The 57,671-nt window shown below is 70.3% G+C and carries 46 protein-coding genes, 1 tRNA gene and 1 other RNA gene (2 of these 48 running past the window's edge); 21 read left to right on the top strand and 27 right to left on the bottom strand.

The window, feature by feature from the left end:
- On the bottom strand, positions 1 to 946 hold the 5' portion of the coding sequence (locus ABZV40_RS24420; RefSeq protein ID WP_355445701.1) for a DUF6345 domain-containing protein. The gene continues 638 nt to the left of window position 1, outside the view; only the first 946 of its 1,584 coding nucleotides appear in the window; the start codon lies at positions 944 to 946; its stop codon lies beyond the left edge, outside the window.
- Between the two features lie 157 nt (positions 947 to 1,103).
- Entirely contained in the window at positions 1,104 to 2,228 is a 1,125-nt protein-coding gene (locus ABZV40_RS24415; RefSeq protein ID WP_355445698.1) for a threonine synthase, read from the bottom strand.
- 113 nt (positions 2,229 to 2,341) lie between these two features.
- Here ABZV40_RS24415 and ABZV40_RS24410 point away from each other — a divergent pair, with 113 nt between their 5' ends.
- Positions 2,342 to 3,541, top strand: a complete 1,200-nt coding sequence (locus tag ABZV40_RS24410; RefSeq protein WP_355445696.1) for a S8 family peptidase — start codon at positions 2,342 to 2,344, stop codon at positions 3,539 to 3,541.
- A 19-nt stretch (positions 3,542 to 3,560) separates the two neighbouring features.
- Here ABZV40_RS24410 and rnpB read toward each other — a convergent pair.
- Positions 3,561 to 3,941, bottom strand: an RNA gene (gene rnpB, locus ABZV40_RS24405) — RNase P RNA component class A.
- 176 nt (positions 3,942 to 4,117) lie between these two features.
- Here rnpB and ABZV40_RS24400 point away from each other — a divergent pair.
- On the top strand, positions 4,118 to 4,639 hold the full coding sequence (locus tag ABZV40_RS24400; protein ID WP_355445693.1) for an NAD(P)H-dependent oxidoreductase: 522 nt from the start codon (positions 4,118 to 4,120) through the stop codon (positions 4,637 to 4,639).
- Here ABZV40_RS24400 and ABZV40_RS24395 read toward each other — a convergent pair.
- Complete coding sequence (locus ABZV40_RS24395) at positions 4,632 to 5,693, bottom strand: bifunctional RNase H/acid phosphatase (RefSeq protein ID WP_355445690.1); 1,062 nt, start codon at positions 5,691 to 5,693, stop codon at positions 4,632 to 4,634. The two genes, ABZV40_RS24400 and ABZV40_RS24395, sit on opposite strands and share 8 nt — an antisense overlap.
- 61 nt (positions 5,694 to 5,754) lie before the next feature.
- On the opposite strand from ABZV40_RS24395, the gene ABZV40_RS24390 reads away from it, so the two are divergent.
- Positions 5,755 to 5,837 (top strand) — tRNA-Leu (locus ABZV40_RS24390).
- Between the two features lie 354 nt (positions 5,838 to 6,191).
- On the opposite strand, the gene ABZV40_RS24385 is transcribed toward ABZV40_RS24390, so the two are convergent.
- From ABZV40_RS24385 to ABZV40_RS24350, 8 genes are all read right to left on the bottom strand, one after another.
- Complete coding sequence (locus ABZV40_RS24385) at positions 6,192 to 7,574, bottom strand: CHAP domain-containing protein (protein WP_355445687.1); 1,383 nt, start codon at positions 7,572 to 7,574, stop codon at positions 6,192 to 6,194.
- 32 nt (positions 7,575 to 7,606) lie between these two features.
- Positions 7,607 to 9,055 carry a glycoside hydrolase family 19 protein gene (locus ABZV40_RS24380; RefSeq protein ID WP_355445684.1) on the bottom strand — a complete coding sequence of 483 codons (1,449 nt, stop codon included), beginning with the start codon at positions 9,053 to 9,055 and terminating at the stop codon, positions 7,607 to 7,609.
- Between the two features lie 49 nt (positions 9,056 to 9,104).
- A complete protein-coding gene (locus tag ABZV40_RS24375) occupies positions 9,105 to 9,983 on the bottom strand; it encodes a hypothetical protein (RefSeq protein WP_355445682.1) in 879 nt (292 codons plus the stop codon).
- A gap of 111 nt (positions 9,984 to 10,094) precedes the next feature.
- Positions 10,095 to 13,169 (bottom strand): BTAD domain-containing putative transcriptional regulator, encoded by a 3,075-nt coding sequence (locus ABZV40_RS24370; RefSeq protein WP_355445679.1) that lies wholly within the window; start codon positions 13,167 to 13,169, stop codon positions 10,095 to 10,097.
- Positions 13,170 to 13,350: 181 nt separating this feature from the next.
- Positions 13,351 to 14,088, bottom strand: a complete 738-nt coding sequence (locus tag ABZV40_RS24365; protein ID WP_355445676.1) for a C4-type zinc ribbon domain-containing protein — start codon at positions 14,086 to 14,088, stop codon at positions 13,351 to 13,353.
- A complete protein-coding gene (locus tag ABZV40_RS24360) occupies positions 14,085 to 14,909 on the bottom strand; it encodes a Nif3-like dinuclear metal center hexameric protein (RefSeq protein WP_355445673.1) in 825 nt (274 codons plus the stop codon). Before ABZV40_RS24360 ends, ABZV40_RS24365 begins: the two co-directional genes overlap by 4 nt.
- Positions 14,906 to 15,901: an Rv2231c family pyridoxal phosphate-dependent protein CobC gene (gene cobC, locus ABZV40_RS24355; RefSeq protein WP_355445670.1), complete on the bottom strand. Its 996-nt coding sequence runs from the start codon at positions 15,899 to 15,901 to the stop codon at positions 14,906 to 14,908. The genes ABZV40_RS24360 and cobC overlap by 4 nt, the downstream gene beginning before the upstream one ends.
- Before the next feature lie 37 nt (positions 15,902 to 15,938).
- Complete coding sequence (locus ABZV40_RS24350; RefSeq protein ID WP_355445668.1) at positions 15,939 to 16,145, bottom strand: hypothetical protein; 207 nt, start codon at positions 16,143 to 16,145, stop codon at positions 15,939 to 15,941.
- A 64-nt stretch (positions 16,146 to 16,209) separates the two neighbouring features.
- Here ABZV40_RS24350 and ABZV40_RS24345 point away from each other — a divergent pair, with 64 nt between their 5' ends.
- The 4 genes from ABZV40_RS24345 to ABZV40_RS24330 are packed head-to-tail and all read left to right on the top strand — an operon-like array spanning position 16,210 to position 18,749.
- The gene (locus ABZV40_RS24345) at positions 16,210 to 16,662 is read left to right on the top strand and encodes a low molecular weight protein-tyrosine-phosphatase (RefSeq protein WP_355445665.1); all 453 of its coding nucleotides are present in this window, start codon (positions 16,210 to 16,212) and stop codon (positions 16,660 to 16,662) included.
- On the top strand, positions 16,641 to 17,372 hold the full coding sequence (locus tag ABZV40_RS24340) for a fructosamine kinase family protein (protein ID WP_355445662.1): 732 nt from the start codon (positions 16,641 to 16,643) through the stop codon (positions 17,370 to 17,372). The genes ABZV40_RS24345 and ABZV40_RS24340 overlap by 22 nt, the downstream gene beginning before the upstream one ends.
- 5 nt (positions 17,373 to 17,377) lie before the next feature.
- Positions 17,378 to 17,926 (top strand): DUF1349 domain-containing protein, encoded by a 549-nt coding sequence (locus tag ABZV40_RS24335; RefSeq protein WP_355445659.1) that lies wholly within the window; start codon positions 17,378 to 17,380, stop codon positions 17,924 to 17,926.
- Between the two features lie 4 nt (positions 17,927 to 17,930).
- Positions 17,931 to 18,749, top strand: coding sequence for an SURF1 family cytochrome oxidase biogenesis protein (locus ABZV40_RS24330; protein WP_355445656.1), 819 nt, complete (start codon positions 17,931 to 17,933; stop codon positions 18,747 to 18,749).
- On the opposite strand, the gene ABZV40_RS24325 is transcribed toward ABZV40_RS24330, so the two are convergent.
- Entirely contained in the window at positions 18,657 to 19,589 is a 933-nt protein-coding gene (locus tag ABZV40_RS24325) for a cobalamin biosynthesis protein (protein WP_355445653.1), read from the bottom strand. The genes ABZV40_RS24330 and ABZV40_RS24325 overlap by 93 nt on opposite strands.
- A 72-nt stretch (positions 19,590 to 19,661) precedes the next feature.
- On the opposite strand from ABZV40_RS24325, the gene ABZV40_RS24320 reads away from it, so the two are divergent.
- Genes ABZV40_RS24320 through ABZV40_RS24310 form a run of 3 tightly spaced genes read left to right on the top strand, consistent with a single transcriptional unit; the run spans position 19,662 to position 26,355 of the window.
- Complete coding sequence (locus tag ABZV40_RS24320) at positions 19,662 to 21,134, top strand: DUF2397 domain-containing protein (RefSeq protein ID WP_355445650.1); 1,473 nt, start codon at positions 19,662 to 19,664, stop codon at positions 21,132 to 21,134.
- The gene (locus tag ABZV40_RS24315; RefSeq protein ID WP_355445647.1) at positions 21,131 to 22,321 is read left to right on the top strand and encodes a TIGR02678 family protein; all 1,191 of its coding nucleotides are present in this window, start codon (positions 21,131 to 21,133) and stop codon (positions 22,319 to 22,321) included. Before ABZV40_RS24320 ends, ABZV40_RS24315 begins: the two co-directional genes overlap by 4 nt.
- Entirely contained in the window at positions 22,318 to 26,355 is a 4,038-nt protein-coding gene (locus ABZV40_RS24310) for a TIGR02680 family protein (RefSeq protein ID WP_355445644.1), read from the top strand. The genes ABZV40_RS24315 and ABZV40_RS24310 overlap by 4 nt, the downstream gene beginning before the upstream one ends.
- Before the next feature lie 454 nt (positions 26,356 to 26,809).
- Here the strand turns inward: ABZV40_RS24310 and ABZV40_RS24305 are convergent, their stop codons facing one another.
- Positions 26,810 to 27,703 carry a hypothetical protein gene (locus ABZV40_RS24305; protein ID WP_355445641.1) on the bottom strand — a complete coding sequence of 298 codons (894 nt, stop codon included), beginning with the start codon at positions 27,701 to 27,703 and terminating at the stop codon, positions 26,810 to 26,812.
- Between the two features lie 82 nt (positions 27,704 to 27,785).
- Between ABZV40_RS24305 and ABZV40_RS24300 the strand changes: the two genes are divergently transcribed.
- Entirely contained in the window at positions 27,786 to 28,805 is a 1,020-nt protein-coding gene (locus ABZV40_RS24300; protein ID WP_355445638.1) for a DUF2399 domain-containing protein, read from the top strand.
- Here the strand turns inward: ABZV40_RS24300 and ABZV40_RS24295 are convergent.
- Entirely contained in the window at positions 28,794 to 29,261 is a 468-nt protein-coding gene (locus ABZV40_RS24295; RefSeq protein WP_355445635.1) for a MarR family transcriptional regulator, read from the bottom strand. The genes ABZV40_RS24300 and ABZV40_RS24295 overlap by 12 nt on opposite strands.
- Before the next feature lie 56 nt (positions 29,262 to 29,317).
- Here ABZV40_RS24295 and ABZV40_RS24290 point away from each other — a divergent pair, with 56 nt between their 5' ends.
- Positions 29,318 to 30,523: an FAD-dependent monooxygenase gene (locus ABZV40_RS24290; protein ID WP_355445632.1), complete on the top strand. Its 1,206-nt coding sequence runs from the start codon at positions 29,318 to 29,320 to the stop codon at positions 30,521 to 30,523.
- Positions 30,524 to 30,873: 350 nt separating this feature from the next.
- On the opposite strand, the gene nudC is transcribed toward ABZV40_RS24290, so the two are convergent.
- The 4 genes from nudC to ABZV40_RS24270 are packed head-to-tail and all read right to left on the bottom strand — an operon-like array spanning position 30,874 to position 36,116.
- On the bottom strand, positions 30,874 to 31,827 hold the full coding sequence (gene nudC / locus ABZV40_RS24285; RefSeq protein WP_355445629.1) for an NAD(+) diphosphatase: 954 nt from the start codon (positions 31,825 to 31,827) through the stop codon (positions 30,874 to 30,876).
- A complete protein-coding gene (locus ABZV40_RS24280; protein ID WP_355445626.1) occupies positions 31,824 to 33,212 on the bottom strand; it encodes a pitrilysin family protein in 1,389 nt (462 codons plus the stop codon). Before ABZV40_RS24280 ends, nudC begins: the two co-directional genes overlap by 4 nt.
- Positions 33,209 to 34,492 carry a pitrilysin family protein gene (locus ABZV40_RS24275; RefSeq protein WP_355445623.1) on the bottom strand — a complete coding sequence of 428 codons (1,284 nt, stop codon included), beginning with the start codon at positions 34,490 to 34,492 and terminating at the stop codon, positions 33,209 to 33,211. Before ABZV40_RS24275 ends, ABZV40_RS24280 begins: the two co-directional genes overlap by 4 nt.
- Positions 34,493 to 34,511: 19 nt before the next feature.
- Positions 34,512 to 36,116: a DUF2207 domain-containing protein gene (locus tag ABZV40_RS24270; RefSeq protein ID WP_355445621.1), complete on the bottom strand. Its 1,605-nt coding sequence runs from the start codon at positions 36,114 to 36,116 to the stop codon at positions 34,512 to 34,514.
- A 339-nt stretch (positions 36,117 to 36,455) separates the two neighbouring features.
- Here ABZV40_RS24270 and ABZV40_RS24265 point away from each other — a divergent pair, with 339 nt between their 5' ends.
- The 3 genes from ABZV40_RS24265 to ABZV40_RS24255 all read left to right on the top strand — a co-directional run bounded on the left by ABZV40_RS24265 (position 36,456) and on the right by ABZV40_RS24255 (position 39,763).
- Positions 36,456 to 37,490 (top strand): neutral zinc metallopeptidase, encoded by a 1,035-nt coding sequence (locus ABZV40_RS24265; protein WP_355445618.1) that lies wholly within the window; start codon positions 36,456 to 36,458, stop codon positions 37,488 to 37,490.
- 126 nt (positions 37,491 to 37,616) lie between these two features.
- Entirely contained in the window at positions 37,617 to 38,852 is a 1,236-nt protein-coding gene (locus ABZV40_RS24260) for a neutral zinc metallopeptidase (RefSeq protein ID WP_355445615.1), read from the top strand.
- Positions 38,853 to 38,869: 17 nt separating this feature from the next.
- The gene (locus ABZV40_RS24255; RefSeq protein WP_355445612.1) at positions 38,870 to 39,763 is read left to right on the top strand and encodes a neutral zinc metallopeptidase; all 894 of its coding nucleotides are present in this window, start codon (positions 38,870 to 38,872) and stop codon (positions 39,761 to 39,763) included.
- Positions 39,764 to 39,825: 62 nt separating this feature from the next.
- On the opposite strand, the gene ABZV40_RS24250 is transcribed toward ABZV40_RS24255, so the two are convergent.
- On the bottom strand, positions 39,826 to 41,103 hold the full coding sequence (locus tag ABZV40_RS24250) for a HAMP domain-containing sensor histidine kinase (RefSeq protein ID WP_355445609.1): 1,278 nt from the start codon (positions 41,101 to 41,103) through the stop codon (positions 39,826 to 39,828).
- Positions 41,100 to 41,768 carry a response regulator transcription factor gene (locus ABZV40_RS24245; RefSeq protein ID WP_355445606.1) on the bottom strand — a complete coding sequence of 223 codons (669 nt, stop codon included), beginning with the start codon at positions 41,766 to 41,768 and terminating at the stop codon, positions 41,100 to 41,102. Before ABZV40_RS24245 ends, ABZV40_RS24250 begins: the two co-directional genes overlap by 4 nt.
- 80 nt (positions 41,769 to 41,848) lie before the next feature.
- Between ABZV40_RS24245 and ABZV40_RS24240 the strand changes: the two genes are divergently transcribed.
- Together ABZV40_RS24240 and ABZV40_RS24235 are read left to right on the top strand one after the other, a co-directional pair.
- A complete protein-coding gene (locus ABZV40_RS24240) occupies positions 41,849 to 42,409 on the top strand; it encodes a hypothetical protein (protein WP_355445604.1) in 561 nt (186 codons plus the stop codon).
- A 43-nt stretch (positions 42,410 to 42,452) separates the two neighbouring features.
- Positions 42,453 to 42,908, top strand: a complete 456-nt coding sequence (locus ABZV40_RS24235) for a hypothetical protein (protein WP_355445602.1) — start codon at positions 42,453 to 42,455, stop codon at positions 42,906 to 42,908.
- Here the strand turns inward: ABZV40_RS24235 and ABZV40_RS24230 are convergent.
- Together ABZV40_RS24230 and ABZV40_RS24225 are read right to left on the bottom strand one after the other, a co-directional pair.
- Complete coding sequence (locus ABZV40_RS24230; protein ID WP_355445599.1) at positions 42,877 to 43,920, bottom strand: potassium channel family protein; 1,044 nt, start codon at positions 43,918 to 43,920, stop codon at positions 42,877 to 42,879. The genes ABZV40_RS24235 and ABZV40_RS24230 overlap by 32 nt on opposite strands.
- On the bottom strand, positions 43,917 to 45,326 hold the full coding sequence (locus ABZV40_RS24225; RefSeq protein WP_355445596.1) for a M20/M25/M40 family metallo-hydrolase: 1,410 nt from the start codon (positions 45,324 to 45,326) through the stop codon (positions 43,917 to 43,919). The genes ABZV40_RS24230 and ABZV40_RS24225 overlap by 4 nt, the downstream gene beginning before the upstream one ends.
- Before the next feature lie 62 nt (positions 45,327 to 45,388).
- Here ABZV40_RS24225 and ABZV40_RS24220 point away from each other — a divergent pair, with 62 nt between their 5' ends.
- Both ABZV40_RS24220 and ABZV40_RS24215 read left to right on the top strand, forming a co-directional pair.
- Positions 45,389 to 45,769, top strand: a complete 381-nt coding sequence (locus ABZV40_RS24220; protein WP_355445593.1) for a hypothetical protein — start codon at positions 45,389 to 45,391, stop codon at positions 45,767 to 45,769.
- A gap of 75 nt (positions 45,770 to 45,844) precedes the next feature.
- A complete protein-coding gene (locus tag ABZV40_RS24215) occupies positions 45,845 to 46,384 on the top strand; it encodes a hypothetical protein (RefSeq protein ID WP_355445590.1) in 540 nt (179 codons plus the stop codon).
- Here ABZV40_RS24215 and ABZV40_RS24210 read toward each other — a convergent pair.
- Complete coding sequence (locus ABZV40_RS24210; RefSeq protein ID WP_355445587.1) at positions 46,368 to 49,730, bottom strand: ATP-dependent DNA helicase; 3,363 nt, start codon at positions 49,728 to 49,730, stop codon at positions 46,368 to 46,370. The two genes, ABZV40_RS24215 and ABZV40_RS24210, sit on opposite strands and share 17 nt — an antisense overlap.
- A gap of 257 nt (positions 49,731 to 49,987) precedes the next feature.
- A complete protein-coding gene (locus ABZV40_RS24205; RefSeq protein ID WP_355445584.1) occupies positions 49,988 to 53,125 on the bottom strand; it encodes an ATP-dependent DNA helicase in 3,138 nt (1,045 codons plus the stop codon).
- Positions 53,126 to 53,301: 176 nt separating this feature from the next.
- On the opposite strand from ABZV40_RS24205, the gene ABZV40_RS24200 reads away from it, so the two are divergent.
- A complete protein-coding gene (locus tag ABZV40_RS24200; protein ID WP_355445581.1) occupies positions 53,302 to 54,249 on the top strand; it encodes a chitinase in 948 nt (315 codons plus the stop codon).
- A 42-nt stretch (positions 54,250 to 54,291) separates the two neighbouring features.
- On the opposite strand, the gene ABZV40_RS24195 is transcribed toward ABZV40_RS24200, so the two are convergent.
- Together ABZV40_RS24195 and ABZV40_RS24190 are read right to left on the bottom strand one after the other, a co-directional pair.
- Positions 54,292 to 56,301, bottom strand: a complete 2,010-nt coding sequence (locus ABZV40_RS24195; RefSeq protein ID WP_355445578.1) for an EAL domain-containing protein — start codon at positions 56,299 to 56,301, stop codon at positions 54,292 to 54,294.
- A gap of 206 nt (positions 56,302 to 56,507) precedes the next feature.
- Entirely contained in the window at positions 56,508 to 57,323 is an 816-nt protein-coding gene (locus tag ABZV40_RS24190) for an SAM-dependent methyltransferase (RefSeq protein ID WP_355445575.1), read from the bottom strand.
- A 162-nt stretch (positions 57,324 to 57,485) separates the two neighbouring features.
- On the opposite strand from ABZV40_RS24190, the gene ABZV40_RS24185 reads away from it, so the two are divergent.
- Positions 57,486 to 57,671: the beginning of a cytochrome P450 gene (locus ABZV40_RS24185; protein ID WP_355445572.1), read on the top strand. It continues 1,128 nt past the right edge of the window; only the first 186 of its 1,314 coding nucleotides appear in the window; its start codon is at positions 57,486 to 57,488; its stop codon lies beyond the right edge, outside the window.

The raw sequence follows: 57,671 nt of genomic DNA, 5'->3' as shown, positions 1-57,671 counted from the left end.
TGCCGATGTTGGCGGCGGTGTTGGGCAGGCCGGCGCAGTTGCCGGTGCCCTCGCTGCCGACCTGCGTGCCGCCGGCCTGGATCTTGAACTGCGCCTCCGGCCTGGGCTCCTGGCCCGGTCCCGGCTGCGGCAGTTCGGCGCCGACCGCGGCGGGCAGCGTGATCGCCTGCGGGGCACCACCGTCGGCGGTGCGGCCGGCGCAGCGGAACGACGGCTCGACCTTCTCGACCTTCTCCTCCAGCGGTGCCGCCACGTAGACGTAGCTGACCTCCGGCTTCACCTCGGCGCCGAGGTACTTCTGGCAGAGCTTGGCGCCGTACGAGAGGTCGTTGACCTTCACCGTGCCCGCCTGGCCGTACGTGCGCGCGGCGTGGCTGACCGACGTCACGCCCTGCGCGTCGAACGACACCCGGATGTTCGCGCCCTCGCCCTCCAGCGGGATGCCGCCGAGCTGGAACGTGTACGACACGCTCGTGTCGAGGTTGGCGCTGAGCGCGGTGCGCCCGTTGACGTCCGACAGCTCGAACGTCGTGTACTGTGCGGTGGGCGCCGCGTTCGCGGGCAGCACACCCGCCGCGCTCAGCCCCTCCTGCGCGCGCTTGACCGCCTCGTCGGTCGGGATCGTCCTGATGCGCTTGATCGCGTCGAGGTCGAGACCGGTCTGCCTGGTCTCGTTGCCGTCCTCGTCCGGCCGGCCCTGTCCTTTGTCGACGGTCGGCAGGTGCTGGAAGCGCTGCTCGTCCGCGAAGGACACCCCGCCGGCCTCGGATCTCCGGACGTCCTTGAGGTCGAAGGCTCTTTGCAGCCTCAGCGCCTGCTCCTGGTCGAGGCCGGAGCTCTTCACCCCGTACACGGGCAGCTCCGCGGCGTCGGCGGTCGCGACACCGACCGCTCCGGCCGTGACGAGGCTGGACAGGGCCAGCACCACGGTCAGCTTGCGTTGCATGTCTCTCTTCCCTCCCTTGGGGACGACCGGCTGCAGGGGCCGGTCGTCTGACAGGAGGATCTGCCGTGCTGGACCGTGATACCGAGAGTGGCTCAGCGGGCTGCCGCGACCACTCGTTCGGCCGAAATTCTGTAACGCCCTTGGGGTCTGCGACTACTTAGAGGCGGACACCTGGGTATTTGATGCCTGCTCCGGTGTTCAGCACGACCACCTCGTCGTCCACCTTGAGCCAGCCGTCCTTGCGCAGTGTCCGCACGGCACTGATCGTGGCAGCGCCTTCCGGGCACAGGAAGACGCCCTCCAGCCGCGCGGTTTCCTTGCGGTCGGCCAGGAGCTGCTCGTCGTCGACGGCGATGGCGGTGCCATCGGTTTCCCTGATGGCCTGGAGGATGATGAAGTCCCCCAACGGTTTCGGCACGTTGATGCCGAACGCGCTCGTGTAGGCGTTGTCCCAGAACGTCGACTCGGCCTCGTTCTCGTCGAACGCCCTGACGATCGGCGCGCAGCCGGTGGACTGCACCGCGACGAGGCGCGGCAGAGGTCCGTCGATCCAGCCGAGCTCGCGCATCTCGTTGAGCGCCTTGTGAATCCCGATCAGGCCCACTCCGCCGCCGGTCGGGTAGACGATCACGTCGGGGACGCGCCAGCCGAGCTGCTCGACGATCTCGTAGCCCATCGTCTTCTTGCCCTCGATGCGATAGGGCTCCCTGAGGGTCGAGGCGTCGAAGAGGTCGACGTCCCTGATGACCCCGGCGGCGTCGGCGATGGTGCCCGGCACGACCCGCAGCTCGGCGCCGCTCGCCTCGACCTCCTCGCGGGTGATCAACGGGGCGTCCTCGGGCATCGCGATGACGCTGCGGAGGCCGGCGCGGGCCGCGTACAGGGCCCAGGCGGCGCCCGCGTTGCCGTTGGTCGGCATCTTGATGCCCTTGACGCCCAGCTCCTTCGCCCGAGCCACGCCGACGGCCGCGCCGCGGGCCTTGAACGAGCCGGTCGGGATGAGCGACTCGTCCTTCATGAGGACGGTCACGTCGAGCGCCCTGCTGAGCGCGGGCAACGGCACGAGCGGGGTCATGCCCTCGCCCAGGCTGAACTGCGCGTCCGGGTTCCGGACCGGGAGGACGTCGCGGTAGCGCCAGAGGCTGTTCTCCTCCGTCGGCCTGCCGACTTTCGTGAGGTCGTAGCGGGCGAGCAGCGGTGACGCGCACTCGTGGCAGAGGTTCTGGACGACGTCGGCGTCGTGCCGATGACCGCAGCGGGCGCACTCCAAGTGGGACAGCACAGGTCCATCAATACCGGTGAATGAGGCCATCGATTTACACCCGAAAGTACTAACGCTTCGCCCCGTTCGGGTGAGAGCATCAGCATCCCTGCTCCTGCGTTCCGAGGAGAGCCATGCGACGTCTCACCGCCAAGACCCTGTTCGCAGCCGTCCTGCTCGCCGCCGCCGTTCCCGCCACTCCAGCCAGTGCCGACGCCCAGACCAGCGGATACATCGTCCTGCTGAAGGACGGCGTGGGCGTGGCCGGCATGACCAACCTGCTCGGCGTCACCGTCGACAACGTGTACGAGTCCGCGGTGCGCGGTTACTCGGGCCACATGACCGCCGCCACCGCGGCGCGCCTCGCCCGTGACCCGCGGGTCGCACTGGTGCAGCCGGACGGCGTGGCCTCGATCGCCGCGCAGAGCCTGCCCACTGGCGTCGACCGCATCGACGCGGAGCAGAGTCCGACCGCCCGGATCAACGGCACCGACGAACGCGTGGACGTGGACGTCGCCGTGATCGACACCGGCGTCGACCTCGACCACCCCGACCTCAACGTCTACACCGCGGGAGCGAAGAACTGCTCCACCGGCCGCAGCGCTGACGACGGCAACGGCCACGGCACCCACGTCGCCGGCACGATCGGCGCGCTCGACAACGGCTTCGGCGTCGTGGGCGTGGCCCCCGGTGCCCGCATCTGGCCGGTCCGCGTGCTCAACAACCAGGGCAGCGGTTCGTTCTCGGCCATCATCTGCGGCATCGACTACGTCACCGCGCACGCGAACGAGATCGAGGTCGCGAACATGAGCCTCGGCGGTTCGGGCACCGACAGCGCCTGCGGCTCCAACAAGGACGCGATGCACGAGGCGATCTGCCGCTCGGTGGCCGCCGGCGTGACCTACGTCGTGGCCGCGGGCAACAGCGCGGCCGACTCGTCGACCTTCGTCCCCGCCGCCTACGACGAGGTCATCACGGTCAGCGCGCTGGCCGACTTCAACGGCCAGCCGGGTGGTGGAGCGGCGTCGACGTGCCGCGCGGACGTCGACGACACCTTCGCCGACTTCTCCAACTACGGCGCGGACGTGGACATCATCGCGCCCGGCGTGTGCATCACGTCGACCTGGAAGGACGGCGGCTACAACACGATCTCGGGCACGTCGATGGCCAGCCCGCACGTCGCGGGCGCGGCGGCGCTCTACAAGTCGACCCACCCGACCGCGTCGCCGTCGGCCGTGAGGACCGCACTGCGCTCCGCGGGCACCTCGAACTGGAACACCTCGACGGACCCGGACGGCACGCACGAGCCGTTGCTGAACGTGGCCTCGTTCTGAGCAGGCCGGCTGAGTGGGGCGGATGAGCCGGCATGTAAGCCGGATCCTGTTCATGGGACTCGCGCCCCACTTGGCGGCCATCCATCTGGGCCTGCCGTCGCCGACAGGCTCTAGCGGCCTACCCGCGAGCATCGGACGGGCCGCCCTCGAACGCTCGCGCAGGCACTCGCGTGCCCTCTTGGCCTTGCTCCGGGTGGGGTTTACCCAGCCGCCCCAGTCACCTGGGACGCTGGTGGTCTCTTACACCACCGTTTCACCCTTACCCCGGCTCACGCCGAGGCGGTCTGTTTTCTGTGGCACTGTCCCGAGGGTCGCCCCTGGTTGCCGTTAACAACCACCCTGCCCTGTGGAGTCCGGACTTTCCTCGACAGTCTCCTGCCGCGGCCGCCCTGCCGACTCATCCGCGTCCACCAGAATATCCCAACGGCTGGAACCGGTTGTCCACCGGTCCGGACGTTGGTTGACTTCCAGTCATGACACGACGTCGCCACGTCGACTACGGCCGCGTGGCAGCCAGCCTGTGTTGTCTCCGCTGAGCGCGCTTTCTCTCATCCGCGACCTCAGGGAGTGCTTGCCATGTCCGATCTGCTGATCATCTCCGGCGCACCGTCCCACACCGCGCCGACCGGCGTCGTCGTGTCGCACGTGTCCGCCGTGCTGACGGCCTTGGGCCACCACGTGTCGTTGCTCGACGTGCGGTCGCTGCCCACGTTGTCGCTGCTCACCGAGGACCTCCGCGACGCGGAGATCTCCGCCGCGGTGAGCGCCGTGCTCGCCGCGGACGGCGTCGTGGTGGCCTCACCGGTGTACCGCGCCGCGTACAGCGGCCTGGTGAAGGCGCTGCTCGACCTGCTGCCGAAGAAGGCGCTGCGGGGCCGCGCGGTGCTGCCGTTGGCGACGGGCGGCAGCCAGGGGTTCCTGGTGGCGATGGACTACGCCCTGCACCCGCTGCTCGCGACCAAGGGCGCCGACCAGGTGGTGCGCGGCGAGTTCGTGCTGGACCAGAAGGTCGGCTCACCCGAGTCGGCCGCGCTGCTGGACGCGGCGGCAGACCGGTTCGTCTCAGCTTTGACGCCGCGCCTGCGCAAGGTCAGCTGAGGTGTGAGGTGTCGTTGACGAGCTTCACCGACGCGTGCCCGTCGGGGTAGAACTCGGCGATCGACACACCCGTCAGGTCGAGGTGCATCCGGAACAGGAACTGCGGCCCGACGTCCAACGCCTGCCGCAACAGCGTCTTGATCGGCGTGACGTGGCTCACGACCACCACCGTGCTGCCGCCGTACTTGGCGATGATGTCCGTGCGCGCCTTGCGAATGCGAGCGTTGACCTCGTCGAAGCTCTCACCGCCGGGCGGCTTCACGCTCGTGTCGCCGAGCCACCGCCGGTGGATCTCCGGGTCCTGCGCCGCGGCCTCCGCGAACGTCAGCCCCTCCCACGTGCCGAAGTCCGTCTCGATGAGCCCCTGATGGGTGACGACCTCCAGCCCGGTCCGGTCCGCGAGCTTCTGCGCGGTCTGCTGCGCCCGTTGCAGCGGCGACGAGATGACCGCCGCAATGCCGTCCACTTTGGATAGACGACTCGCCGCCCTCTCGGCCTGCTGGAGGCCGAGCTCGGTCAGCGGATGATCCCCGCGCCCCGAGTACCTGCGCTCGACCGACAGCTCGGTCTGCCCGTGCCGCAACAGGATCAACCGCGTGGGCTCACCGACCGCACCACTCCAGTGCGGCTGCTTGTCACCCTCCGCGCTCTTGCTCTCGCCGTCCATGGCCTCGTTGGCCAGCCGATCGGCCTGCCGGTTGCGCTCGCGCGGAATCCACTCGAACGTGATGGCCTGGAACGACCTGGCGAGCGCCTGCGCCTCCCGTGCGAGCGGCTGCATGGAGGGGTGCTTGATCTTCCAGCGCCCGGTCATCTGCTCGACGACCAGCTTGGAGTCCATCCGCACGTCCACGGTCTCGGCCTGCAGCTCGCTCGCCGCCCGCAACCCCGCGATGAGCCCCTGGTACTCCGCCACGTTGTTGGTGGCGACCCCGATGAACCCCTTGCGCTCGGCCAGCGTCTCGCCGCTGAGCTTGTCGCGCACCACAGCGCCGTAACCAGCAGGTCCGGGGTTGCCCCGCGACCCGCCGTCGGCCTCGACGATGACCTTCACGCCGGCGATCGTAACCCCGCGTTCAGGCGCCGCTCGGGGGCGTTGTACGATGATCCCATCAGTCTGGGTGGCGGAATGGCAGACGCGCTAGCCTGAGGTGCTAGTGCCCGAAAGGGCGTAGGGGTTCAAGTCCCCTCTCGGACACGGTCGAAAAGGGCGGACGCGCGAGCGTCCGCCCTTTTCCGTGCACAGCAGGTCACTCCAGAGACGGAGTCGGCTTCGGGTGACGCCGCAGACGCTCCGGCCCACACCCCTCGGCACGTGCCCACCGGAGGGGCCATCCACTCGGCTGATGACACGGTCGGCGGCGATCTGTTCCGGCGTGACGGCGTCCGGCCTGCGCACGTTCGGTCTCTTCCTCGCTGCGGCTGCCGTGCGGGGTCCGGCTCGGCGGGGAAAGCGCATCGGTGACGGGAAACGGATGGTCGGCCGCACCCGTGAACCTCGGCAACGCGAGAGGGGCCGTCGCGAGCGACGGCCCCTCTCCTGTCCTTCCGATCAGTAGCTGGTCAGCTGGAACTCGGCGATGTTGGTCGCCTGAGCGGTCCAGGTGCCGTACGGTCCGCCCTCCTTGACGTTCAGGGCGCCGTCGGTGACCAGGACACCGATGCGGCCGGCCTTGGCGTCGACCTCGATCTGCTTCGCCCCGCTCATCTGGTTGATCCAGTTCGCGTAGAGGTTGCCCTGCTTCACCGAGGCCAGGCCATCGTTGAACACGACGCCGATGTAGTCACCGGACAGGTCGAAGTCCTTGACGTTGCTGGTCTGCTCGAGCCAGGTGCCGTACAGGCCACCGTCCTTCACGGTCAGCGAACCGTTGGTGCGCAGAGCGCCGATCCGGTCGGACGAAGCGGAGATCTCCAGGTCCGCGACGCCGCCGAGCTGGGTGGTCCAGGTCTCCCAGAGGTTGCCCTTCTTCACGTACGCGGTGCCGTCGTTGGACACGACGCCCAGGTAGTCGCCGGAGAGCTCGACCTCCTTGGCGTTGTTCATCTCCTCGACCCAGGTGCCTTGCGGGCCGCCTTCCTTGACGGCGACGGTGCCGTCGGTGCGGACGATGCCGACCCGGCCCCTGCTGGACTCGAGCGAGAAGTCCTTGACGTTGCCCGCCTGGGTGAACCAGGTTTCCCACAGGTTGCCCTGCTTGACCGACAGCGTGCCGTCCGCAGCCAGGACACCGATCATGTCACCGTCCACCTTGGACTTGACCATGCCGCCGTGCTCCTGGACCCAGTTGGCGTAGAGGTTGCCCTCCTTGACGTGCACGACGCCGTCGTTGGTCCGGACGCCGATGCGGTTGACCGTGGGACGGACCGTGTCGACGCCGACCGGGCTGATGAACGCGGAGATCGTCTGGCCGGCGACCGACTGGCCGACGCGACCGCCACCGGTGGCGAACTGCACGGACGAGGTGGTGGGGCTGTCGCCGAAGTTGCCGTTGATGGTGCGGATCGTGCCGTTGGAGTTCACCGCGTCGACGAGAGAGACGTGGTCGGCGCGGCCGGCTCCGTAGTAGTTGAAGACCACCGCGTCACCGACCTGCGGGACGTAGGAGGCGTCGGTGTGGAGCGTGCCGTTCTGCTGGCCGTAGAGGTAGAAGCTGCCCGCGGCCGCGCTCAACCGGTCGGTGTTGACGTTGCGGTTGCCCCAGACCCATCTCGCGAAGTCCGCGCACCAGGCCCACTGCATCCGGCAACTGTCCATGAACCCGACGCCGCCGAGACTGTTCGTACTGCAGGTCTGCTTGTTGAGGTTCGCAGCGGCCAGATCACGGATGTCGGAACGGGTGTCGGCCTGAGCTGGAGCGAAGCCGAGCATGACCATGGCGGAGGCGGCGAGGACTGTGGCGACGGTGCGCTTGGCGGTGGTCGAGTTGGACATGTCGAGTTCCTTCGAGTGCGAGGTGGTGGGGGTCAGCGGGTGCACTTGATCGAGCTCTCGGGCACCGGCAGCGAACCGCCGTTGAAGTAGGCGAGGGCCGCCTTGTAGGAGGCGCAGCGGTTCTGGGCCTCGGTCGGGTCGAGCCGCGGCGCGTAACCGATCGCCCTGCCCACACCGCCCATGTCGTAGGCGTCGGCGGCGGCGTTGATGTTGCGGGCGACGGTCCAGTACCAGCGGGCGATCTTCGCGCTCCACTCCACCTTCGCGGCGTCCTCGGGGTGGTTCATGAAGTCGTGGCCGAAGTAGTTCGTGACGGCCTGGTAGTTGAAGTCGCTGGTCAGCTGGATGAAACCGCGTCCCTTGTAGAAATCGCCGACGCCTGCTTCACCGGCGTTGTAGCGGAAGCCGCTCTCGTGCTTGAGGGTCGCGACGAACGCCGCCTTGCGGGTCGGCGTGGTGATGCCGGCGGCCCCCATCTCCGCGTTCAGGCTCGGCAGGCCGGCCGCGACGGTGTCGGTGGCGTAGGCGGAGCCGTAGATGTTGACGATGTCCTGCTGGGAGACGTACTGCCCGCCCTGGTTCGCGGTGGCCGCGGCCAGCCGGAAGCTCTGCGCGCCGCCGTACTGGTTGATCCACGTGCCGTAGAGGCCGCCCTCCTTGACGATCACGTCGCCGCCGTTGGTCAGCACACCGATGCGGTCACCGGCGATCTGCAGGTCCGTCACACCGGGCATCTGGTTGACCCAGGTCGCGTAGAGGTTTCCCTCCTTGACGGTCGCGAGGCCGTCGTTCATGACCACACCGATCATGGAGCCGGACAGTTCGAGCTTCTTCACGCCGCTGATCTGCTCGGTCCAGTTCGACCAGAGGTTGGACTCCTTCACCGCCACCGAACCGTCGGTGCGCAGCACGCCCACCCTGTCCGCGGAGAGCTCGAGGTCGGCGACGCCGCTGATCTGGTCCACCCAGGACGCGAAGAGGGTGCCTTCCTTGACACTCGCGAGACCGCTGTCGTAGACGACGCCGACGCGGTTGCCGGACAGCTCCAGGTCCTTGACACCGCTGGTCTGCTCGACCCACACGGCGTTGAGGTCGCCTTCCTTCACCGCGACCGTCGTGTCCTGGCGCAGCACACCGATCCGGCTGCCGGTCAGGCGGAAGTCCTTGACGTTCTGCGCCTCCTCGACCCAGTTCGCCCACAGGTTGCCCTGCTTGACGAACAGCTTGTGGTCGGTGGTCAGCACGCCGATCCGGTCGCCGGCGATCTCGAACTTCTCGACCCCGCCGTTCATCTCCTCGACCCAGGACGCGTAGAGGTTTCCCTCCTTGACGTCGAGCTTTCCGTTGTTCAGCACACCGATGCGGTGGTTGCCGGACGGAAGCTCTCCTGCCGAGGCGGACGACTGCATCGCGGTGAGTGCGATTCCGGTGACCAGCGTGGCCGCGGTGAAGCGAGCCAGGGCGTTCTTCAGGGCAGACATCGTCGGCTCCTTTCCGAAATTATCGGGAGAGTTTCGAAGAATTCGCGGTTCACGCGGAAGGCGCGGCCAGACCGATCTGCTGGACGCCGGAGGCCTGGGTGACGAAGGAGCCCTGAAGCCCGACCTTCACGGCGGCGGTGCCGTCCGTGTGGAGCACCGCGATGCGGTTGCCGGCGAGCTCGACCGCGCTGGCGCTGGAGGCCTGCTCGGACCAGGCACCGAAGAGACCGTCCTTGGCCGCGACCAACCCGTCGGTGCGCAGGACGGCGATGCGGTCGCCGGCCAGTTCCAGGTCCTTGACCCCGTCGGCCTGCTCGACGAACGTGCCGGTCAGCCCGTCCCGCACGGCGGCGGTGCCGTCCGTGCGCACAACGCCGACGCGGGTGCTGGTCAGCTCCAGGTCCTTGACGCCGGATGCCTGCGTCACCCACGCCGCGAAGAGGTCACCCTGCTTGACCAGGGCCGATCCGTCCGCACGGACGACACCGACGCGGTTGTTGGTCACCTCGAAGTCCGTCACGCCCTGTGCCTGCTCGACGAACGAGCCGGTCAGGCCTTCCTTGACGGCCAGCGAGGCGTCAGTGCGCAGGACGGCGATCCGGTTGCTCGACAGGCGGAAGTCCTTGACTCCGGAGGCCTGGTTGGTCCAGGCGGCGTCGAGCGAGCCCTCCTTGACGAACAGCGTGCCGTCGGTCGTCAACGCGCCGATGAGGTTGCCGGCGACCTCGGTCTTCTGGACGTTCCCGAGCTCTGCCACCCAGGAGGCGAAGAGGCTGCCTTCCTTGACGGCGAGCTGCCCGTTCTGCAGTACCGCGATCCGGTCGGCGCCTGCCGGGAGTTCCCCCGCACTTGCGGCCAGCTGGCTGCCCGCAAGTGCGATACCCGTGATCAGCGAAGCGGCGATGACACGACCGAGAATGTTCTTCATTTTCCCCACCTGACTTCTTTCATCGGCTTGTTCTTGCGATGAGAAAAGCTTGGCGGGGACGCCTGAAAGAAAGCTCAAGCAGCACCTAAAAGCCGGACGCTCGGATTTCGGCTACTTCTGAAAGATTTCCAAAACCCGAAGACCGGCGACCGGGAGACGACGAGGCTCGCGCGCCTCACGGCAGCCGTGCAGCCGGAAGACACCCAGTGCCTCGGTCCACGCGCGGTCGGCGTCCGCCCGTTCGCCCAGACCGTCCAGGGTCGTCGCCAGATCGCGCAACGTGCGGGCCCGCCACACCGGCAGGCTGAGCGCGTCCCACCACTGCAGGGCGCGGTCCAGGTGGCGGTGCGCTTCCACGAACCTGCCCTCGGCGAGATCCATCTCTCCGAGGGTGCGCAGCATCAACGCCTGGCCGAAGCCGTCCTGCATCTCGTTGCAGATGTTGAGGCTCAACACCAAGTCGTCGCGCAGCTCCCTGCCGCGGCCCTGCCGGATGCGGACCTTGGCGAGCGCCTGCACCGCGTACGCGGAGGCCAGCCGGTTGCCGAGGTCGCGCAGCACGTCGACCGCGCGCTCGCACCAGTGCGCCGCTTCCAGCAGCCGTCCTGCGGCGCGGTGCACGATGCCCACCGACCGCAGTGCGATGGCCAGGGCGTGCTGGTCCTCCAGGTTCTCGTACGCCGCGCAGGCTTCCTTGCACGCCGTCAGCCCGGCTTCGAGGTCGCCCTGCTCCGTCAGCACCCGGCCCAGTCCGTGCAACGCCTGAGCAACCGCGAGCGGCTCGTCCATCTCCCTGAGGTCGGCCAGCGCCTCGTCGAGCAGAGTCCGCGCCACGGCGAGGTTGCCGTGCTCGCGCTGCACCGTGCTCAGCGCAAGCTTCGTGGTGGCCTGTCCACGCCGGTCGTCGGCACGTTCGTAGGCGACCAGCGCCAGCTCGTAGTAGCCGCGGGCTTCGTCGAACCGGTCCTGCTCGTAGCGCAGCCGGCCGAGGCCTGCGAGCAACCTGGCCTCACCGCGGCGGTCACCGACCCGTCGGGCGGCCTCCAGCGCGGCGGTGTGCGTGCGCCACCACTGTCCGAAGAGGTTGCGCACCGCGAACCTGGACGAGCACAAGGCGGCCGCGAGCCGCGTCGCGACGTCGGTCAGGTCCAGTTCGCTGACCCGCTCGACCAGACCGACCAACCCGTTCTGCTCGGCGTCGAACCACGCCTCCGGGTCCGCGACGATCTCCTCGACGTCACCGGCTTCCACGTACCGGTCGAGGACGGGGACCGGCGCCGAGTTCAGCGTCGCGCTCGGCATGCGGCCACCCGCGACCTCGACGAGGCCGAGCCAGCACTCCGCCGCACGCGAGACGACGGTGCGGATCGTCTCCTCGCTCTCCTCCGCCTCACCGCGTTCGCGCGCGAACGCCCGTGTCAGGTCATGGATCTGGTAACGCAGCGCAGCCCGGTCGTCCGTTGTGGACACGTCGAGCACCTGCGCGTCGACCAGCCGCTCCACCACTTCCTCGGCGTCGGCCGTCGAACAACCGAGCAGCGGCGCCAGCACCCAGCCGCCGAACGACGACACGTCCAGCAAACCCAGCCTGCGCAACGCCATCCGCTCGCGTTCACGCAGCCCGTCGTAGCTCAGCGCGAGGCTGCCGCGCACCTCCAGATCACCGATGGCGAGCTCCTGCAGGACACGACGCTGCACCCGCAACCGGTCCACCAGGCGGCTCAACGGCCAACGCGCCCGCGCGGCGAGCCTGGCACCCGCGATGCGCAGCGCCAGCGGCAATCTGCCGCACAACCGGACGATCTCCCGTGCGGCATCCGCCTCCGCCTCGACGCGACCGTTGCCGACCACCCGGTCCAGCAACTGCACCGCCTCGGCCTCTGTCAGCACGTGCAGATCGAGGTGGGCGGCGCCACCGAGCGCGCTGAGCCGCTCCCGGCTCGTCACCAGCACGGCCGAGGTGTGCCCGCCGGGCAGCAGCGGTCGAACCTGACGCTCGTCGGACGCGTCGTCGAGCACGACCAGGATCCGCCGGTCGGCGAGCATCGTGCGGTAGAGCCTGGCCCGTTCGTCCGCCTCGTCCGGGATTGCGCTGTCGGCCACGCCGAGGGCTCGCAGGAACCCGGCCAGCACCTCGACCGGGTCCGCGTTCACAGTGCGCACACCCCGCAGCGACGCGTAGAGCTGACCGTCGGGGAAGTGGTCGCGGACGCGATGCGCCACGTGCATCGCGAGGGTGCTCTTGCCTGCCCCGGCCTTGCCGTAGACGGCGCAGAGACGGGAACCCGTCGCGTCCTCGCAGAGCCTGCGGCGCAGGGTCTCGACCTCGGCGTCGCGACCGGTGAAGTCGGCGATGTCGAACGGCAGCTGGCTCGGGGCGCGGGCGGCCCGAGCCGGTTCGACGGCCGCCTCCGCCTGCTCCGGCACCGCCGGTTGCTCCAACGGCTCCTGTTCGGCCCGCAGGATCTTCTCGTGCGCTGATCTCAGCACCGGGCCGGGCTCCAGCCCCAGCTCGTCGAGCAGCGCGCGCCGGCCCTCCTGGTAGCACTCCAGCGCCTCGGCCTGCCTGCCCGCCCGGCTCAGCGCCAGCATCAGCTGGCCGCGCAGGCGCTCCCGCAGCGGATGCTCGCCCACCGCGGCGACCAGCTCGGCCACGAGGGTGTCACCGCCGCCCGTCGCCAGGTCGGCGTCGATCCGGTCCTCCAGGGCGGCGAGGCGCAGTTCGTCGAGACGAACGCGCTCGTTCTCCGCCCACGTGCCCTGCGCACCGCCCAGCGCCGGCCCCTGCCACAGCGCGAGCGCGGCCGCGAAGTGCGCCGCGGCCTGGGCGTTTCGGTCCTCGGCGCGCGCACGTCGTGCGGCGGCCGTCTCGCGGGCGAAGACGTGCAGGTCGATCTCGTCGAACGCGCAGTCCAGCCGGTAGCCGCCTCCGGTCCGCACGATGATGTCAGCGCAGCCGTGCTTCGCGAACGCCCGGCGCAACGTGGAGATGTAGGTGTAGATCGTGTCCCGGGCACGACCCGGCGGATCCTCACCCCAGATCGCGTCGACCAGCTGCTCCAGCGGGACCACGCGACCCGCCTGCGCCGCGAGCAGCGCGAGCAACGTCCGCGGCTTGGGCCCTCCGAGCGGAACCGCCGTCCCCCCGATGTGAGCCTCGATCGGCCCAAGCAGGCGAAACTTCATGTGCCCCCCAACGGTGCCCTGCCGGAGTCCGCCCTCGCGGACGACCAGCAGCGCCCCTCAAACGCCCCCTCGACCGATCGACCATAGTGGAAGGCCGACGAATGACGTCAAGGTCGACGTGACACACATGACCAGACCGCGCACGTGCCCGCGGCCTGCTCGAACTGTCACCGAACGCTGCTCACTGGCCCGGTTCCGCGATCCGGACCAGGATCGCGCCGCACTCCTCGCAGCGCACGACCTCGTCGGCCGCGGCCTCCTTCAGCTTCGACACCGCGCCGCGGTCCAGCTCGATCCGGCACGCGCCGCAGCGGCGCGACTGGAACACCGCGGCGCCGATGCCGCGCTGCTCGCGCTGGCGGTCGTAGAGCTTCAGCAGGTCGTCCGGGAAGCCCTTGGCCATCGTCGAGCGGTCGGCGGTGCGCCTGGTCTCGACGGCTTCGAGGTCGGCGAGCGCGGCGTCACGGCGGCCGGCGGCGTCTTGCAGCGTCGAGCGGGCCTTGTCGAGCTCCACGCGGGCGAAGGAGACGTCGGCCTCCACGGCCTCGCGGCGTTCCATCAGCTCCAACAGGTCGTCTTCGAGGACGCCCTGGCGGCGCTGGAGGGTGGCCAGCTCGTGTTCGAGGTCGGTGAGCTGCTTGGCGCCGACGGAGCCGGACTGCATCAGCTTGCGGTCGCGCTCCTCGCGGGCGCGGACCTGGTCGATCTCGGTTTCCTGGCGCTTCACGTCGCGGTCGAGGTCGCCGAGCGTCGTCTCGACGGCCACCAGCGCGTCCTGCTTCGCGCGCACCAGCTGCTCGGCCTCGGCGATCTCCGCGATCTCCGGCAGCGTGCGGCGGCGGTGGGTGACACGCGCCAGTTCGGCATCGACCTCGGCCAGGTCGAGCAGCCTGCGCTGCACTGCGGGATCGGCTTTCACGCATGTCCTCCTGCTGCTGAGCTCGTCGCCCCGACGGTCCACGGGTCGGTCCGGCGGGTGGAGACGAGTACCTCGACCCTACCGCCGAAGGCGTCCCGCAGGATCTCGGCCGCCTGCTCGCACCACGGCCACTCGCTGGCCCAGTGCGCCACGTCGACCAACGCCGGTCCGCCGGACTCGACGTGCTCGCTCACCGGGTGGTGGCGCAGGTCCGCCGTGACGTAGGCGTCGACGCCGGCGTTCCTGACCGCGCCGAGGAAGCTGTCGCCCGCTCCTCCGCACACCGCGACCCGCTTGACCTGGCGTTCCGGGTCGCCGGCCGCGCGCACGCCCGGCACGGTGGCGGGCAGCGCGTCGGCCACGCGCTGGACGAAGACCCTGAGCGGTTCGGCCTCTGCCAGCTCGCCGATGCGGCCCAGGCCGGTGTCCTCGGGCACCGCCGGCGCGAGCGGCCCGGTGACCGTGAGCCCGATGGCCTCCGCCAGCGCGTCCGAGACGCCCGGCAGCGCGCTGTCGGCGTTGGTGTGCGCGCAATACAAGGCGGCACGGTTCCGGATCAGCTTGTGCACCAACGCGCCCTTGGGGTCGTCGGCGGGAACCCCGTTGACGCCGCGCAGGAGCAGCGGGTGATGGGCGAGGACGAGCTGCGCGCCCACCTCGACCGCTTCCTCCACAGTGGACGAAGTCGGGTCCACGCAGACGAGCACGCGCGTGACCTCCTCGGCCGGGTCACCGCACACCAGGCCGACCGCGTCCCACTGCTCGGCGGTCTTCGGCGGATACGCGGACTCCAGCACCGCGATCACGTCGGCGAGCTTCACGCCAGTTCCTCCATCACTACCCGCAACGCGTCCACGAACACCGCGAACTCCTCCGGCGGCCGGATCGCCACGCGCAGGTACGTGTCGTCGAGACCGGGGAACGTGTCGCAGCGCCGGGCGGCGATCCCCTTGTCCCGCAACGCCTCTCGTGCCCCTCTCGGCACCCTGAGCAGCAGGAACGGTGCCCGCGGCGGCACCACGACCAGATCTCGGAGCTGCTCCGAGGCATGCGCGGCGTGCGCGGCGGCCTCGAGCGCGAACCGGTTCGACGCCTCCAGCGCTTCAGGCTCGCAGCACGCGGTGATCGCTTCCAGCGTCAGGCTGCCGACCGGCCAGTGCGGCCGTCCGTGCGCCAGACGCCGAAGCGTGTCCGGGTCGCCGAGGAAGTAACCGGCGCGGAGTCCCGCGAGCCCCCACGTCTTGGTGAGGCTGCGCAGCACCAGCGCGTCCGGGTCGTGTGCGAGCGACTCGGGTTCGCCGGGCACGGCGTCCATGAACGCCTCGTCCACGACGAGCTTGCCCGGCAGGCGCTTGAGGGCGGCCCGCGAGTGCAGCACCGACGTCGGGTTCGTCGGGTTGCCGACGACGGTCAGGTCAGCGTCCACAGAGGTCTCGGACAGCGTGAAGTCGCCGTCGAGCAGCACGTGCTCGACCGGAATTCCGGCGTCGCGGAACGCCACCTCCGGCTCGGTGAAGCCGGGGTGCACGATCGCCACGCGGCGCGGTGAGAGCTTCGGCAGCAGCGCGAAGCCCTCCGCGGCACCGTTGAGCAGCAGAACCTCTTCAGGCGAGCGCCCGTGACGGCGTGCGACAGCCTCACGTGCGCGCTCTTCTGCCTGCTTGGAGGGGTAACGGCCGAGGTCGTCGAGCGCCCGGGCCAGCCGGTCGCGCAGCCAACGCGGTGGGCGCGGCACCCGCACGTTGACGGCGAAGTCGGCGAGGCCGGGTGCGGCGTCGACGTCACCGTGGTGGCGCAGGTCTGGGCTGGTCATCGCCGGAGATTCTAGGCGACCAGCTCAGACCGGCGCGTCACTGCATGTAGCGGCGGAGCTCGGTGAGATGGCTGATCAGCTCGTCCAGCTGGAAGGCGTCGAGCTGCGCGGACTCACCGGGCGGGGTGCGGAAGCAGACGCGACCCTTCTCGTTGAGGTACACCTCGAACGCACGACGGCGCCCGAGGGCGTCGGTGCACCCGATGATCTCCCGTTGTGGGGGCACGTCGGTACCTGTGTGCATGGGCGGCCTCCATGTCGTTTGCCCGTACATCTTGCGACAGCGGTTGAGCGTTACCGTGTGGCGCGTGAAGGTCGCCTTTGTCTGCACCGGCAACATCTGCCGGTCCCCCATGGCAGCGCTCGTGTTCCGGGAATGGCTGTCCCGCGAAGGATTGTCGTCTTTCGTCACCGTGTCCAGCGCGGGTACCGGAGGATGGCACGTCGGGGACCCGGCCGACCCGCGGGCGTTGAAGACTTTGGCGGACAACGGATACCCGACCGACCACGTGGCCGCGCAGGTGGGCGCGGAGCACCTGGACGCCGACCTGCTGATCGCACTTGACTCCGGACACGCGCGCTCGTTGCGCCGAATGGCAGATCCCGATCGCGTCCGATTGCTGCGCTCGTTCGACCCGGACGCCGACGGCGTGGACGTGCCGGATCCCTACTACGGCGACGACTCGGGGTTCTCCGAGGTCCTGGCCATGATCGAGGCCGCGATGCCGGGGCTGGTCGCGTGGGTCCGCGAACAGCTCTGAGGACGAAACGCCAGTCACCTCAGGCCACCGCCGCCGAAGCGGCAGGCCTGCGGTGGCTGCGCGTTCCCGGCGGTCCCCCGGTCCCGTTCGTGCACTCCTGCGACGACGGGCTGCTGGTGATCGACGAGATCCCGCACGGCACGCCAAATCTTCAGGCGGCCGTGACCTTCGGGCGCCGTCTGGCGACCCTCCACCTCGCCGGCGCTCCCGCGTTCGGCGCACCACCACCCGGCGGCCCGCGCGAGGCCACGATCGGCGCGGCACCGATGCGCAACGAGCCCGCGCCGTCCTGGCCGGAGTGGTTCGCGTCACAACGGATCGAGCCCTACGCCTCGCAGGCGGGCATCGACGTCCGGGAGGTCTGCGCTCGCATCGGTGACCTCGCGGGCCCGCCGGAACCACCCGCGCGACTGCACGGCGACCTGTGGAGCGGCAACGTGCTGTGGGGCGCCGACGGCCAGGTGTGGCTGATCGACCCCGCGGCACACGGCGGCCACAGGGAAAGCGACCTCGCGATGCTCCAGCTCTTCGGCTGCCCGTTCCTCGACCACGTCCTGGGCGCCTACAAGGAGGTCGCGCCGCTGGCCGACGGCTGGCAGGCGCGCGTGCCGTTGCACCAGCTGTTCCCGCTGCTCGCGCACGCCGTCATGTTCGGCGGCGGCTACCGCTCGGAAGCCGTGGCCGCAGCGCGCGCCGCCCTGCGAGGATGATCGGCATGGACCTCACCGGGTGGACGTGGCTCAACGAGCCGCGGAAGTGGTCGACCGATCCCCTGACCGTGCACGTGGACCCGAAGACGGACTTCTGGCGCCTCACCGGCAACGGCGAGATCCACACCAACGGTCACGTCTACGGCACGCGCCTGGCCGGTGACTTCGTCATCACGGCGACGTTCAGCGGCGACTTCCCCGCCCAGTACGACCACGCGGGTGTCGGGCTCGTCGTCGACGACGAGAACTGGATCAAGGCCGGGGTGGAGGTGTTCGACGGGAAACGGCAGGCCAGCACGGTCGTGGCGCGCGGGTTCTCGGACTGGAGCCTCGCCGTGGTCGACGCCTTCGAGACGTTCACGGTGACCGCGGAACGGCGTGGGGACGCCGTAGTGGTGAAGTACGGGCTGGACGGTGCGGAGCCGGGCGTGATGATGCGGAAGGCCTACTTCCCTCCAGGGGTGGAGGCGTTCGCCGGGGTCATGGGGGCGTCACCGCACGGTGAGGGGTTCGTGACCCAGTTCCACGAGGTCCAGCTCACGCATCTACCGTGAGGACGTGCGGTTCAAGTTCCTCCTCAAGCCGGGCTGGCTGGCGCTGACCCTGGCCGTGTGGGTGTTCGCGGGTGCCTGCGTCTACTTCCTGTCCCCGTGGCAGTTCGGCCGCAACGACGAGCGCCAGGCGCAGAACGCCGCCATCAGCAAGTCGCTGAAGAGCGACCCGGTGCCGTTCGGCGCGCAGCACGACGAGTGGCAGAAGGTCGAGATCAAGGGCCGCTACCTGCCGGACCTGGAAGCGCTCGCGCGGTTGCGGACCGTCCTGGGCGAGGCCGCGTTCGAGGTCATCACGCCGTTCGAGACCACCACGGGCAAGACGGTCCTCATCGACCGCGGGTACGTGCGGCCGGTCAACGGCATCAAGCCGCCGAGCTTCGACCCGCCGCCCACCGGTGAGGTCACGGTCATCGGTCTGGCCAGGCCGAACGAGTCGAACGACACACCCGCGTTCGAGCAGGACGGGCGCCGGCAGATCTACTCGATCAACAACAAGGCCGTCGGGCCGAACATCGAGCCCGGCTACTTCCAGCTGATCGAGAACCAGCCGGGCGGGCTCGACACGTTGCCGTTGCCGCGCCTCGAGTCCGGGCCGTTCTTCTCCTACGCGCTGCAGTGGATCGCGTTCGGGGTCATGGCGGTCGGGGGCTGGTTGTACTTCACGATTCGCGAGGCTCGGCCGGGTGGCGTGCTGTACGAAGGCCGCACGAAGAAGAAGTCGATCGCCGAACTACTTGCGGAAGAAGGCGATGACGGCGCTGACGAACGCGGCGCCGAAGCCGACGACGCGGGACAGCTCCACGGCACGCGTCACGTGACCTGAGTCCGGGTTGCGGCCGTGGCCCAGGACCGGGCGTTCCTCGACGCCGTGCGCGTAGACCGTGCGGCCGCCGAGCCGGATCTCCAGCGCTCCCGCGAAGGCGGCCTCGACCTGGCCCGCGTTGGGTGACGGGTGGGCTGAGGCGTCCCGGCGCCAGGTTTCCAGCGCCTGCGAGGCCGAGCCGCCGACGACCGGAGCGCCACCGACCGTCAGCAGCGCCGCCAACCGCGACGGCAGCAGGTTCAGCAGATCGTCCAACCGGGCCGACGCCCAGCCGAAGCGCAGGTAGCGCGGGGACTTGTGGCCGACCATCGCGTCGAGCGTGTTGGCGGCGCGGTAGCCGAGCAGGCCGGGCACGCCGAAGACCGCGCCCCAGAACAGCGGTGCCACGACGGCGTCCGAGGTGTTCTCGGCCACGGACTCCACGGTCGCACGGGCCAGGCCCAGGGTGTCCAGGCGGGACGCGTCACGGCCGCAGAGATGAGGCAGGCGCGCACGGGCCGCCTCGACGTCGCCGGAGTCGAGCTCGCGGCCCATCGAGGTGCCCTCGTCGGCCAGCGAGCTGCCACCCAGCACCGCCCAGGTGGCCAGGCCGGTGGTCAACGCCTGCGCCAGCCAGTGGCGGCGGGCGGCGCGTTCCACGGCCACCCCGAGCGCCGCGGTTCCGCCCACCAGAACGGCCGAGTACACGGCCCCGGCGGCCTGCGAGTCGGCGTAGACGCGCTTCTCCAGGGCCGCCGCGGTCGAACCGAATGCCGCTACCGGGTGAAATCGGCGTGGATCACCGAAGACCGCGTCCGCAGCCACGCCCAGCAACAACCCCAACGCGCGCCCCGCGCCCACGGCATCCTCCCCAGCTCGCTGTGGGCACGGTAGCGCCGCATCACAACACAGCGCGCATTAGGGTGGCCGGTCGTGGAGCACAAGCGGCTGAAGCTGTACGCCTATCTGGACGCGCGCGATCACCAGCGCACGTACCTGGCGATCATGCGCCTGTTCACCTCCACGCTGCTGGCCGACCTGTCCGCGGGCGAGGTCGCCGGAGCGCTGGCGGGTCAGGAGCGGGAAGGCCGCGTCGAGCCCGGCGAGAGCCGCATCGAGAACGTCATCAACCGCCTGAAGCAGCTGGTCGAGTGGGGCAACCTGGTCCAGGGCCGGCGTGAGGTCGTCGCGGCCAGCATCGCCGAGTTCCAGCACGGCAGCGTCCGGTACCAGGTCTCGAAGCTCGCCGTCCGCGTCCAGCGCGACGTCGACGAGCTGCTCAGGGTCCCCGAAGGCGCCCGCGAGGTGTCGAGGGAGCTCCTCCCCGCCATCGAACGCGGCCTCAACGAGCTGGGCGGGTCGCTGAGTGTCGCCCTGCTCAACGAAGGCGAGCGGACGAAGGAGCTCCTGGCCGAACGCGTCACCACGTTGTTCCTGCAGCACGCCGAGCTCGCCGCGACGGTCCGCGACTTCTACGCCTACCTCGGCCAGGTCGTCACGCGCAACCACCTGGCGCCGGACGAGATCGCGGGCTTCCGCAACCTGCTGGTCGAGTACATCCAGCGGGTCGTCGAGGACGTGCTGAAGTACACGCCCCCGATCGCGGAAGCCCTGGCCGGCCTCACGAAGGCGCGGTCAGAGCTGCTGCGCCTGCTGGGCACGGATCTCGGCCAGAACGTCGAACGCGCCCGCGGCCGCACGCCGGAGGACTGGCAGGAGCTGACGGACTGGTTCGTCGACCGCCCCGGCCGCCCGAGCCAGGTCACGGCGCTGCGGGAGGCCACGGCCCGCGCGATCGGCAGCCTGCTGGCCAGCGTGAAGCGGGCCACGTCCGGTGGAGGACTGCTCCCCGGCAGGCGCGCGGAGCTGCTGAAGCTCGCGAGCTGGTTCGACAACGCGACGAGAGAAGAAGCGCACGGGATCTACGCGTCGGCGTTCGGGCTGTACTCCGCCCGCCACCTCTCGCCCGCGCCGGAACACGATTCGGACAACGAGCGCACGCCGTGGCGCGACGGCCCGGTCTGCGACGTCACCGTGTCCGTGCGGACCAGAGGCGACCGGGGAGCGCGCGGCCGTCCGTCGCGGATCCTCGACGACCCGATGACCGAGCAGTCGCTGCTCGCGGAAGCCCGTGAGGCCGACGAGATCCGCGCGAGGCACGTCGCGGAACTGACCAAGGCCGCGGGGAACCTGGAGAACACCACGCTGACGCACGGCGCGTTGGAGGTCTTCTGCGAGCTGCTGACGCTCGCGATGGCCCAGCGCGACTCCCCGCAGGACAGCGGTTCGGCCAGCGACCCCGTGCGCGGCCTCAAGCTTGAGATCGCCCACGGCACGACGACGAAGATCCGCTCCGCCGCCGGGACGCTCACCCTGCACGACGCGACGGTGGCGCTGAAGCGATGAACCACTTGGACAACCTCTCCGACATCGACGCCGCCAACGTGGTGCGGTGCGCCCGGACGTTGCTGCGCAGGCCGCTTCTGCGCCAGGACGGCCCGGACGGCGAGCTGCTGAGCCTCGTCTACCGGCACCGGGCGGTCCTGCAGGACCTGTTCGCGGGCCTGCTCGGCTACCGGCTCGTCGTGGAGCGCCGGTTCGCGCGCCTCTACAAGTCCGGTCCCGGCCACGACGACACGCGCGGTGTGCTCAGCATGTCGCCGCGCGGCTACGCCTACCTGGCGCTGACCCTGGCCGTGCTCACCGGTATCGGCCGCCAGACGCTGCTGTCCCGGCTCGTGGCCGACATCCGTTCCGCCGCCGTCGAAGCCGGCATCGACGCACCGGACGACGTCACCGAACGACGTGCGCTCACGGCAGCGTTGCGCCACCTCGTTTCCCTTGGCGTGCTGCAGGAAACCGAGGGTTCGGTCGCGCAGGACATGATCCCGCAGGAAGCGCTGATCACGATCGACACGGACCTGCTCGGCCAGCTCGTCACGGGTCCGGTCGGGGAGGCGCAGAGCCCCGCGCACCTGATCGAGCTCGCCGCCCGCCCCGGTCCGCGCGGCGTCGAGCACGCGGTGCGGCGCAAGCTGGTCGAGACGCCGTTGGTGCTCTACGCGGACCTGCCGGACGATCAGGCCGAGTGGCTGCGACGCAACCAGCGCAAGGAAACCGCGGTGCTGGAGCAGGCGTTCGGCCTCTACACCGAGTGCCGGGTCGAGGGTGTGCTCGCCGCCGACCCCGAGGACTTCCTGACCGACCTGTCGTTCCCCGGTGTCTCCACGGTCGCGCGCATCGCGCTGCTCGCGTTGCCCGACCTGGTCGACGACGACTCGGAAGAACCGCCCGCACGGCACGTGGTGACGGTGGAACGGATCCGCGAGGTCTGCGCCCGGCTCGTCGAGGACTACCCTGCGGCGTGGTCGAAGCAGTTCACCGACGACCTCGACCGGCTGGTCGCCGAGGTGACGGAACTGCTGCGCCGCATGGGACTGGCCGTCCCCTGCGAAGAAGGCTGGTCGATCAGCGCGGCGGCGCACCGCTGGCTGCCGTCCCCAGACGGCGACCCCGAGCGTGAACAACCGGAACCCGTTGTGGTGCCCGAAGTACCGAGCTGGTCCCTGTTCGATGAGGAGAACGTGTCATGAGCAGGTGGCGGCTGCACCGCGGCGGCGTGGTCAACATCTGGCAGTACACCGAGCAGACGTTCGACTTCTCCGGTGGCCGCGCGATCTTCCAGGGCACCAACGGTTCCGGCAAGTCCCGCACGCTGGAGCTGCTGCTGCCGCTGTGCCTGGACGGCGACCTGCGCCAGCTCGGCTCGAAGGGCTTCGACACGGTCAGCATCCGGCGCCTCATGCTGGACGACTACGACGGCGGCCCGAACCGCATCGGCTACGCGTGGGTCGAGCTGATCCGCGAAGCCGCCGACCACTCCGGCAACGAGTACCTGACCTGTGGACTCGGTGTGAAGGCGTCGAAGACCTCGCAGGCGATCACGGACTCGTGGCGGTTCGTCACGCCGATGCGGGTCGGCACGGAACTGCAGCTCGCGGGTCCTGAGCGGGTTCCGCACGGTCCGGCTCAGCTGCGGGACCTGATCGGCGCGGACTGCATGTTCGAGGAACCGGCGTTCCGCGCGAAGATCGCCGATGCCGTCTACGGCGTGCCGGCCGCCCGCTACGGCGACCTGCTGCACCTCCAGCGGACGCTGCGCAACCCGGACGTCGGCCTGAAGGTGCTGGAAGGCCAGCTGGAGCAGATCCTGTCCGACGCGCTGCCGCCGCTGGACCAGGCGATGGTCGAGCAGCTCGCGACGTCGTTCGACGACCTGGAGTCGATCCGCGAGAACATCGTGCGACTGTCCTCTGCGGACAGTGCGCTGGGCACGTTCCTCAAGACCTACAGCGACTACGCGTTCGGTGGGCTGCGGTCGGCGGCCGAACGGCTGGAGTCGGCCGAGAGGTCGGTGGCGAAGCTGCAGCGCGAGCAGTCGAAGCTCACGCAGGAGCTGGACGTCACGCGGATGGAACGCGCGGCCTCCGAGCAGGCGCTCGTCGACATGGAGACCGGCGAGCAACAGGCCGAGGAGACCATCGCGGCGCTGAAGGAGCTGCCCGCGTTCCGCGACCTGCAGGACCTCAAGACGCGCGAGAACCTCGTTGCGGAGAAGCGTTCTTCGGCCGTGGCCGCTCTCGAAACGGCCCACCGCCAGCGCGCCCAGGAAGACGCCGCGGTCGACAACGTCCTGCGGCTGCTGCGGCGGCTGGCAGAGGACCTGAGCGCGGCCGACGCGTTGAGCGACCCGTTGCGCGAGAACCTCAGGCTCGCGGGCATGGACCCCGACCTGGCACCGGACGTGCCGCAGGTCCCGCCCGCCGAGGCGACCGTGACCACGGACTCGGTGCGCGCCAAGCCGGATCCGGAGGCGGGGCCGCTGCCGATCGAACGGCGGGTGCCGCCCGCCGCCGCGACCGAGGACGTGCTGGCCGCGCTGGCGTCGGTGACCGACCAGACCTCGGTCATCGCTTCCCTTGCGCGCCAACGGGGTGCGCTCGCGCTGTCGTTGCACGAGCAGGCGCTGGCCCTGGACGCGCAGCAGCGCGAGGTGGAGTCGTTGCGGCAGAAGGCCCGCGACGCCCAGCTCGGCGCGACCGAGTCGACCGCGCTGCGCAACCAGGAGCTGCAGGAGCTGGCCGAGGTCGTGCAGACCTGGCTGGAGCAGGTCGAGGCGTGGACGACGAGCGGCCCGCTGCTCGACGAACGCCCGGCGGATGCGCTGGTGCTGCCCCAGACCCCCGATCCGGCGGCGGCGAAGGCGTTGAGCGGCACGGCCCGCGAGTGGGTCGGCCCGCTGGTGCAGGCCGCTCGCGACGCCGCCCACGCGTTCACGCAGCAGCGCGCCGAACTGCGCGCGCGGCTCGACACGTTGGACGAGGAGCTCGTCGGTCTGCGTTCGGGCAAGGAGCGGGTGCCGGTGCCGGGCCAGTACACGTCGGCCTCGCGCGACACGGCTGTGGGCGCTCCGTTCTACCGCTTGGTGGACTTCGCGCCGTCGTTGAACGAGGACGAACGGGCGGGTCTGGAAGCTGCACTGCAGGCGAGCGGCCTGCTCGACGCCTGGGTGACCGCGCAGGGCAGCGACCTCGACGACGTCCTCGCCGTGCCGAGGGAAGCGGTGAACGGTCGTTCACTGGCAGAGTTCCTGGTGCCGGCGGTCGAGGGCTCGCCGGTACCGGAGTCGTTCGTCGCCGACCTGCTGCGCGCGGTGTCCCTGGACGACATGACGACCAGCGGTGACTGGCGCACCGGCGTGCTGACCGGGCGGTGGACCAAGCCCGAGGCCGAGTTCATCGGCGCGGGCGCGCGAGAGGCCGCGCGTGGCCGCCGAATCGCGGCCCTGGAAGAGGAACTGGCCGAGCTGCGGACCCAGCTCGGCACCGCCGAGGACGAGCTGGCCCGCGCGCACGAGCACGTCGCCACCTGGGAGGCGCACGTCGCGGCGTTCCCCGGTGACAGCGAGCTGATCGCCAAGCACAGCCGCGTCCAGGCCGCCGAGGAGTCCGCGGCACGGGCGCAGCAGCGCACGTTCGAACTGCGCGATGCCCTGGAGAACGCCAACGCACGGCTCGAAGCGGCTCGAAGCGAACTGACCCGCCAGGCAGGCGACGCGGGGCTGCCGTCGGACACCGAGGCACTCCGGCAGGCCCAAGCGGCCGCGGGAGAAGCCCAGCGCACGGCCGACCTGCTCGGTGACGCGGTGCGCAGGCGTTGCCAGGGCACGATCTCCGACCTCACGGACGCCTCGCACCGCTACCACGAGGCCGTGGCGGACCGGCAGACCGCGGAAGCCGACGCCGACGCCCGGTGCGTCGACTACGCGGCGCAGGCGGGCACGCTGGCCGAGCTGACCGACGCGGTCGGCGGTGAGGCCAAGGAGATCAGCGAGCAGCTGACCCAGCTGGAGAAGTCGCGCAAGAAGATGCGCGAGGACCTCAAGGGCGTCCGCGAGAGCATCACGACCGCGCGTGAGCAGGCGGCGAAGCTGGAAGCGTTGCTGGAGACAAACTCCAACGCCGTCGAGGAGGCCTCCGAGGGACTGGAACGGGCGAGGGCCAACTTCACGGCCACCGTCCGCGCGCCGGGCCTGATCGCGGCCGCGTTCCCGAACCACGACGGTGCCGCGGACGAGGCTTCCGTTCGCGCGCTGATCTCCGAGCACGGCGACCGGCGCGGCGGCACCGAGGCCACCGTGATCGCCAAACTGCAGGCCCTCCAGACGTCCCTGGCCGGCAGCCACGACATCGCCGCCGAGCAGCACGCGGGCCTGCTGACCGTCACGGTCACCGGCGAGGAGGGCGCGAAGCCCGTCGCCGTCGCCGCCCGCCAGGTCACCACGAAGCTGGCCGAGCAACGCGGGTTCCTCGACGAGCAGTACCAGGGCATCTTCGCCGACTACCTGATCCGCGACCTCGCCGAGTGGCTGCGCGGGCAGATCACCGTCGCCGAGAACCTGACCAAGCGCATGAACGAGGTGCTCGGCCAGGCCCGGTCGAGCCAGGGCGTGCACGTCAAGCTGGCCTGGAAGTCGTCGAGCGCGCTGGACGACTCGACCAGGCAAGCGCTTGCGCTCGTGCGGCTGCCGTTCGGCGAACGCACGCCCGAGCAGGACGCCACACTGCGCCGCGTCTTCACCGAACGCATCGAGAACGAGCGCGACACGCACTCCGGTGGCTACGCCGAGATCCTCTCGCGGGCGCTCGACTACCGGACGTGGCACCAGTTCACGGTGACCGTCGCCGACACCGGCCCCGACGGCAACCCGCGCGAACGGCGGCTGCGCCAGCTGTCGTCCGGTGAGACCCGGCTGATCTCGTACGTGACGCTGTTCGCGGCGGCGGCGAGCTTCTACGACGCGGTGAGCGACGAGTTCGACCCGCTGCGCCTGGTGCTGCTGGACGAGGCGTTCGAACGGCTCGACGACCCGACCATCGCACGCATGCTGGGGCTGCTGGTCGACCTCGACATGGACTGGGTGATCACCTGGCCGAGCGGCTGGGGCGTGTCCGACAAGATCCCGCGCATGCACATCTACGACGTGCTGCGGCCCAAGAACGGCCGTGGTGTCGCGTGCACGCAGACGACGTGGGACGGCGCCGCGCTGGACCGCATCGACCCCTAGACGCTCGCGATGAACGGCGCTTTTGTGCACCTGAGGTGCAATGCCAGGAACTTGAACGGCTCCGGGAACGCGATCTACGAGGCTCGCGAAGGTCGCACTGGTGACCAGTCGGTCGCGAAGCTCCCGGCCAGCGGCTCTTGATCGCGATGACGCACGGCCTGGCGCATGTCGCAACGCGGACGCGCGCCTCAAACGCGTGGTCGAGGCCGACTCGAATCCGTGCTAGTTGATCTTTATGAAGGGCGCTTTCATCCACTCCAGGTGGATAAAGGTTCCCTTCATAAAGATCAACACGTGCGGATATGTCCGGAATGTTCGATGGGATCGCTCCCACGGTGCACAGCACCACATGTCGGGCCGCAGGAGCGAGACTCCATGTGTTACCCCTCGACGCGCGCTCAAGTTTCTGGCATTGCACCTGAGGTGGACAAAAGCGCCGTTCATCGTTTGCGGGTCAGCCGAGGATGAGGTCCGCCAGGTGCACAGCGCGCGTGAGCCTGGTGATCCGCTCGGCCGAGACGTCCCAGGTGGTGCCCACCGGCTCCAGCGTCAGCACGACCATGATCTTGCGGTCGTTGTGGCCGTAGGTGCCGGTGGTGTGCATTGCCGGACGCGTCAGGTCGACATCGGCGGCCGAACGCGCGTCCTGGCCCACCGGACCGTCCTTGCCGACACCGGGGTAGGTCGGCGGCCTCCGCGATTCGACGCACGGCCTGGGCGGCGTGTCGCCGAACCGCGACCACCCCTGTTTGTAGGCCACCTCGCCGTGCACGGCGCGTGGCAGGCCGAAGGACTGGTCGAAGCCGTCGGTCGCGCACTTCGTCGCCTGGTGCAGGTTGCCCATGATGAAATCGCGGAACTTCGGGTGTGCCTGGTCGAGCACATAACGGTAGATCTTGATGACATCGGCGGCGCTGAGCGCCGTGTAGCCCCAGAATCCGACGTTGACCGGCGGAGCGGTGTCCTTGAGCCCCAGCTTGACGACCATGCGCTCGACGATCTTCTCCCAGCCCTCCTGGACCCAGAGCTCCGAAGCCGCGTTGTCGTCGCTCGACCTCAGCATCGGCTGCAGCCGTGCCAGGTCGGCCGGCGGGATCTCGGCATCGGGGCCGCGCTTCTCCAGGTAGTCGAGCGCGATGAGGATCTTGACGACCGACGCCGAGCGGAACTGCGCGTGTTCGTCCCAGGCGATCGTGGTACGTCCGGTCTTGCGGTCGAACACGGCGAACGCCGCCTTGGCGTCCGCGGCGATCTCGGCCCGGGGGTCGGCGTTCGCGGGCATCGGCGCCAGGAAGGTTGCCGTGACGGCTGCGGTGACGCCTGCGACGAGCAGGCGAAGTTTCTTCATGCTCTGTAGACGCTAGCCGTGCCGCCCAGGATGCCTGGAACCCGCTCACGACCAGCGCCGGTGAAGGCCTATGTTTGGCCTCGTGATCGAGTACGACCGTCCCGAACTGACCGAGTTCTGGCGCCTCGCCCGCGAGACGATGGAGGGCGGCGGACGTTCGGCGTTCAGCTTCCGGGTCGAGGACGCGGCCACCGCCACCGCACTCGGCGAGCTGCTGCGCAAACCGATCGCGCACCCGGCCCGCCGCCAGATCTCGTTGGCACGCCTCGACGAGCACCTCCGCGCGCACGGCACCACCCTGCCCGAGGTACTGGAGTCCGTGCACGGCAGACCCGTCGGCCTGTCAACGAGCGAAGAGGCCTCCACCGCGGACGCCGTGCTGAAGTTCGCGTTGCGCGAGCACGGGCTGTTGCACGCGCCCTGGGCCGCCGAGTGGATCGAGCACGTCCGCAGGTACGGCAAGATCCCGCAGCCGGCGTTGCCGATGATCGCGAACCAGGCCGCGGCCGTCCTCGCCCAGCTGCGTCCTGAGGCCAGGCGGTGGACGACTCGCCATGCGTTGGCGGGCAACGACCTCGACGACGGCCGCCCGTTGACCCGCATCGTGCAGAAGGCGTTGCAGCTCGCGGGCACCGACTGGGAACGTTCCGGCGTGCTGCCCGACGCGTACCGCAACCCGGTGCTCACCTCACAGGGCTACCTGACGCTCAACGACACCCTCGAAGCGCGGGAGGTCACCGTCGTCCGCAGCCCGCGCCTGCTGGAGTCCGGCGTGCCCGGCCCGTTGATGGTGCTCCCGAACGGTCTGACACCGCAGGCCAAGCACCACCTCGACGGCAGGGTTGTCCGCTGCCACAACGACTTCACGCCCGACGGCATCCGCGTGACCAACGAGATCCTGGCCTACACGGGCGGGACTCCGTGGCGGATGTCAGCCGCCGACTACCGCGAGGCCGTGGCCACGTTGATCGCGCGCGGCGTGGAACTGCCCACCCTCAACCGCCGCCCGGAAGAAGCGAGCTGGGACCCCGACCTGGCCGAGACCATGGCCACCACGGGCCTGATGGTCACCGAGGAGCACGTGCTGCCGTCACTCCTCTGACGGCGCGAACCGCTTGACGTCCCACCGGCCGTGCCCCTCCATCAACTTGCGCCCGATCCGGCGCAGGTCGGCGAGGTCGCGCTCGTTCAGCAACCCGGTGAACTCCTCGGCGACCGCCGCCCGGTACACGCGCGCGGTGACGCCCCGACACGCCTCCTCGCCCTCGCGCGTCAGCACGGCGTAGACCAGCCGCCGGTTGTCCGGTGGTTGCTCGCGCGTGACCCAGCCGCGCTTGACCAGCCGCTCGATCAGCCGCGTGACGCCGGACGGGCTCACGTCCAGCAGCTCGACGAGCTCGGACATCTGCAACCGCCCGCCGGCCCGGAACAGCTGGTAGAGCGCCACGTGCTCCAGCAGCGAGCACCCGGCCTCGGACTCCATCCGCTGCCCCATCGCGGCCTTCACCGCGTCCACGCCCTGCTGCACGTACAGCCACGAGAAGATCGGCTCGGTCACCACCCCATCCTAAATCACGTTTGACTTCGGGACGTTTTCACGCTCAAATGTTGAGCATGAAAACTTCTGGGGACGTCACCGTCGTCGGCGCAGGCCCCGTCGGCCTCCTGCTCGCCACCGAACTCGCCCTCCAGGGCGTCCGCACCACCGTGCTCGAACGCCTCACCGCCCGGGCCGACACCATCAAGGCCCAGATGATCAGCGGCCGCACGTACCAGATGCTCGCCATGCGCGGCTTCGGTCCGGCCGTGGACGCCGCGAGCGAGGCCGAGGCCGCCGGTCTCGCCTGGCGCCCCACCGGCTCCACCGGCCACTTCGCCGGACTGTTCAAACTGGACGGTCTGCCGCTGGTCATGCTGTCCCAGCAGGCCCTCGAACGGATCCTCGAAGCCCGCGCCCTCGAACTGGGCGTCGAGATCCGGCGCGGGGCCGAGGTCACCTCGCTCGACCTCGGCTCCGACTACGTGGTCGGCTGCGACGGCGGCCGCAGCACCGTCCGCAAGCTCGCCGGGTTCGACTTCCCCGGCACCGACCCGACCCTCACCGGCTACCAGGCCGTCGTCGACCTGGACGGCGACCTCCCGCGGGGCTGGCAGCGCACCCCGACCGGCGTGTACGCCTCCGGCCCGCTCAAGGGCCGGATCATGCTGTTGGAGTTCGACGGCCCGCCCGCGACCCGTGACGTGACCCGCGAGTCCCTCGAAGCCGCCCTGCGCAGGGTGAGCGGCCGCGACGTCCGCATCACCGCCGTGCACACCTCGACGGTCTGGACCGACAACACCCGCCAGGCCACCACCTACCGCCGCGGCAACGTCCTGCTGGCAGGCGACGCGGCCCACGTCCACTCGCCGTTCGGCGGCCAGGGTCTCAACCTCGGCCTGCAGGACGCCCTCAACCTCGGCTGGAAGCTCGCCACCGGCGACTCCGCCCTGATCGACACCTACACCGCCGAACGTCACCCGGTCGCGGAACGCGTGCTGCGCAACACCATGGCCCAGGTGGCCCTCACCCGCCCCGACCCGCACTCCCGCGAACTGCACGCGCTCGTCGACGACCTGCTCGACCTCCCCGAGGTCAAGACCCGCATCTCCGCGATGATCCAGGGCACCGACATCCGCTACGCCACGGACTGCGACCACCCGCTGGCCGGCACGTTCGTCCCCGGCCTCGACCTGTCCGACGGCAAGGGCACCAGCATCGCTCTGGACGGCCTCGAAGCCACCGTCCGCCCGGACGGCTACATCTCCGGGATCGCCGCGTGAAGATCGCCGTGACCGGAGCGACCGGCACCCCGGCGGTGCCGTCGCCCGGCTGTTGACCGAACGCGGCCACGACGTCCGCCGCGTCACCCGAAACCCCGAGCGCCCCGACGACGTCCACGGCGACTTCGACGACCCGGCCTCGCCGGCCGCGGCGTTTGCGGACGTGGACGGGGTCTTCCTGACGCCCCCGCTCGGCAGCCGCGGCGAGGTGGCGCAGGGCAAGGCCGCGGCCTACTCGCCGGACCTGGCGGCGATGTTCCGGTACTTCCGCGGGATCGGGCTGGAGCTGGACCTCGGGGAGCTCCACGCGGAGTTCCCCGAGATCGGCTGGCACAGCTGCGCGGACTGGGTCAGGGAGTCTTGGCCCCGGACCAGCTCTGCAGCATCCGGTACGCGATCGACGCGCCACCGGCGAGCCCGAGCCCCGGCACGCTGCCGGGTTCCTCGATCGCCTTGCGCACGTCGGCCCGCGTCGCCCACCTCGCCTCGGCGATCTCGCCGTCGGCCGGCCGCAACGGCTCGGCGGGATCGGCCACGGCCTCGAAGCCGATCATCAGCGAGCGCGGGAATGGCCACGGCTGCGAGCCGAGGTACCGGATGTCCCGCACGGTCACGCCGACCTCCTCGGCGATCTCGCGCTCCACACAGGACTCCAGCGACTCGCCGGCCTCCACGAACCCGGCGAGCACGGAGAACCGGCCTTCCGGCCACTCCGGTCCACGCGCCAGCAGCACCTGGTCCGCGCCGTCGTGGACGAGGCAGATCACCGCGGCGTCGGTGCGCGGGTACTCCTCGCGTTCACAACCGGAGCAGACGCTGACCCAGCCCGACTTCTCCAGCACGGTCCGCGCGCCGCACTTGGCGCAGTACTTGCCGAGCCGGTGCCACTGGAACAGCGCCGCCGCCGTCGTGAAGAGCCCCGCGGACCTGTCGTCCAGCGTCGCGCCGGACTGCCGCAGGTCGAGCCACTGCGGTTCGTCGGTCAGTTCCGGAGCGACCCAGGAACGACCGACCGGGACCCGCTCGTCCTCCTCGACCGGCATCAGCACGGCGAACCAGGCCACGCCGTCCTGCTCACCCAGCAGGACGGCGTTCACGGGCGGCTGATCCCCGAACTCCACGGCCGGCCGGTCGACCAGGCGCGTGCCGCGGTCGGCCACGAGCGTCCGGCCGCGCGTGTCGACGACGATCATCCGGGCCTTGGACCAGAGCGCGGCGAGCTTCTCCTCGTCGCCGCGCAACGGCTCGGCCCGGTCGATCTCGGTTCGCGAGAGCGCGGGCAAAGCGACCAGGTCGAAGCTCACTGGAACTTGACCCCGCCCAATGCGGCCAGCTTCGGCTTCAACGTCTCGGCGTCACCGACGAGCACACCGGTGAAGTTGCCGGGAGCGAAGAACTCCAGCGCCGCCGCCGCGACCTGCTCCGGCGTGACCGCCTGCAGCCGCTGCGGGTGCGACACGAGCCAGTCGACACCGAGGCCGAGCGCGACGAGGTTCACCAGGAACGACGCCAGGCCGGACTGCGACGACGTGGTGGTGAGCAACGTGCCGACCGCGTAGCTGCGGGCGACGTCCACTTCGGACTCCGACGGCGGCACGAGGCCGAGCCGCGCGAGCTCGTAGCGGGTCTCCAGCAGCGCCGCCGCCGTCACGTCCGACGCCGTGTCCGCGTCGACCAGCAGCGTGGCGCCGTGGATGGTGAACTCGGGGTGCGAACGGGCGCTGTAGGTGTAGCCCTTGTCCTCGCGGATGTTCTCGACCAGCCGCGACGAGAAGAACCCGCCGTAGACCAGGTTCGCGATCTGCAGCGCCGGGTAGCGCTCGTCGGTGCGCGGGATCGCCTGTGCGGCAAGCCGGATCTGCGACTGCACGGCACCGGCGCGGTGCACCAGCAGCACGTCGCCGCCCTTGACCGCGGGCAACGGCGGCAGCTGGACCGCCTCCCCCTCGCCCTGCCACGCCTCCAGCGCCTCGCCGATCTGCGCCACGGCCTCCGCCGGTTCGACGTCGCCGACGATCACGAAGACCGAGCCGCGCGGCAGCAACGCCTTGCGGTGCAACGCGAGCACGTCGTCGCGGGTGACGGCGGCGACCTCCTCGGCCTCCGGCATCTCCTTGGCGTACGGGTGGTCGCCGTAGAGCAGCTTCTGCAACGCCTCGCGCGCGATCACGCTCGGCTGCGAGCGGGCGAGCGCGATGCGTTCGACCAGGCGGGCCTGCTCGCGCTCCAGCTCGTCCGCCGGGTACGACGCGGACGTCAGCACGTCGCGCAGCACGTCCAGCACGGTGCCGAGGCCGGTGGCCAGCGCGTTGCCGGTGATGCTCAGGCGCTCCGGGTCGACCACGGCGTCGAGCTCGCCGCCGACCAGCGCCAGTTCGGTGTCGATCTGCACGCGCGAGCGGGTCGCGGTGCCGGTCAGCACGGTGTTCGCGAGCACCTCGGCCTGCGCGGAGTGGTGCGAGCCGGTGCTGGAGGCGGCCGGGTCCGCGAACGGGACGCGCAACCGCACCTCGACCATCGGCACGGTGGCGCGGCGGATCGCGATGACGCGCAGACCATTGGGCAGCACGGTGTCCACAGTGGACAGGTCGGCGGCCGCCTTCTGCACACCCAGCGCGGGCAGCGGACGCGGGCCGACCTCGGTGCGCCCGATCTCCTCGGCACTGCGGTGGGTCTTGGCGGCGGTCACTGAGCTCCTCCGGTGGGCTTGACGAGCAGAAGTGCGCGGGCGTCGGGACGCAGCGCCTTGGCCGCGGCGGACACCTCGTCCACGGTCACCGACGCGATCCGCTCGGGCAGTTCGTAGATCAGCTCGGCACGGCCGAACAGCAGCTCCGCGGAGCCGAGGCCCAGCGTGCGGTTGGTGAGCCGGTCGTGCTCCTTGTGCATGGTCGACGCCCAGCGGGCCGTGACCTTGGCGAGCTCCTCGGCCGACGGCGGCTCCTGCGCGAGCTTCTGCAGTTCCTCGTCGATGGCCGCGACGACCTGGTCCGCGGCGACGTCGGCGCGGTGGATCGCGGTGATGCTGAACGTGTCCGGGTCGCGGGCTTCCAGCGGCCCGAACAGGCCGCAGCCGGCGTTCAGGTCGATCACGATGCCCTCGCGGTGCACCAGGCGCTGCTGCAGGCGCGAGCTGTCGCCGTCGGTCAGCACGCCGGCCAGCACCAGGTACGCGAGGTAGCCGTCGATGTCGGTGACCGGGTCCGGCACGCGGTACCCGATCGCGATCGCGGGCAGCGGGGCCAGCGGGTCGGCGTGCTCGTGGCGCACCTCGCCCTGCGGCGCGGGCTCGGCGAACGAGGGACGCTCCGGCTTCGGCCGCGCGGGCACGTCGCCGAAGTGCTTCTCCACCAACGCCTTCGTGGTCTCGACGTCGAGGTCACCGGCGACGGTCAGCACGGCGTTGGACGGCGAGTAGTAGGTGTCGAAGAACTCCGCGCAGTCGTCGACCGTGGCGCTCTCCAGGTCGACGAAGTCGCCGTACCCGTTGTGCGCGTTGGCGAACGTCTTGAACAGCACCGGCGGCAGGAGGATCCACGGGAACCCGCCGTACGGGCGGTTCAGCACGTTGAGCCGGATCTCCTCCTTCACCACGTCGATCTGGTTGCGGAGGTTCTCCTCGGTGATCTTCGGCGCGCGCATGCGGTCCGCTTCCAGGAACAGCGCCCGCTCCAGCGCCGCACTCGGCAGCACCTGGTAGTAGTCGGTGTAGTCCGGGTGCGTCGACCCGTTGAACGTGCCGCCCGACGACTGCACATGCCGGAAGTGGGCCAGCTTCTCCAGGCTTTCGCTGCCCTGGAACATCAGATGCTCGAACAGGTGCGCGAAGCCGGTGCGTCCCTCCGGCTCGGAGCGGAAGCCGACGTCGTAGTGCACGCTGACGCCGACGACCGGTGCGCTGGCGTCGGGGGCGAGCACCACCCGCAGGCCGTTGGGCAACGTGAACCTGTGCAGTTCGGGTGAGGCCATGTGCGCCAGCCTACGGGTTCTACGTCCGGAGCGATCGCAGGTGGCCCGCCTGGGCGAGCACGCCGTCGAGCGCCCCGAGGAACGCCGGGAAGCTCCGGCGGAAGTCGGACGCGTTTCCGTACCAGTAGAGGTCCTGCTGACCGAACTTGGTGAGCCAGCCCTCGGTCTCGCCGAGCACCACCGCGTACGGCAGCGACCGCGAGAACACCAGCTCGCGGTCGGCCTCGGGGATGTCGTCCGGCGTCACGCCGTGCAGGTACCCGCGCAGCCCCCGGACGTGCACCAGCAGCTCGCTGCCGCGCTTCGTGCGGGCGGGCATCGACCGCGCACCGAACGCCAGCGCGACACCACCGACCGCGACCGCGAGCCCGAACAGCGCGTTGCCGATCGTCAGCGCCAGCACGACCGTGGCGGCGAGACCCAGCACCGCGATCGCGATGCCGACCCACCAGAACAGGTTGCGCTCGGCGTCGGGGCGGCGCACGAACCAGCGCTTCTCGACGACGTCCGCGTACAGCTCGTCGCGGACCCGTGCGAGGTCGATCCGCCGGCTGCGCAGCTCCGCCACCGTCACGGCGTCGACGCCCTGCGGCAGAAGGGCTTCGTAGACGGCCTTCTCGTACCCGGACAGCGAGGCGTCGGCCGGGTTGCGGCGCACGATCTGCCAGTCGTGGCCGTCCACCTCGGTGATCCAGAGATAGTTGCGCACGGCGAGGTCGATCACCGTGGCGGTCACGTCGACCACGTCCACGTGCTCGTCGACGACCGTGCCGACCTGGCCGGGCAGCACGCCGTCGGGCGAGGCGAACGCGACCCGGTTGTTCTGGTCGCGCACCAGGACGCTCACCGCGCCGACCTCGCTCGCGAGCGCCGCCGCGTCCCGGCCGCGCAGGTACCACAGCAGCGCGACACCGCCGAGCAGCAACACCAGCAGCCCGCCGAGCGCGGCACCGCTGACCGGCGTCAGCGCGAACGCGGCCGCCAGCCCGGACTGCTCGACCACCACGGCGTTCGGCGGCACGACGCCCGCGGACAGTCCGATCGCGACGTCGACCCGTTCACCGGCGCCGAGCTTGATCTCCTGCGCCCGCACGCCCTTGCCGTCCGCGAGGTCCGCGCTCGTGCACGGCTGCGACGACCCGACCGGTCCGGCGAGGCAGTTGACCGACGTCGGCGAGTCGGGCGCGGAGAACGAGACGGCGACCTTGTCGAGCTCGGTGTCCCAGCCGCCCGCGACCTGCCAGCGCACCTCCAGCGCGTCACCGACCGGTGCGACCGCGCCGACGACGGTGTAGGTCAGCGTGGCCTGGCCGCCCTCGAACGTCGTGGTGAACTTGTCGTCACCGACGCTCGCGCTGCCCTTGCCCTCGACCCGCGCGTCGACGACCTGGTACTGGCGCTCCAGGCCGTTGCCCACCGCGAGTCGCAAGGGGACGGTCCGCTTCACGGTCTTGCCGTCCGGCACGTGCACGGTCTCGGTGACGGACAGCTTCGCGTCGCGCTCCAGCTTCATCCGGACCTCGGTGCTGACGGTCCCGGGAAGCGGCTGCGCGAGCGCGCCAACAGCCGTAGTGGACGTCAGCGCGGCCCCGACGAAGATCGCCGCTCCCCAGTTCTTCAACACGGCTGCGGACAATAGCGGAGTCCTCATATGCTCCGGCGGACTTTCGAACAGACGCCATCTGGGGGATTTTCGGCGATGACGCAACCACCGCCACCGGGCAACTGGCCGCCACCTCGTCCGGTAGGCCCACCACCCGTGCCCGCGCCACCGCCGTACGGCCCGCCGATGCCTCCACGTCCTGCGCAGGGGCCGCCGCCCGGCATGCGCCCGGCACCCGTCGGGCCGCCGCCGCTGAGCTCGCCACCGATGGGCCGCCCACCCGTGGGCTCTCCACCGATGGTTCCGCCGCCGTACGGACCTCCGCCCGGCCGCGCTCCGCTGCCCCCGCCGCGTCCGGTGATGCCTCCGCCCCAGCCCACCTGGGGTCAGCAGCCGCAGCCGGGCTTCGCACCGTACCCGGTGATGCCGCCCCGCAAGAGCGGCAACGGCCCGATCCTCGCCCTGGTGCTCGGCGGCGTCGTCATCCTCGGCCTGGGCGCGGTCGGCGTCTTCGCGGCCAGCTTCAACAGCAAGGTCAAAGACGCGGGCTACCAGAACTACACGACCTACAGCCCGACCTACACCTACACAACAACAACGACCACGACGACCACAACGACGGCGTCCACCCGCACCTCGTCGACGCGGACGTCGAGCACCCCGACGACCCCCGCGGGCCCGAAGGCGGTCTACAAGCTCGCCGATCACCCGATCTTCACCACCGGGGTCGGCGCGAACGACTTCGCCTCCTGCCCGCTGCCGAACATGGAGTACAACCCGGCGGGCGAGGAACGGTTCCTCTCGGCCGCGTTGCCGTGCATCGAGAAGGCGTGGCAGCCCGCGATGAAGGCGGCCAACCTGCCGTACCAGCCGGTCGAGCTCCATGTGTTCACCGGCACCGTGCAGACGCCGTGCGGCTCGCGGCGCAACGACGTGACGGCGATGTACTGCCAGGGCGTCATCTACTGGCCGGGCAACTACTACGCCAACGAGGGCGGCTCGACGGTCCGGCACCCCGGCGTGTACCTCGGCCAGGTCAGCCACGAGTACGGCCACCACATCCAGTGGCTGGCCGGCTTCCTGCGCGCGGCCGGCGACGCCCAGTACGACGTGGGCGGCTTCGACACCCAGAAGGGTCTCGAACTCAACCGCAGGAAGGAACTCCAGGCCACCTGCTTCGGCGGCATGACGCTGGCCCCGTTCTCGCACAAGAACGTCGTGCCGATGGACGTCGTGAACACCGGTCTGTCGGACGCGAGCCAACGCGGTGACTACAACCGCACGCCAGACCACGGCAATGTGAACAACAACGCGCGTTGGGTCATGCAAGGCCACAAGCAGAACGACATCAAAGCCTGCAACACGTGGGCCGCGAGTTCCGCGGACGTTTCGTGAACCGATCCCCCGGCCCGCGCGTCTCAGAGACGTGGACGGACACGTTAGCCCGGTCGGGGGACGCGCGATCTCGCTCCGCCTATGCTCGTACCCGACCCTGGCTCACCAATGGGGGGACCTCAGGCGATGACGCAACCACCGCCACCGGGCAACTGGCCGCCGCCACGCCCGGTCGGCCCTCCGCCGATGCCCGCGCCGCTGGGCCAGCGTCCGCCCCAGGGCCCACCACCACCCCCGTACGGCATGCCGCCGCAGGCCCCGCCACACCCCCAGTACGGCCAGTACGGCCCTCCGCCGCCCCCACCGGGCCAGATCATGCCGCCCCCGCAACCGACGTGGGGCCCGCCACCCGGCGGCTACCAGCCCGGCTACGCGCCGTACCCGGCGATGCCGCCGCGCAAGAAGAGCAACGGCCCGATCGTCGCCCTGATCCTCGGCGGAGTCGTGATCCTGGGACTCGGCGCGGTCGGCATCTTCGCGGCAACCCTGAACAGCAAGGTGAAGGACGCGGGCTACCAGAACTACACGACCTACAGCCCCACCGTCGGCTACACGACCACCAGCGAGGCCACGACGTCGACCACGGCCCCGTCACCCTCAGCCTCCCGCACGCCGTCGACCTCGGCGACCCCGGCAGGCCCGAAGGCCGTCTACGCCCTGGCCGACCACCCGTTCCTGAAGCCGAACTTCGGCGCGAACTCGATCAGCGGCTGCCCGCTGCCCGCCATGGACTACTCCCCGGAGGGCCAGGACCGCTTCCTGCGCGCCGCACTGCCGTGCATCGAGAGCATGTGGAAGCCCGCGCTGGCGGCCGCCGGCCTCCCGTACCAGCCGGTCGAGCTGCACATCGTCACCGAGACCATGCAGTACCCGTGCGGCACCGTCCGTCCTGACCAGACCGCGCGCTACTGCCAGGGCGGCATCTACTGGACCGCCAACGCCTACGCCGCGGAGCGCAACCCGAACAACCCGAACCACCCCGGCAAGTACCTGGGCCAGCTCTCGCACGAGTACGGCCACCACATCCAGTGGCTCACCGGCATGCTCAAAGCATCGGACCGCGCGCAGTACGACGCGGGAGGGTGGGATACTCCGAAGGGCCTCGACCTGAACCGCCGGATGGAGCTGCAGGCCACCTGCTTCGGCGGCATGACCCTGGCCTCCTTCTCGCACGGCGCAGTACCGATGGACGTGATCCGAGTAGGCCTGACCGACGCGGGCAACCGCGGCGACTACGACATCTATCCGACCAAGGACCACGGCACACCCGAGAACAACGCGAACTGGGTGGACCGCGGTTACCGCTCGAACAAGGCGTCCGAGTGCAACACCTGGGCAGCGGACGCAGGCTCAGTCTCCTAGCCCCGAAAGGTGCCAACGTGACCCAACCAGCCAAGAACAGCCCGGTCGTCCTCGGGGCAGTCTTCGTGCTGGTGGTCGCCTTCGTCCTCGGAATCGGTCAACTGACCCGCCCCAGAGTCCTGAACGGCCACGCCCTGGCCGGCTCCCGGCCGGCCACCTCGCCGTCGACCGAGCCCTCCACCCCGGTCCGCCCCCGCGCGGTCTACCGCCTGGCAGACCACCCGTTCCTCACGACACCGGTCTCCCTGGCCCCGATCACCTGCGTCCTCCCGCCGTTCGGCACCTCGGACCAGCAGCTGGCCGCCTACTACGCCGCAGGCGTCGAATGCCTCGACGCAGCCTGGGGCCCGCTCCTCACCTCGGCGAACCTGCCGTTCGAAAAACCTTCCCTGGACGCCGCCCCGATCCTCAAGGACGGCCCGTGCGGCGCGGCCCCGGAATCCGACCACGCAGTCGCCTACTACTGCGGCCGCAACCGCACGATCTACATGCCCACCTCCCGCCTGCGCGACAACGGCGGCGGTGACGCCCCGGCCACCCACCTGGCCACGCTGTCCCACGAGTACGGCCACCACGTCCAGGCCATGACGGGCCTGCTCCGCGCCGCCGACCTGAAGATCACCGACGCGGGCGAGAAAACCCCGGCCGGTCTGGAGATGTCGCGCCGCATCGAACTCCAGGCCAACTGCTTCGCGGGCATGTTCCTCACGAGCGCGGCGGGCAAGGGCTCCATCTCCGCCGTCCTGGCCCGCCAGGCGGAAGAGGACTTCCAGTACGCGGTCGAGGAAAAACCCGAGAACAACGCCCACGGCTCAGCCACGAACCAGGCCCAATGGGCCGTCGCGGGCTTCAAGTCGAACTCGACCACGGCCTGCAACACGTTCGCGGCACCGGCGAAAGCGGTCGCCTGACCGCCGCGTCGCCACGTCGATGAACGGCGCTTTTGTCCATCTGAGGTGGACAAGAGCGCCGTTCATCCACGTTCGGGCTCGACCTGCGGACCGAGAACGGGTAGGGAGACACGGAAAACCGCCCCGCCTTCGGAAGGCAGACAGACCAGATCGCCGCCATGAGCCCGCACCACCCCGCGAGCGATGGCCAGTCCCAGCCCGGACCCGCCCGACCGCCGGTCCCGAGCGTCGTCCAACCGAACCAACCGGTCGAAGATCCGCTCCCGCTCAGCCTCAGGCACTCCGGGCCCGTTGTCGGAGACGGTGAACCCACCAGAATCCACCGAGATCCGAACAGCCCCGGAAGGCCCGGTGGCCTGCCGAGCGTTGTCGACCAGATTGGCCAGCACCTGGGCCAGCCGCTGCCCGTCCCCGATGACGGTGACCGGCTCCCCGGAAGCAGCGATGTCGAAGTCGGGCGCGACAAACCGAGTCCGAGCCACCTCGGCCTCGGCCAGCCCCATCAGGTCCACGGGTTCCCGCTGCATCTCGTACCCGGCATCCAGCTGGGCCAACGCCAGCAGGTCGTCGACCAGCCGCCCAGCCCGCCGGGCCTCCCGAACCAGCAGGAACGACATCTGGTCCCGGTCAGGCGAATCCACCGGCGCCTGCACCAGAGCCTCAGCCACGGCCTGAACCCCGGTGATGGGCGTGCGCAGTTCGTGAGCGGCGTCAGCGACGAACCGCCGAGTCCGCTGCTCCGACCCCTCCAGCGAATCCAGCATCCCGTCGAACGCCGCGGCAGTCCGCCCCAGCTCGGTGTCCGTGCGGGAAGGGTTCAACCGTCCACCCCGATGCCCGGCGGCGATGGCCTGAGCCAACGACGTCATGGCGTCCAACGGCGACAAGGCCCGCCGCACCACGATGATCATCAACAGCCCGGTGACGCCGATCGCCCCGAGCCCCAGCATCAGCAAGAGCTTCCGCAGCCGGGTCTGGGCCTGCGAGATGGCCTCGGTGTCCGCGTAGAGCGTGACCCTGTTGGCGCCGACGTTCCGCACCTTCCGCTGGTACGGCCCCTCTTCGGGCGCGGTGCCGACGACGGTCCCGTTCGGCAGCTCGATCGTCACGTGCACGTTCCGCTTGGTCAGCTGACGCACGACCTCGCGCGGCGGGGTTCCGTGCATCAACGCCTGCACGGCCCGCGTCTCGGCGTCCCGGAGCACCCCGTCGACGTCCCGGTTGGACAGGCTCTCGAACGCCCGGTCGACCGAGATGACCAGAGCGACCAGCACCAGGAACAGCACCAGCAGCACCGAGACGGCGACCCGGCGCCGCAGCGAGACCGTGCGGAGGTTCATTCCTCGGCCCGCAGCACGTACCCAAGGCCGCGCACGGTGTGCACCAACCGCGGTCCGTGCTCCTCCAGCTTCCGCCGCACCGCACTGATGTGGACCTCGACCAGGTTGGGGTCGTAGTCCTCGTACCCCCACACGGCGGTCAGGATCTGGGTCTTGGACACCACACGCCCGCGCTGAGCGGCCAGGTACACCAGCAGCCGCAGCTCGGTGGCGGTCAGCTCGATGGTCTGATCGGCTCGCATGACGACACCGGCGTCGGCGTCCACCACCAGGTCCCCGACCTGCACGGTGGACGGCGTCCGCCCGAGGCGACGCAGCACGGCCGACACCCGTGCCACCAGCTCTGCCAGCACGAACGGTTTGCCGACGTAGTCGTCGGCGCCGCCGGACAGGCCGCGCAGCCGGTCGGGCACGGCGTCGCGCGCGGTCAGCATGACCACGCCGGCACCGGAAGACCTCCGAATCACTTCCAGCAGCTGGAAGCCGTCGCGGCCGGGCAGCATCACGTCGAGCACGACGAGGTCGGGCCGGAAGCGGCCCAGGTCGTTCTCCAGCTGGCGCCCGTCCAACCGGTGCTGCACTTCGAAACCGGACTCGCGCAACGCGGACGACACCGCGGCGCCGATCGCCTCGGCGTCCTCGATCACCAACACCCTGGCGGACACCTCCTCATTCTGCTGATCATCCGGCGTTCGGGCGACTCGCCTTCAGCTCACGCTCAGATTGCGCGCGCATCATCGGACTCATGTCGAAGAAATCTGCGTGGGCCGGCGCCATCGTCGCGGCCGCCGGACTCACCGTCGGCGGCATCGCGGTCGCGACGGCGGCCGACAACTCCTCCGGCCCGCCCGCGGCGTTCGCGGAGCGCCACCCCGGCAAGCCCGGCCACCCCGGCAAGGCGAACCAGAAGGGCGGCACGCTCGTCGTCGGACGCGTGAAGTCGGTCGAGTCCGGCAAGCTCAACATCATCAAGGACGACGGCAGCGAAGTGTCGTTGACCACTGACGGCTCGACGAAGCTGCGTGGCGGCGACCTCAACGGGCTCAAGGCCGAGCAGCGCGTGACCGTGCGCGTGAAGGACGGCAAGGCGCTGAACGTGGCGCTGGCCAAGGCTCACGAGCAGGGCACGATCAAGGACGTCAACGGCAACAACGCCACGTTGGTGCAGGTCGACGGCCTGCAGACGCCGCTGGACCTGTCGGGCGTCAACGAGAAGCCGAAGAACGGCGACCTCGTGGCGGTGACCGGAACCGTGTCCGACGGCAAGACCGTCAAGGTCGAGCAGCTGCGTCAGCTGCCGAAGTAAACCTGGGCTCCACGCGGACCGCCGCGTCTGCGAACATCGCAGTGTGGCGGTTCCGCGAAGCCCGGACAGATGGGTGTTCATCCTGCTGGTCGTCGGACTGGTCGGGATCGGGGTCGCGGTCGCGCTTCTGGTGCCCGCCAAGGTGCTGGGCGCCGAAGCACCTCCCAGACCCGTCACCGCGACCGTCGTCGAGACCGGTTCGTGCGGCCAGGGCACGGACAAGGTCGAGTGGGACGCGAACGGTGAGAAGAAGCAGGCGCGGCTGGACGGCTGCGGCCACCGCAAGGGCGAAACCCTCGAAGTCGTGAACACCGGCAAGGACATGGTGTCCTCCGCCGCCTCGGTCCCCGCCGGACCGCCGGTCGGACGCCGCCTCACCGCGCTGCTGCTGTGCCTCGCAGCGCTGGCGGGCGGCTTCTACGCGTTCCTCTTCCGCTACGCGCCACTGCGAGCGCCGGCGGTGCTGCCTACTCCCCGCCGGGCGGAGTCACCTTCTTGACGTAGAGCAGCCTGTCACCCGGCTCGATCGCGTCCGCCTCAGGGGCGTCGACGCGGTACAGCTTCCCGCCCCGCACCACGCCCAGCACGATGTCCGACAGGTGCCTCGGCGACCCGCCCACCTCGCCGGGTTCGACGTCGCGCTCGGCGATCGCCAGCCCGGCGTCGGGCGTGAGCAGGTCCTCCACCATCGCGACCACGGACGGCGTCGCCGTGGCCATGCCTAGCAGGCGGCCCGCCGTTTCCGACGAGACGACCACGGAGTCGGCGCCGGACTGCCGCAGCAGGTGCTCGTTCTCCCGTTCCCGCACCGACGCGACGATCTGCGCCTTCGGGGCGAGCTCGCGGGCGGTCAACGTCACCAGCACCGCCGTGTCGTCCCGGTTGGGGGCGACGACGATCGCGCGCGCTCGGGCCGCACCGGCGACCCTCAGCACGTCGTTGCGCGTACCGGAGCCATGGACAGTGACGAGCCCGATGGCGGAGGCCGCGTCGAGGGACTCCTGCACGGTGTCCACGACGACGATCGAGCCGGGCTCGACACCGTCGCCGAGCAGCGCCGCGACCGCCGAGCGGCCCTTGGTGCCGTAACCCACGACCACGACGTGGTCCCGCACGACCCGCCTCCACTTCTGAATGCGCAACGCCTGACGGGAGCGCTCGGTGAGAACTTCGAGTGTCGTGCCGACCAGCACGATCAGGAACAGGATGCGCAACGGCGTGATGACCAGGACGTTGACCAGCCGTGCGGACGATGACGCGGGCGTGATGTCGCCGTAGCCGGTCGTCGAGAGAGACACCGTCGCGTAGTAGAAGGAGTCGAGCAGGGAGACGCCGTCGCCGTTGACGTCCCGGTAGCCGTCCCGGTCGAGGTAGACGATCAGGACGGCGAGCAGCAGCGCCGCCATCGCACCGATCACGCGTTTCACGATGGCGCGGACCGGGCTCTGGGCCTGGTCCGGCATCCGGATCACGCCGACGAGCGAGTGCGACGCTTCGTCAGTCAGGCTCATCGTGACAACCTCTCGGGCAGCATCCGCCACAGGTGAGCCGCCGCTTCCGCGCCTTTGAGGAGCAGTGGCACCACAACGCGTTCGTTCGGCGCGTGCACGCGATCATCCGGTAAGGTCGCGCCGAGGTACACGAGGGGCACCCCGAGCCACGCCTGCAGCACCGCGGCCGGCCCCGAGCCACCGGCGCGCGCGAACCGCACGGGCTGGTCGAACGCCAGCTCCATCGCCTCCTTCACGGTCGCGTTGGCCGGGTCGTCCGGGCTGATCGCGTACGGCGGCACGCCCTCGCCGCGGAAGCTGATCTCCGCGCGGATGCCCGCCGGTGTGTGCTTGGCGACGAACTCCCTGAGCCCGTCGGCGACCTTCTCCGGCAGCTGGTCGGGCACGAGCCGGAAGCTGAGCTTCGCCGTCGCGGTCGCCGGGATGATCGTCTTCAGGCCGGGACCGGTGTAGCCGCTGCTCAGGCCGTTGATCTCGGCGGTCGGCCGGACCCAGATCCGCTCCAGGGTCGTGTAGCCGGGTTCACCGGCGAGGGCCTGCGCGCCGCCACCGTTGTGCGCCAGCCACTTCTGCTCGTCGAACGGCAGCTCGGCGTAGTCCTCGCGCTCGGACTCGGACGGCTCGCGCACGTCGTCGTAGAAGCCCGGCAACGTGATCCGGCCGTTCTCGTCGTGCAGCGCGGCGATCAACCTCGCGAGCGCGGTAGCGGGGTTCGGGATCGCACCGCCCGCCCGTCCCGAATGGACGTCGTCGGTGCCGCCGAAGAACGTGATCTCGCCGCCGAGAACACCGCGCTGGCCGGTGTTCACCGTAGGCGCGTCGCGGTCGTGCAACGCGGTGTCGGTGAACACCACGAGATCGCAGGCGAGGTCCTCCTCGTGCGCTTCGAGCAGCTTTCGCAGGTGCGGAGAACCTGATTCCTCCTCGCCTTCCACGAAGAGTTTCAGCGTGACGCTCGGCGCATTCTGTCCAGTTGCCGCCAGATGTGCCCTCACCGCCAGCAGGTGCATCGCGACCTGGCCCTTGTCGTCGCTCGCGCCCCGGCCGTGCAGCTCGTCACCGCTGGTCACGGGCTCGAACGGTGGGTGGTGCCAGCGCTCGACAGGATCGACCGGCTGCACGTCGTGATGGCCGTAGACGAGCACCGTCGGCGCGCCGGGGTCCTCGGCGGGCCAGCAGGCGTAGACGGCGGGAAGGGCCGGTCCGTGGTCCCAGATCTGGATCTCCGGCCAGCCGTCCTCGCGCAGCTGCCCGGCCAGCCACTCGGCGGATCTCCGCACGTCGACGCGGTGTTCGGGATCGACGCCGATCGACGGGATCTTGATCCACTCGCGGAGCCCGGCGACGAAGGAGTCGCTCAGCGCGGCCACCGCGGCGCGTTCGGGATGATGAGAATCACCTGCCACGCCCGTGGAGAATAGGCCAGGGCCGTATCGCCTACGTGGCGTAGGCATGACAGGGTGACCGCATGGAACCGAACCGGTCCCGAGCGAGGTCGGCGCTGGCGCTCGCCGCACTGCTCGGTCTGGCGGGAGCGACCCACTTCACCAGGCCGAAGTACTACGACGCGATCGTGCCGCGCGCACTGCCCGGCACGCCGCGGCAGTGGACCTACGCGTCGGGCGCGGCGGAACTGGCCCTGGCCACGGCGGTGGCGGCCCCGCGCACGCGCCGGCTGGGCGGTCTCGCGGCCGCCGCGTTCTTCGTGGCGGTGTTCCCGGCGAACGTGAAAATGGCTCTGGATTTCCGGTCCAAGTCGCCAAAAGCGCGCGCATTGGCGTATGGTCGCCTGCCGCTACAGATTCCACTCGTCGCTTGGGCCTGGAAAGTGGCCAAAGCGGCCCCATGACCACCCTGGGTAATCCTTAACCAAGCATCCCGCAACGCTGTCATTTTCCGCGCGAGGAACCCTAGGATGCGCCCTGTGCAGACGCTTCTTCAGCGCGCCGCGACCGCGCTCGGCTGGGACGGAGTCGTCGTTCCCGACGTCGCCGTGCTGGGCCAGCAGGTGTCCGCGGTGGTGCGTTTGCTGCCCGAGGTCCACGACTGGAGAACCCAGAACGGCTGGCCGCCCCGCGCCGACCCGTCCTGGTTCCGCTCCTGGTTCGAGCCCGCCGTGCACGACCGCCTGCCCGTCGCGGCCGTCGAGCTCGTCGGCGTGCTGGTCAGCGAGTCCACCACGGACCGCGCCCTGCAGTCGTGCGGCACCCTGCTGACGCTGGCTCCCTGCGCGGTGATGCTCCCGCGCTCCGACGAGTCGCAGGCCTGGTCGTACATCGAGCTCGACTACTACGGCATCGGTGTCGTGGTCGGGGACGAGTCCTCAGCGGACCTGATGGTGCCGCCCGAGGACAGGTCGTCCGAGTTCGGGCCGTCCCTCTTCGGACGGTGGCTGCTCGAGGTGTTGTACGAGCGCGTGCTGAAGGCCGCGCACGCTCCCGCCAGCACTAGCCCACAGACCTGATCAGGTCCTTCAACCCCTGCTCGTCCAGCAGATCCGCCGGGCGCAGCGTGTGGTCGTGCCGCACGTAGTGGAACGCGGCCCTGACCCGTTCCAGCGGCTCCCCCATCAGCGCCGCCCAGGCCAGCCGGTACGCCGCGAGCTGGACCGACAACGCCGGCAGCGCCTCCTCATCCGGCACCGCGCCGGTCTTCCAGTCCACAACGGTCCAGCCGTCCGGGTCTTTGTAGACGGCGTCCATCCGCCCGCGCACCGAGATCCCGTCGAACTCCGCCTCGAACGGCACCTCGACGTCGTGCGGGGTCCGGTTCGCCCAGTCGCTGCGCAGGAACGCCTCCTTCAGGCGGTCGAGGTCGGCGTCCGGTGCCGCGTCGGCGTCTCCCGCGCCGGGCAGCTCGTCGATGTCGAGCAACCTGGTGGCGCCGAAGCGGTTCTCCAGCCACGTGTGGAAGGCCGTGCCGCGACGCGCCAGCGGGTTCGGCGGGAACGGCAGCGGGCGCCGCAGCCGGCGGGCCAGCAGGTCGGGGTCCTTCGCGAGCTCGACGAGCTGGCTGACCGACAGGTGGTCGGGCAGCTCCACCTGTTCGCGCCGGTTCATCGACGCCGCCCGTTCGGCGAGCAGCACGTCGACGTCCTTCGCCCAGCCCTCCGGGTCGTCCTCCTCCGGCATCTCCGGGTCGTCCGGCACGACGTCGTCCGGCAGCGGTTCCGGCTCCGGCGGGAAGTCCTCGTCGGGCGGCTCGTCGGGCGGCGGGTAGTCCTCGTCCTCTGGTGCTGAGGTCGCTTCTTGTTGTTCCTCGAAGATCAGCGGCAACGGCTCGGGCGGGGCGTTGCGCAGGGCGTCCAGCGCGGCCAGCACCATCTGCGCGCCCTCGACGACGGCGTCGCGCCGCTTGCCCAGCGGGTCGGCGGGCCACAGCCGCGTCTTCACGTCCTCGGCGAGCGGGTTCGGGGTGTCGGGGAGCGGTTCGTCGGCCCACACGCTGATGTCGCCCGGCGGGTTGTCCCGTTGCAGGACGTCGTGCATCTCCCGCAGGAACACCGACGGCCCCTTGGGCTTGTCGCCCGCCTCCGACCACCAGTGCCCGGACATCAGCAGGCTGTGCTCGGCCCGCGTGACGCCGACGTAGAACAGCCGGCGTTCCTCGACCAGCCTGCGGTCCTCGAACTCCTCCGCGTGGATCGTGAGCGCCTCGTCGACCTCCTTGCGGTTGAAGCCCGCCGAGAGCCTCAGCACGGGCAGGTCCTGCGCGTCACCCCGCAGGTCCGCCGGCAGTTCGGTGACGGACTTCAGCCAGCACGACGACTTCTTGCGGCCGGGGAAGACGTCCTTCACCAGGTGCGGCAGCGCCACGATCCGCCACTCCAGGCCCTTCGCGGAGTGCACGGTGAGGATCTGCACGCGGTCCTCGGACACCTCGACCTCGCCGGGCTCCAGCCCGTCCTCGGCGTGCTCGGCCGCGTACAGGTAGTCCAGCAACGACGGCAGCGTCGCCGACGGACTGGCCGCCGCGAAGTCCGTGACGACGTCGGAGAACGCGTCGAGGTGCGCCCGCCCGACCATGCCCGGCCGCGACATGGCCTCGATGTCGAGCAGCAACGTCCGTTCGACGTCCGCCACCAGCTCGGGCAACGGCTGGTCCAGCCTGCGCCGCAACGCCGCCAGCTCACCGCCGAGCCTGCGGATGCGCCGGTACCCGTCCGGCGAGTACGCGTCCGGGTCGCCGGGGTCGTCCAGCGCGTCGGCCAGCCCGGCCTGCTCGGCGTGCTCACCCGGCAGCGCGTCCGCCAGCACCAGCAGCGGATCATCCACAACAGACTGTCTGCTTTGGACTCCGGCGAGCTCCCGCGCCCTGCTCCAGAGCGCCGCCAGATCCCGTGCCGCGAGCCGCCACCGCGACCCGGTCAACAGCCGAGCCGCCGCCGTGCCCGCCAGCGGATCGACGAGAACCCGAAGCGCCGAAACGAGATCGCGCACCTCGGGCTCGTCCAGCAACCCACCCAGCCCGACGACCTCGACCGGCAGCCCGCGTTCCCGCAACGCCGCCGCGATCGCCGCCATGTCGGACCGCCGCCGGACGAGAACGGCCGCGGTCGGCGGCGCCCCTTCCGCATCCAGATGCGCTTCCCATTGCGCCGCGAGGTTGTCCGCCATCCAGTCGAGCTCCTGGCGGATGTCCGCGTGCAGCGCGAGCCGCACGTCCCCGGGCCCGGCGCCGGGTCGTGCCTTGAGCTCCTCGACGTCCAGCCCGGCTTCCCGCAGCGGCAACGACACCGCGTTGGCCAGCTCCAGCACCTCGGGCGGGTTGCGGAAACTGGTCAGCAGCCCGAACTTCTTCGTCGGCGGGAAGTCGTCCGCGAACCGAGGCAGGTTCGCCGCACTGGCCCCGCGCCAGCCGTAGATCGCCTGCGCCGGGTCGCCCACCGACGTGACCGGCATCGGCTTGCCGCCCCCGAACAAACTCCTGAGCAGCACCCGCTGCGCGTGCCCGGTGTCCTGGTACTCGTCGAGCAGCACCGCGCCGTACCGTTCGCGCTCGCCCTCCGCGACCTCCTTGAACGCGGCGAGCTGCGCGGCCAGCGACATCTGGTCCGCGAAGTCGAGCGCCGCCTCCTTGCGCTTGCGCTGCTGGTACGCCTCCAGGAGCGGGAGGAGGGCGACGCGGAGCCGTTGCGCCCTGATGACGTCCTGCAGCTTCTCCGGCAACGCGTCGCGCTGCCGCGGCGCCTTCGGGGCGTTCTCGATGAGCTTCGTGAGCTTGTCCGCGTGCTGCTGCAACGCCTCCGGCGTGACGAGGTGCTCACCCAGCTCACCCGCGAGCGCCAGCAGGTACCCGGTGATCGTCGCCGGCACCTTGTCGGTGTCGAGGTCCTTCGCCCACGTCGACACGACCCGGTGCGCGAGCTGCCAGCTCGCCGTCTCGGTGAGCAGCCGAACGCCCGGCTCGACCGGCAGCCGGAGCCCGTGCTCGGTCACCAGCCGACCGGCGTAGGCGTGGTAGGTGAGCACCACGGGTTCGCCGGTCAGCACCGCCATCTTGCGCTCGCCGCTGGGGTCGAGCTCGTCGAGCAGACTGGACCCGGCGAGCCTGCGGAGTCGTGCGCGCACCCGGTCCGCCAGCTGCCGGGCGGCCTTGCGGGTGAAGGTGAGGCCCAGGACGCGGTCGGGCAGCACGATGCCGTTCGCCACCAGCCACACGACCCTGGCGGCCATGGTCTCCGTCTTGCCCGCGCCCGCGCCGGCGATGACGAGCGCCGGTTGCGTGGGGGCGGCGATGACCTCGGCCTGCTCCGGGGTCGGCTTGTTGAGCCCAAGGGCTTCAGCGATCTCGAACGGACTGACGGTCATCGGCCGACCAGCCCGGATGCTCGACGTCGATGAAGGGAACCTTCCTGCACCTGAGGTGGATGAAGGAACCCTTCATCGAGCACCCGGCAGGCCGCGTTCAAGGCCCCGAGCCGCACGTCGCGCGGGGCGACGGTCCGGTCACAGGTCCTGAGCAACGTCACCAACACATCTTCCTACCTGGGCCGCGCGCCTCCGCAGCACCCGGCTTCGTGTGTTCGCCGACCGTTCTGCGGCGCGAAACGCGCAGGTCAGCAGCCCTACTCGCTCACCTGGCGCCCGGACGGGTGGACCGGGCACGTCGTGCGTGCCGGGCAGCGGTCGCAGTCCGCGTTCTCCCGCGCCGTGTAGTTCGGTCCCAGCACGGACTCCGCCGCGCCCTGCACCACCTCCAGCCACGCGCGGACACCCTGTTCGTCCAGCGGGGCCTGGGTGCGTTCGACGGCTCCGGTCTTCTTGTCCTCCTTGGCGACGTACAGCAGGCGGGCGCCGCCGGGTTCGGTGCCCAGGCCGATGTGGGTGAAGCCGCCCAGCGACGTCGCCAGCTGGTAGACGGCGAGCTGCGGGTGTTCCTGGGAGGCTTCGCGGGAGACCGGGCTCTTGCCGGTCTTGATGTCGATCACGACCGGGCGGCCGTCCTCGTCGTGTTCCAGGCGGTCGACCCGGCCGCGGACCTGCAGCCACGGGCCGCCGTCGCGTTTCGGGACCTCCACGACCATCTCCTCCTCGACCGCGACCTGGGTGAGCTGACTGCGGCTCATGGTCAGCCAGGCGAGGAAGGTGTCGAGCATGCGTTCCACGCGCAGGCGTTCGCGGCGGGAGAACCACGGGGCGCCGGCGTCCACGGCCGCCCAGGCCTCGTCCAGCTTCACGCGCAGCTGGGCCGAGTCGGCGCCGGACGCGGCGGCCTGGGCCAGGGCGTGGACCAGGGTGCCGGTGACCGAGGCGAGCTCGGCCGGGTCCTGGCCGCCGTGCCGCTCCACCACCCAGCGCAGCGGGCACTTCGTGATCACCTCGATGGTCGACGGTGTCACGCTGACCTTCTGCTCCTCCGTCCACAGTGGAGCATCGACGGAGACGTCCGCCAGGCCGTACCAGGATTCCGGGTGCGCGCCGGGCACCCCCGCCTCGGCGAGGCGGGCGAGCTGCGCGGCCGCCCGCGAACGACGGTCCGCGGGTTCCGTGTCCGAGCAGACGACGCGGCGCAGTTCGCCGACCAGCTCGCCCAGCACCAGGCCGCGCTGGGGGCGGTGCAGCTTTCGCTCCTCCTCCGCCGACGACTCGATCTCGTCCAGGAAGCGCGACGGCTGTTCGTCCTCCCCGCGCACGGCGCTGATCAGCAGTTTCGAGCGGGCACGGGAGGCGGCGACGAGCAGCAGGCGGCGTTCCTCGGCCAAGATCGGCGCCACGGCCGACACGGACGGTTCGAGGCCCGCCAGGACGTCCACCATGCGTTCGACGCCCAGAACCGTGCCGCGCAGCCGCAGGTCGGGCCAGCTGCCCTCCTGAACGCCCGGCACGGCGACGACCTCCCACTCGCGGCCGGCCGCGGAGTGCGCGGTCAGGACGGACACCGCCTCACCCGTCGGGGCGGAGGCGGCCAGGGTGTCGCCGACGATCCGCTGGGACTCCAGGTAGTCCGCGAAACCGGCCACGCCCGAGCCCGGCAGGCGGTCGACGTACTTCGCGGCCGCCTCGAACAGCGCCACGATCGCGTCGAGGTCGCGGTCCGCCTGCATGCCGGGCATGCCGCGCCGGGCCGACTGCGCCACCCAGCGGTCCTGCAGGCCCGAGGCGGTCCAGAGGTCCCACAGCACGACCTCCACCGACTTGCCGTCCTCGATCGCCTTGCGCGCCAACGACAACAGGTGCGCGATCCGCCGCGCGGGCAGCGACTCGACGTCCTCCAGCGCGGCCAGGCGGTCGGGCGTCTCCACCACCTCGACCAGCAGCTCACCCGAGGGACGGTCACCTCCCGCCGCCATCTCCAGCCGGCGCAGACCACGGCGCAACCTCCGCAGCGCCAACGGATCCGCGCCGCCGTACGCCGACGACAACAGCATCGCCGCCGTGTCCTCGTCCAGCGAACCGGGCACCGCCGCGGCACGCACCAGAGCCAGCAGCGGACGCACGGCGGGCTGCTGCGCCAACGGCAGCTCGTCGGACGCCACCGCCACCGGTACACCGGCGGCCAGCAGCGCCCGTTGCAGCACCGGCAGGGACAACGTCGCCGACCGCACGACAACGGCCATCTGCGACCACGGCACCTCGTCGGCCAGGTGCGAGCGGCGCAGCTGGTCCGCCACCCACGTCGCCTCCTGCGCGGCCGACGCGAGCAGCCGCACCTGCACGGACCCCTCACCGTCCACCGGCAGCACCTTGCGCGTGGGCGAGGCACCGGGCAGCCGGGCGGCCAGGCGCGCCACCGCGTCGCGGATCTCCGGCATCATCCGGTGCGACTGGGTCAGCACGACCGTCTCGCCCGGCACGTCCCGCAGGATCTCCGGGTCGGCACCGCGGAACGTGAAGATCGCCTGGTCCGGATCACCGGCCAGCACGAACCGCGAGGCACCCGAGCCCAGCGACCTGATCAGCGAGTACTGCATCGGGTCGAGGTGCTGCGCGTCGTCGACCAGCAGGTACCGCACGCGCCGCCGTTCGGCGAACAGCAGGTCCTCGTCGTTCACGAACGCGGCGTACGCGGACGACACCAGCTCGGCCGCGTCGTAGGCGGGGGCGTACGCGGTCGCCGAGTCCATCCCGGACAGCAGGTTCACCGACTCGTACTGCTGCCCGAACACACCGGCGGCCACCCACTCGTCCCGCCCGTGCTCCTCGCCGAGCTCGATCAGGTCCTCCGGCCCCAGGCCGCGCTCGGCCGCCCGCAACAGCAGGTCGCGCAGCTCGTGCGCGAAGCCGGGCAGCTCCAGCGCGGGCCGCAACCGCTCGGGCCACCGCAGCGCCCCCAGCTCGACGTCACCGGCCAGCAGCTCGCGCACCATCGCGTCCTGGTCGGGACCGGACAGCAACCGCGGCGGCGGCTCGCCCAGCAGCACCGCCTGGTTGCGCAGCACCGCGAACGCGTAGGAGTGGACGGTCCGCACCAAAGGCTCGCGGATCGTCGACAGCCTCCCGGTCAGCAACCGCGTGATGTGCGCGCGCAACGCCACGGACGCACGCCGGTTCGCGGTCAGCACCAGCACGTTCTCCGGCGAGGCACCCTCCTCCAGCACGACGTGCGCGGCCAGCTCGGCCAGCAGCGTCGTCTTGCCGGTCCCGGGACCGCCGAGCACGCGCAGGAAGCCGGGCTGGGCGAACACCCGCCGGGCAGCGGCGTCCCACCGGGGACGCGGGCGCGTCTCCGGCTTCCGGCGGACCAGCTGGGGTGGAAGTGCCACGCCTCGATTTCACCACGCTGCACCGACAAGATCAGTCACGCCCGCCGGACGGAGCACCGGCGGATTTCGTCTACCTTCTTGACAGAGAGAGGTGGTCTAGTCCATTTTTGAGCACGTTGCAAGCCCCCTCACTGCCAGCTCCGCCGCCCTGGACCGAGCAGTCTTGGAGGACAAGAATGAAGCGGTTCCTCGTCGGCGCTGTCGCTGCCGCGTGCACGGCGATGCTTCTTCCCGCGCAAGCCCAGGCCGCGGTGAACCCGATTCTGGCCGCGCCCTACCTCTACCAGTGGGGCAGCGTGCCCAGCGCGACCAGCGTGATGTCGCAGACCGGCATCAAGTCGTTCACCCTCGCGTTCATCCTCAGCGACGGCGGCTGCAACCCCAAGTGGGACGGCACCCGCTCGCTGACGGGCAGTGACAAGACCCTGATCAGCAACATCCGCGCGGCCGGCGGTGAGGCCGTCCCGTCGATCGGCGGCTGGTCCGGCAACAAGCTGGGGCAGAAGTGTTCGAGTGCCGGCGCTCTCGCGGGCGCCTACCAGAAGGTGATCGACGCCTACGGACTCAAGGCGATCGACATCGACATCGAGGCGCAGGAGTTCGAGAACAACACCGTGCAGGACCGCGTGCTCGGCGCCCTGAAGATCGTCAAGCAGAACAACGCGGGCCTCAAGGTCGTCATCACCATGCCCACCGAGGCCACCGGCCCGAACAGCTGGGGCAAGCGCCTGATCACCCGGTCGAAGGAACTCGGCGCGCCGATCGACACGTTCGCGGTCATGCCGTTCGACTTCGGCAGCGGCGGTGACATGGCCGCCAAGACCAAGAGCGCGGTCGACGGGCTGAAGAACCACATCAAGTCCACGTTCGGACTCTCCGACGACGCGGCTTACCGGCGCAGCGGCCTCTCCTCGATGAACGGCAAGACCGACACCGGCGAGACCGTCACCCCGGCCAACTTCCGCGACATCATCAGCTGGGCGAACTCGAAGCACCTGTCCCGCGTCTCGTTCTGGGCGGTCAACCGGGACAAGGGCAACTGCGGCGCGATGAGCGACTCCTGCTCCGGCATCAGCCAGGGCTCCTACGAGTTCACCAAGGCCCTGACGGCCTTCACCGGGTAGCGGTCCCCTCCGGTGGCCGGACGTGACCCCGACCCCGTCCGGTCACCGGGGTTCCACTCGCTTCAGGAAGTCCCCCGGCGGCACCGGTGTGCCGAAGTGGGCGCCGGTCGCGAAGTCCGCGCCCGCCGCACGCCACCACTGCGCCTGTTCGCCGCTGACGATCCCGTCGACCGCGACCGTCACGCCGGACTCGCGCACCAGCGGGATCAACGCCGTCACGTAGGCGGATCGGCGCTCGACCAGAGCAGGTGCCACCCGCACGGACTTCACCGGGAGGTCTGCCACCGCCGCGGGATCGAGCGGTCCGAGCCCGAAGTTGTCGAGTCCAACGTGGACACCCAGGCCGGCGAGCACCGCCAGGTTGTCGGCCGCGTCCGTCAGCAGCAGCACGTCGGCGGGCATGCCGACCGCCAGCCGGTTGGCCTCCAGCCCCGTCTCCTCCAGCACCCGCACCACGCGTGAGACCAGGTCCGCGTCGGACGACTGGTGCGCGGTGAGCCGCACGACCAGCGACCGGTCGAACTGCCCGCGCTGCCGCCACCACGCCGACTGCCCGCCCGCGACCCGCAGCAGCCACTCGCCGAGCGGCAGGATCAGCCCGGTCTCCTCGGCGAGCCCCGCGCACCGGTCGTGCTCCAGCACCTCGGCCTCGGGCCGGTCCCAGTGCAACGCCGCCTCGACCCCGCTGACGTCCCCGTCGGCCAGCCGCACGATCGGCCGGTACCGCACGGTGATCTCGCCGTTCTCCCACGCACCCGGCATCGTCACGGCCACGGCGTGGTCACGGCGGTCGAGAGCGTCCTGGCCGGGGTGGAACACCTCCCACTGCCCGCGCCTGCGCACCTTCGCCTTGCGCAGGGCCGTGTCCGCCGCACGCAGCAGATCGACCGGTTCAGCGTCCGCGGCAGGGCGGTGCACCACGCCCGCGCTCATCGACACGGCCAGCCCGTGACCGTCCACATAGGTCGGTTCGAGCAGGTCGTCGTTGATGCTCTTCATGATCGCGCCGACGTCCGGCGTGCCGGCCGTGTTCTCCACGAGGACACCGAACTCGTCGCCGTCGAACCGGGCGATCATGGCCTTCTCCTGCGACATCACCGCCTGCAGCCGCTGCGCGACGTGCTGCAGCAACCGCTCGGCGACCCGGCCGCCGAAGCTGTTGCCCACCATGCCGAACGCGTCGATGTCGAGGTGGAACACCGTGACGCCGTACACGGGATCTGCCTTGCGCAGCAGGGTTTCCAGCTGCGTGGTGAAGAACTGCCGGTTCGGCAGCCCGGTCAGCACGTCGTGCAACGCCTGCCGCTTGATCTCGCTCTGCAGCAGTTCCAGCTCGGTGCCGTCCTCCACCACCACGACGAAGTGGCTCGGTTCGTCGTCCGCACCGCGCAGCAACGACGCCGTCAACGACAACCGCGCGGCGTCACCGTCCTTGCGGAGCATCCGCTGCGACTGCCTGATCCGCTCCGCGGTGCCGCTGACCAGGTCGGCCATCGCCTCGCCCAGCATCTCGGCGAAGCCGGGCTCGATGAGGTCGAGCAGCAGCGTTCCGGTCAGCTCCTCCGCGGTGTGACCGAGGATGTCGACGACCGCAGCGTTCACCCGGAGCAGGCGCCCTTCGAGGTCGACGATCAGCACGCCGTTGCTGGACGAGGTGACGACCTCGTTGAACCGGGCCTCGCTCTCCTTGAGGTTCCAGTTCGCGTCGCGGACCGCCTTGAGCAACGACTTCTGCAGGCTTTCCTGCTGGGCCAGCACGGACTCGGTGTTGGCGGCGGTGAACCCGGTCCCCAGCGCGCCGATCGCGAGCGCGATCCGTTCCGCGTACCGCTCCACCGGCTGGAACTCGGGCAGCGAGAGCAGTCCCTTGCCGAGCACCTCGGCGGTGCACCGCAGGCCGGAGGCGCCCAGGTGGCCGAGCGTGACCAGATTCGCGCCGACGGCCTCGATCGGACCGGTCTTGAACGGTTCCTCGTGCAGCACGGAACACACCACATCGAGCCGGCCGCGCAGTTCCTGGTCGAGATCTTCCTGACCCAGGGGAATCGCCACGGCGCTGAGCAGACGATATGACCATTTGCGGGCAAGCGTCAGCCGCGCCCGTGCATTGTCCTGAGGCAGGGGCGAGTCGCCGGGTATTCGACTCGGATGGGACATTCGAGGCCGCCTCGCAATGGCTCTGAGGTCCGGCAGTTTACCCACGCACCGTCTGCATCGGGCTCAACCGGCGGCGTGAATCCTCACTCTATCGGTTATCCCTATGGCTTTCGACCGACCCCCGCGAACGCGATCCTGTTCACCGCCGGATCATCGGAGATGTCACCCGGTCCGGTGGGACGCCATTCGGCGAACTTGACCAGTCCAGGTTCGACCAGTTCGAAATCACCGAAGAAGGCTTCGATCTCGCCCCGGTCGCGGTAGGCGACGTCGCCGCCGCCCACCTTGCTCATCCGGTCGGTCACGGCCCTGGCCTCGTCGTTGACGTGATCGCCGGCCATGTGCGTGATCGCGAGGTAGCTGCCGCTGGGCAGCGCCTCGCGGTACCGCTTGAGCAGGCCCTGCGGGTCGGCGTCGTCCGGCACCCAGTGCACCATGAACAGCATCAGCAACCCGATCGGCTGGTCGAAGTCGAGCAGCCGGTTCACCTCGCCGCTGTTCAGGATGCTCTCCGGGTCGCGCATGTCGGCCTGCACCACGCCGACGCCGTCGACACCGGCGACGATCAGCTCACCGTGCGCGACGGCGACCGGGTCGCGGTCGACGTACACGACCCGGCTCCCCGGAGCGTGCTCCTGCGCGACCTCGTGCACGTTGGCCACGGTGGGGATGCCGGAGCCGATGTCCAGGAACTGGCGCACCCCCTGCTCGGCCATGAACCGCACCGCGCGGCGCAGGAAGGCCCGGTTGAGCCTGGCCGCACTGCGGGAGTGCGGCATCATCTCCTCCGCCTTGTCACCCATCAGGCGGTCGACCGCGAAGTTGTGCGCACCCCCGAGCAGGTAGTCGTACACCCGTGCCGCGCTGGGCACGGAAACGTCCACGCTCTGCGGAATCCAGTTCTGTTCACCGGCCACGGCGACCACCCTCTTCAGGTTGCGGACGCACCAGCTTAGTCAGGCACAAAGTGCACACGACTACGCCGCAAGTGTGAACGCACGCCACCCGATCGGGCACTTCTCTCTGACCCGAACGACTCATATGGTGGGCCACCTCTTTCCACCTCGCGAGGAGCGATGATGTCCGTCCCGGTGGCGCCCGGCAGGCTGCCATTTCTCGGGCACACCTTGCCGATGCTCAGGAAAAGATTCGAGTTCACCGCGAATTTACGAGGCCAAGGCGATCTCGTAGAAGTGCACCTGGGGCCGATGCGGACGTATTTCGTCACCAGCCCCCAGTTGACGCACCAGGTGCTCGTCACCGAT

Origin of the sequence: Lentzea sp. NPDC004782, from assembly GCF_040609115.1 — a bacterium.
Lineage (GTDB): Bacteria > Actinomycetota > Actinomycetes > Mycobacteriales > Pseudonocardiaceae > Lentzea.
Note: the sequence above shows the minus strand (reverse complement) of the source record. Positions and strands in the feature narration are given on the sequence as shown.

Excerpts from the sequence above, each read along its gene's own strand:
- ABZV40_RS24375 (WP_355445682.1), bottom strand. The coding sequence starts at position 9,983 with ATGAAGAACATTCTCGGTCGTGTCATCGCCGCTTCGCTGATCACGGGT.
- ABZV40_RS24335 (WP_355445659.1), top strand. The coding sequence starts at position 17,378 with ATGGACCTCACCGGGTGGACGTGGCTCAACGAGCCGCGGAAGTGGTCG.
- ABZV40_RS24350 (WP_355445668.1), bottom strand. The coding sequence starts at position 16,145 with ATGCACACAGGTACCGACGTGCCCCCACAACGGGAGATCATCGGGTGC.
- ABZV40_RS24260 (WP_355445615.1), top strand. The coding sequence starts at position 37,617 with ATGACGCAACCACCGCCACCGGGCAACTGGCCGCCGCCACGCCCGGTC.
- ABZV40_RS24220 (WP_355445593.1), top strand. The coding sequence starts at position 45,389 with ATGGAACCGAACCGGTCCCGAGCGAGGTCGGCGCTGGCGCTCGCCGCA.
- cobC (WP_355445670.1), bottom strand. The coding sequence starts at position 15,901 with ATGACCAGCCCAGACCTGCGCCACCACGGTGACGTCGACGCCGCACCC.
- ABZV40_RS24210 (WP_355445587.1), bottom strand. The coding sequence starts at position 49,730 with ATGACCGTCAGTCCGTTCGAGATCGCTGAAGCCCTTGGGCTCAACAAG.
- ABZV40_RS24200 (WP_355445581.1), top strand. The coding sequence starts at position 53,302 with ATGAAGCGGTTCCTCGTCGGCGCTGTCGCTGCCGCGTGCACGGCGATG.
- ABZV40_RS24265 (WP_355445618.1), top strand. The coding sequence starts at position 36,456 with ATGCCTCCGCCCCAGCCCACCTGGGGTCAGCAGCCGCAGCCGGGCTTC.
- ABZV40_RS24370 (WP_355445679.1), bottom strand. The coding sequence starts at position 13,169 with ATGAAGTTTCGCCTGCTTGGGCCGATCGAGGCTCACATCGGGGGGACG.
- ABZV40_RS24275 (WP_355445623.1), bottom strand. The coding sequence starts at position 34,492 with ATGGCCTCACCCGAACTGCACAGGTTCACGTTGCCCAACGGCCTGCGG.
- ABZV40_RS24230 (WP_355445599.1), bottom strand. The coding sequence starts at position 43,920 with ATGAGCCTGACTGACGAAGCGTCGCACTCGCTCGTCGGCGTGATCCGG.
- ABZV40_RS24250 (WP_355445609.1), bottom strand. The coding sequence starts at position 41,103 with ATGAACCTCCGCACGGTCTCGCTGCGGCGCCGGGTCGCCGTCTCGGTG.
- ABZV40_RS24385 (WP_355445687.1), bottom strand. The coding sequence starts at position 7,574 with ATGTCCAACTCGACCACCGCCAAGCGCACCGTCGCCACAGTCCTCGCC.
- ABZV40_RS24240 (WP_355445604.1), top strand. The coding sequence starts at position 41,849 with ATGTCGAAGAAATCTGCGTGGGCCGGCGCCATCGTCGCGGCCGCCGGA.
- ABZV40_RS24315 (WP_355445647.1), top strand. The coding sequence starts at position 21,131 with ATGAACCACTTGGACAACCTCTCCGACATCGACGCCGCCAACGTGGTG.
- ABZV40_RS24400 (WP_355445693.1), top strand. The coding sequence starts at position 4,118 with ATGTCCGATCTGCTGATCATCTCCGGCGCACCGTCCCACACCGCGCCG.
- ABZV40_RS24290 (WP_355445632.1), top strand. The coding sequence starts at position 29,318 with ATGAAAACTTCTGGGGACGTCACCGTCGTCGGCGCAGGCCCCGTCGGC.
- ABZV40_RS24410 (WP_355445696.1), top strand. The coding sequence starts at position 2,342 with ATGCGACGTCTCACCGCCAAGACCCTGTTCGCAGCCGTCCTGCTCGCC.
- ABZV40_RS24310 (WP_355445644.1), top strand. The coding sequence starts at position 22,318 with ATGAGCAGGTGGCGGCTGCACCGCGGCGGCGTGGTCAACATCTGGCAG.
- ABZV40_RS24380 (WP_355445684.1), bottom strand. The coding sequence starts at position 9,055 with ATGTCTGCCCTGAAGAACGCCCTGGCTCGCTTCACCGCGGCCACGCTG.
- ABZV40_RS24305 (WP_355445641.1), bottom strand. The coding sequence starts at position 27,703 with ATGAAGAAACTTCGCCTGCTCGTCGCAGGCGTCACCGCAGCCGTCACG.